This window comes from Arthrobacter sp. efr-133-TYG-118 (genome assembly GCF_030209755.1).
Taxonomy (GTDB): Bacteria; Actinomycetota; Actinomycetes; order Actinomycetales; family Micrococcaceae; genus Arthrobacter.
In genome coordinates this window covers 56,772-114,442 of the sequence record NZ_JARVRH010000005.1, presented here as the reverse complement: position 1 = coordinate 114,442, position 57,671 = coordinate 56,772, and the positions used below count along the sequence as shown (strand labels likewise).

Genomic DNA, 57,671 nt, shown 5'->3' with positions numbered 1-57,671 from the left:
TGCCGGATTCGGGGGTGAAGTCCACGGATTCTCCTGTCGTCTTTGTTACGAACTACTCGCGTCAACGGTAACCCGGCAGTCGCTATTCCTTCGCGCGCATGTGTCACATGACACGGTGCACATAGAAACGCACATAGAAACGGCGCGACGCATCGCGCCGCGCACGCCCGAAGAATAGAAATCGACGCGCGGTTCCCCAGGACCGTTAGAAGCCGATCCTAGAGCGACTCTTCGACGGCGACGCCGGATTGGAACTCGCGGCCGTCGGCTTCGCTGAAGGCCGTCATCACGTGTCCCTTGCCAAGGCCGTTGATCGCCGAGAGAGGGAAATGGCCCGTAATGGTGTTCCCCGAGTGCTCAACACCCTTGAGGTCGTAGTTCTCTTCGGCGCTTTGGTCATGGTTGAACGAGAAGAAAGCGATCGCCTCCCCGTTCATGAACTCGATGCCCAGTCTTCGTTGAGAGGAATAATCAGGAGTGGCCGCGACCAAGCCGACGACAAAGGCGCCGGAACCAGGGATGTTGCCCTCGATCTCGAACTTCGCCACGAGCGTGGCTTCCGTGGCGGTGATGCTGGCCTGCTTCAGAAGTGCCTCATGGATGCTCATGGCTCAATCCTGCTCTGTGCGACCTCCGCCGTCCACCCCTGATCCGGGTTTTGTCAGAGCCTTGCCGTCGGCCGGATCTGATCGGGCCTGCGGCCGAAATCAGCCCTGACCAGCCGGAAGACGTGCTGATACAGGTACCGGCAGGGCCTCCCTCGCGGCCCGGAAGGCTTTTAGGGTTGAGGACGTGGATAACCGCAATGGAAGCATGAAGAGTTTGCTCGTCCCCTCTGCGGCGCTGTTGTGGGGGTTCCAGTTCGCGTTCCTCAACCCTGCGCTGGCACTCCTGCTGGTGGCCCTCTTCAACGCCACCCCGGCCGAGGTGGGATGGGTCCTCGCTGTCTACAACGCCAGCGGCTTCGTCGCCTCCCTCCTCGTGCCGGCATATGCAGACCGTGCGAATGACTACCTGCGGCCCATGCTGGCCTGTGGCGTCCTGACCCTGGCGCTGTCCGCCCTCCTGGCGGTGAGCACGTCGCTGCCGCTCGCCGTCGTGGGCTTGATCGTCCTTGGCGGTCCTGCAGGAGTAGGCAGCTCGCTCTTGTTCGCCCACCTCAGGCACTCAGGTGCCGGAACGACTGATGTGGTGAACACGCGCGCGATCGTCTCCTTCGCCTGGGTGGCGGGGCCGCCCTTGGCGACGTTCATCATGGGCGCGCTGGGAAACCGGGCCATCCTCCTCGCCCTCGGAGCGGTTGCGGTCCTCAATGTCGCCACGACTGCTGCCATGATTTCCCGACGGCGTGCGGCTGTCATCGAAGATCACCCCAAGGCCCAGGGCGAAGAGGACGGGCACCCTTTCTCGAAAATGGGGGTCGCCGCCGTCGTCTTCGGCTTTATCGCCCTGCAGGCCACCAACAGCGCCGCAGTGTCCATCATGGGCCTGTTCGTGACCCATGGGCTCGGCGTGGACGTCATCTGGGCGGGCATCGCCCTCGGCGTGTCGGCCGCGCTTGAGATCCCTGCCCTCTTCCTGATCGGGCGCCTGGCGCGCCGCTACTCCAGCCGGGGCCTCATTGCCTCCGGATGCGTGGCCGGAATCGCCTACTACGCGGCCATGGCGTTTGTCTCCAACCCGGCCACCCTGATTGCGCTCCAAGTCCTGAATGCCTGGTTCTTCGGGATTGTGGCGGGTGTGGGGCTGACGTTGTTCCAACGGCTGATTCCCCGTCCCGGCCTGGCCTCCGGGCTCTACACCAACACCAGGCGAGTCGGAGCTATCGTTTCGGGCCCCATCATCGCTGTGGGATCGACGACGGCCCTCGGCTACCAGGGCGTCTTCGCGGCTTGCGCAGTCCTCACTGTCCTGGCGCTGCTTGTCATCGTGCTGGCCGGGCGGCCGCCGCGGCGAATGCCGTCGAAGAAACGGCCTGCCGCCTCTGCGCCGGCCCTTGACGCTATCGCTTGAGCCTGATGACGCGCAGGATGATGCCTGCTGCGAACATGATCACGCCCAAGACCGCCGATAGCGGCGGAAGCGTGGCGACGAGGATCACGCAAGCCAGTGCCCCGAACACGTGGAGCGCTTTGGGGTATCGGCGGTCTTCGGCCGGCTGGGTGAACGCCGCAATATTGGCGACCAAATAATAGATCAGCACGCCGAACGAGGAGAAGCCGATCGCGCCGCGCAAGTCCGCGACCGCGACGATCACGCAGATCACGACGGCGAGGGTGACTTCGGCCCGGTGCGGGACACGGTACCGGGTGTGGATGGCGGCGAGCCAGTGCGGCAGGTCATGGTGCCTGGCCATTGCCAGGGTGGTCCGACCCAGGCCGGCGATGAGCGCCAGCAGGGCACCGAGGGAAGCGACCGCGGCTCCAACACGGACCACCGGAACGGCCCAGGAGAAGGTCCCGGCCCCGACCGCGGCAGCGAGCGGCGTCGAGGTGCCGGCCACGCCGTCCGGGCCGAGCGCGGCGAGAAGGGTCACCGCAATGACGGCGTAGAGGACGACGGCGACGCCCAACGCGATTCCGATGGCACGCGGGATGGCGCGCCGGGGGTTGCGGACTTCCTCTCCCATGGTCGCGATCCTCGCATAGCCGGCGAAGGCGAAGAACAACAACCCGGCGGATTGGAGGATTCCGTACCAGCCGTGTGCAAGCAGTCCATCCCCGGGAATGTTGGCCGGGGAGGGAGCAGAACCGCCCCAGCAGGCTGCCACTCCAACGGCGAGGGCCGCCAGCACTGCGAGAACCAGAAGACGTGTGAGGCCGGCCGTGCGGGTCACCCCGTGATAGTTCACGACGGCGAGGACGACGACGGCGGCGATCGCCACGGGACGTTCCCACCCCGGAGGGGCTGCATAGGCAGCGAATGTCATGGCCATCGCTGCCGCGCTGGCGGTCTTGCCGATGACGAATCCCCAGCCGGCCAGGTATCCGGACCACGGTCCCAGTCGCTCACGACCGTAAATGTACGTTCCGCCCGACGTGGGATATGCGGCGGCGAGCTGGGCGGAGGACGTCGCGTTGCAGAATGCCACGACTGCTGCGACGACGAGTCCAATCAGCAGCCCTGATCCTGCGGCGGCAGCGGCCGGGGTGAAGGCCGCGAAAACACCGGCGCCGATCATCGAGCCCAATCCGATGACGACCGCGTCAAAGGTGCCCAGCCGCCGGGCCAGGGCCTGGGGGTTGCTCATGAGCCTAGGACTTCCCCGTGACTGTCAGGACGATGAGGACGCAGTTGAGGCCCACGATGAGGGCGGCGCTGGTCCACCCCGCAATCTTCAATGCCGTGGAATCCGTGTGGATGCCCATGACCTCGCGCTTGCCGGTGAGCCGGATCAGCGGAATCAAAGCGAAAGGTATGCCGAAGCTCAGCAGGACTTGGCTCAGCACGAGCGCCAGGGTGGGTTCTATGCCCGCGCCGAGAATGACCAAGGCCGGGATCAGGGTGACCACTCGGCGAAGCAGCAACGGCACCCGGATCTTGAGGAGTCCGCCCATGACCGTTGCGCCGGCGTAGCATCCGACGGACGTTGAAGCGAGGCCCGAGGCGAGCAATCCGACGCCGAAAGCCACTCCGATGATCGGACCAAGGGCCGATGTAACGGCGGCATGGGCCCCGGCGATGGTGTCGGTTCCCTCTACTCCCCGCAAGCTGGATGCCGCTAAAAGGAGCATGGCGATGTTCACGACTCCGGCCAGCATCAACGCCCCCACGACGTCCAGGCGGGTGGCCTTGATGAGCCTCGTCCGTACGGCGGGATCTTGCGAGAACCCATGCCGGTCACGGGCCAGGGCCGAATGCAGGTAGATGGCATGCGGCATGACGGTGGCACCGAGCATGCTCGCAGCGAGGAGGACAGTGTCCGTGCCTTCGAACCGTGGCACCAAGCCAGCCAATACTCCACCGGTCTCGGGGGGATTGACGAAGAGCCCCGAGACGAAACCGACGGCGATGACGGCCAGGAGCATCATGATGGCGTACTCAAAGGATTTCTGGCCCCGTGACGACTGGAGCGCCAGGAGCAACATGGATGCCACGCCGATGATGATTCCGCCCATGAGAAGCGGCAGTCCGAAGAGAAGGTTGAGGGCTACCGCTCCGCCGATGACTTCGGCCATGTCGGTAGCCCCGGCAACCACCTCCGCCTGGACCCAGAAGAGTCTGCGCCGGTGGGTTCCCAACCGTTTGCCCAGGAGTTCCGGCAGGCTGTGGCCGGTGGCCAAGCCGAGTTTCGCCGACTGGTACTGCACCAGGACAGCCATGACGTTTGCCGCTACCAGGACCCACACGAGCAGGTAGCCGTAATTCGCTCCGGCAGTGAGGTTTGCCGCGACGTTTCCCGGATCCACGTATGCGATCGCAGCAACGAAAGCCGGCCCCAACAACAGGAGCCGGGACCTCCATCGGGTCTTGCCTGGGCGCTGCTCCGCAATAGTGGCGGCCATGGTTTCCTCAACATCGGGGATACGGACATGATGAGGATACCGTTAAGTTAGGCATGCCGAAAAGTCGTTTTTAGGTGCGGCTTGATATGTCGTGGGTTCAGGCGTGGGTGGGTTCTTCCACCAGCGCCGTCGCGATGCTGTCCGCGTCGTCGAGTGCGGCGAGGTATCGTTCGGCGTCCAAGGCTGCGGCGCAACCCGTGCCGGCGGCCGTAATGGCTTGGCGGTAGCGGTGGTCCACGGCGTCACCGCAAGCGAAGACGCCAGACAGATTGGTAACTGTCGTGGGGGAGTCGACCTTGATGTAACCCTCGGCGTCGAGCTCCACCTGTCCCGCAACAAGGTCCGTCCGAGGGACATGTCCAATGGCCACGAATATGCCCGTAGCCGCATGTTCGCGCAATTCACCGGAACGTGCGTCAGCCAGGGTTACCCCGGTGACCTTGGTGTCGCCGTGGATTGCGGTGATGGCCGAGTTCCAGGCGAAGCGGATTTTCGGATTGTCCTTGGCCCGCTGGGCCATGATCCGGGAGGCCCGGAGCTCTTCCCTGCGGACGACGACGGTCACGGTCTTCGCGAACCGGGTCAGGAACATCGCTTCTTCCATGGCCGAATCACCGCCACCCACCACGATGATTTCCTGTTCGCGGAAGAAGAAGCCATCGCACGTGGCGCACCACGAAACGCCGTGTCCGCTCAGCCTCTTCTCTTCGGGCAGGCCGAGTTCCTTGTAGGCGGAACCGGTCGCAAGGATCACGGCCCGTGCTTCGTGGGTGTCACCCGAGCCGGTGACCACGCGCTTGAGGTGGCCACGCAGATGGACTTCAGTGACGTCGTCGAACGCTATCTTGGCGCCGAAGCGCCCGGCCTGCTCCTGCAGGCCATCCATGAGCTCGGGACCCTGGATTCCAGCGGGGAAGCCGGGGAAGTTCTCCACCTCCGTGGTGTTCATCAACGCGCCGCCGGCGGTGACCGATCCGGCAAGGACGAGGGGGCTCAGGCCCGCCCGGGCGGCATAGATTGCCGCGGTGTAGCCGGCAGGGCCGGATCCGACGATGATCAGCTGTTCTTTGCTCATGGGACAAGTGCAACAAGGACGAGGACTTCAATCAAGGGCTCGACAATCCGAGTGCATAATGGGTGAATGTCCAGCGAAGCCAGAGCCGTCCTGATCCGGCCCATGAGTCCCGAGGATTGGCCCGAGGTCCGTGCGATTTTCACCGAGGGTATCGAGACCGGGCAAGCAACCTTTGAAGCGGCAGCCCCGGACTGGGAACAATTCAATACAAGCCGCCTTCCTGAGCACCGCTTCGTTGCCGACGTATCCGGCCGCGTGTTGGGATGGACAGCCGTTTCCCCCGTGTCCGCGCGCCCAGCCTATGCCGGCGTCGTCGAACACTCCGTCTATGTCGCCGGTTCTGCCCGCGGACGGGGCGTCGGAAGCCTGCTGCTGAAAGCGCTGGCTGCGTCGACCGAAGAGCATGGCATCTGGACTATCCAGTCCAGTATTTTCCCCGAAAACCAGGCCAGCATCCGCCTTCACCAGGCCAATGGCTTCTCCATCGTCGGCCGGCGTGAACGCATCGCGCGCATGAGTGCCGGGCCCCTTGCCGGCCAATGGCGGGACACGCTCCTGCTTGAACGGCGCTCACGCCGGGTCTGAAGAGCTACTCTGCCCGGTCCTGGTGCGCGCGGGTGACAAAGTGTTCAACGCGACGGTCCGGAACCAGCCAGATGAGTGCCACGACTGTGTAGGCTGCGACACCGAGCAAAGGATGCAGAAGGCAGAGGCCCAGACCGGCCAGATAGATGAGCGGCGACGTCTTCCCCTTCCAGTCCCGGCCAATCGCTTGAGCGAGTGCACCCTGGCGCCCCTGGTGCCGGATCAACGACTGCTGCAGGACGAAGTACGCAATCGCGGCGCAGAGCAGGTTGAACCCGTAAGCCAGCACCGGGACCTCGGCGAAGCCCGACTCATCCATCCAGCGCGTGCTGAACGGGAAGAGGGATATCCAGAACAACAGGTGCAGGTTCGCCCACAGTATTCTGCCGTTGACCCGATCCGCCAGATGGATCATATGGTGGTGGTTGTTCCAGTAGATCCCCACGTAGACGAAGCTCAGCAAGTAGCTGAGGAACGTGGGAAAGACGCTGAGCAAGGCATGCCAGCTCGGTTCCGCGGGCACGCGCAGCTCAAGCACCATAATGGTGATGACAATGGCGAGGACGCCGTCACTGAATGCCTCGAGCCGGTTCTTGTTCATCGGATTGCCTTCATGGGGACATCATCGTTGCTGCGGACTCCCGTGGCCAAGCGACACTCCCCGACAGCAGAAAGCCCCACGAAGCGCAAGCCCGCGGCGAGAGAGGCGGTGCACGCGCCCCGCAGGGACTTTTCCGATGGGACGGATCAGGTCCAGTTCGGCTTGAGAACCTCGGTCCGGTCCGTTGCCGGGGCCGGGGTTGGCGAGAGGGCCGAGATCCTGTCGCGAAGTTCCGCCGTCATCCCGACGTCCAGTGCAGCCAGGGACTCCTCGAGCTGTTCGAGGTTCCGTGCGCCGGTGATCGGCGCAGTGACAGCCGGATGCGACATTGCCCACGCCACGGCGAGTGTCGCGGGCTTGATGCCGGATTCCCGCGCGAATGCGGTAAACCGATCGGCTGTTGTCAGGTCGCTCTCGACGCCGTATCGGTCTGCGTAGCGGGCATTTTCGACGAGCCTGCCGCTTTCGGGACGTTTGCCGGCGCCATATTTGCCGGTCAGCAACCCCGCTCCGAGCGGGCTGTACGTGATGACGCCCATATTCTCCGCCTGGGCCAACGGAAGAATCTCCACCTCTGCCTGTCGCTTGACCAGGTTGTACATGGGTTCGATCAGTTCAAACCGGGCGAGCCCTTCCTTCGCGGAGATGCCCTGGGCCGTCGCGATCTGCCATGCCGCCCAGTTGCTGACGGCAGGGTAGAGGATTTTCCCCTGCCGCTGCAGATCGTCAAGTGCGCGCAACGACTCCTCGATGGGTGTGTGCTCATCGAAGGCGTGGACAAAATAGAAGTCGATCCAGTCCGTCCCCAAGCGCTTCAAGGTCGCCTCGACCGCGCGCACGATGTGGCGGCGGGACAGGCCCTGGGCGTTGATGTCCGCGCCGGTGGGGTAGAACACTTTGGAGGCAATGACGACCTCGTCCCGGCTGTCCGAGACGAGCTTGCCCAGGATCTCCTCCGAGCGGCCGCCGCCGTAAACATCGGCGGTGTCGAAGAAGTTGATGCCTTTCTCGCGGGCCCGGTGGAACATGTCCGCTGAAGCCTGCTCGTCGGCTTCGGAGCCGAACGACATTGTCCCGAAGCACAACGGGGAAACCCGCACTCCGGTCCTGCCTACGGTGGTGTACTGCACGCTTTCCCTTCCCCTAGCCCAGTGTGGACGCGTCAATAACGAAGCGATACCGCACATCGGAGGCGAGCACGCGCTCGTAGGCGTCGTTGATCTTGTCGGCCGGAATGACCTCGATCTCGGCCCCGAGTCCGTGTTCGGCGCAGAAGTCGAGCATTTCCTGGGTCTCGCGGATCCCGCCGATCGCCGACCCGGCGAAGGAGCGCCGTCCCGTGATGAGTGAGAACACGTTGACCGGCAGCGGTTCGGCCGGTGCGCCTACGTTCACCAGGGCGCCGTCGAGGGCCAGCAACTGAAGGTAGGAGCTGATGTCGATCGGGCCGCTGACCGTGTTGATGATGAGGTCGAACGTTCCCGCAAGCTCTTCGAAGGTGGCCGGATCGCTCGTGGCGAAGTACTGATTGGCGCCCAAGCGCAGGCCGTCTTCCATTTTCTTCAGCGATTGGGACAACACCGTGACTTCGGCGCCCATGGCGTGCGCGAGCTTGACGGCCATGTGGCCCAGCCCGCCGAGTCCGACCACGGCGACCTTCTTGCCCGGGCCGGCACCCCAATGCCGAAGCGGCGAATATGTGGTGATGCCTGCGCACAGCAGGGGAGCGGCGGCGTCGAGCTCTATTCCTTCAGGGATCCGCACCACGAAGTCCTCGACCACGACGACGTGCGTGGAGTAGCCGCCCTGGGTGATCGTCCCGTCGCGGTCAACGGCGCCGTATGTCCCGGTCATGCCTTTCAGGCAGTACTGCTCCTCGCCCTTGCGGCAGTTCCCGCATTCGCCGCAGGAGTTGACCATGCAGCCGACGCCGACGCGGTCGCCGACTTTGTGGCGGCTCACTTCGGAGCCTATTTCAGTGACAATTCCGGCGATTTCGTGGCCGGGCGCGAGTGGGTAGGATTGCGGTCCCCAGTCGCCGCGGACAGTGTGGATGTCTGAATGGCAGATGCCTGCGTACTTGATCTCGATCAGCACGTCGTGGGCACCGACGTCGCGGCGCTCAATGGTGGTGGGGACGAGGGCTTCGCTCGCGGATGGGGCGGCGTAGGCATTGACGGTCAGCATTTTTCTCCTGTTGGTGGACGGAGGATTGGCACTATCCACCCAACACGAGATTTCCGATATGAGGGAGGCCCTGCTGGTAGGGGTACCGGCAGGGCCTCCCTCAACCGAATCGGATCTGTTGCGGACTAGCTGGCGCCCAGGAAGATCGGGTTCGTCAACGCCGCCATGGGGCCGAGCGGGATGACCGTCCCCATCTCCGTGCCGCTGCCCGACGTTCCGTCGATCTTCGGGTGCCGGACCTCCACGCGCACGTACGCCGCGAGCTGCGGGGTAGTAATCCACGTGCTCGTTCCCTGGCCCGACGCGGGAAGCGTGACTTGCTGGGTCTGTCCCTCATCCGTGATGAAGCGTACGACGCCGTTCGGCACCCCGGCGATTTTCGCCGTCACTGTCACGGCGGCGTCTGCCGCGACGTTGAGACGGTCTCCCACGGTCGCGCTCCTGCCGCCGGACGTCACCTGGAAGTCCATCGAGACATCAGCGGACTCGGCGATCCAGTTCCGGCCGTTACGGATGCCGTCCAGCAGGGCATCGCGGGACAACGCCGCGGCGTTGACCACGTTGTGGGGGAAGCCGATGACCTGGGGGACGCTGTGGGCGTCGCTGTTGCCCATCGCGGGGAGCCACCGGCCACCTGTGCGCACGGAGTGGGCGAGCATCGAATCCCACGTGTTGACGGAGGACTCGTCGTCCAGGGTCCACGGGCCCGTCCAGACCTCCACAGCGTCGGCGTCGTCATAACCGAACTTCCAGCGGCAGGCGACGTACGGGCAGTACGGGTGGGCCGGAACAACGATGCCGCCCGAGGCGTGGATCCGCTGGGCTTCCTGCTCGAACCCCTTGTCGCGGGCCCGGTAGCGCCAGTCGATCCATTCGCCCGGCTCCAGGCCGAGCGCGAGGTAGTGGCCGTTTCGCGTGGTGACTTCCTCGCCCGTGAGGATGAGGAGGTCGTTGCCGGCGAGCGGTCCCCAGACGCCGTGCGATGCCGGCGTGTTGTGGTCCGTGGAGATCATGAAGTCGAGGCGCGCGGCGCGGGCGCCGGCTGCGACCTCCTCGGGGGTGCGCTTTCCGTCGGAGTAGACGGTGTGCAGGTGCGCATCGCCGCGGTACCAGGCCGCGCCTCGTCCGGCGATCTGCTGCGGCGGGTACTGGGGCTTGAAAGGGTTGGCGTCGGGTCCGTACTCGAGGGTGACGTTCACGGTGTAGTCGAGGCCCTGCTCGGCTACCTGGTAGGGGCCGAGAACGACGTTCCACGTGCCCTTCCCAATGGGTCCTGGCAGATAGCCCGGCGTTGTGTCGCCTCCGGCGCTGATGCTGAATTCTGTGCGGAAACCGCCTGACCAGCCACGGAAGCCCTTGCCGGCGAGGTCGGTGCCCTTTTCATCGAAGATTCCGATGTCGCAGGCGTTCCCGAGGAGTCCAGAGGCCACCTGGGGCTTGCTGTAGGTGTACGAAACGCTGATCTTGTTGACGCCGGCCGGGACCTCGATCGGCAAATACACGAAGTCTGCGGCGCCCGGATCCAGGTGGCCGGTGATCGTCTTGGTCTTGCTGGTTCCGGTAGCGGCTGCCGCGAACGAAACCGGGGCCAGGGTCAAGGCCGCGCCGGTCAGTGCGGCGGCCAGGAAGCCGCGCCGGGTAGGGGAAAAGGAGACGTTGTCGCCCGAATGGGCTTTGCATGGTGAAGTCACTTCCTCGATGTTGCCTACCGTTACTGAACAGTAGGCAACGGAAGCAAGAACGCAGCATGAAACCGGAAGCGCTGGCAAGCGGCGCCCACTGAGTGGACTCGTCCTCATTGGACCCTTGCCACGAGCCATGCCCGGGCTTACTGTTCTTGGCATGCACCAAGGGCTGGGGCGACGGCGCAAACCTTTCCCATGGACCGAACAGGACGGTGTTTTTAGATGTGCGATATTCCGGGTTTGATCAGTCGCCTTGAAGCCGAGGACCTCGCTCGATTGCGCGAGGCGGGCAAAGAAAAGCCCTTGGAGCCGGCGATGATCGCCGCGATAGATGCCGCGGCCGGCGGGCCAGGCGAAGGCCGGGGTTATTACGTGGTCAGTGGTTCCCTGTATCCGGTCGAGGCAAGGGACTACCACCTCAGGGAAGATGTGGCGCAGGCCGTGTTGGAAGCGGAAGGATCCTCCGTAGGCGTCACGGTCTAGACCCGCGGACGCCGCTACCAGGCCACCGGCACCGGCCCCCACTGGAAATCCAGGTGGGCCGGTGCTTTGGAGCTAGAGGGTGCTGAGCAGATCCTGCATTTCCTTGATCTCCGCCTGCTGGGCCGTCACGATGTCCTTGCCGAGTTTGAGGGCATCGGGGTTCTTACCGTCGGCGCCTTCCTTTTGCGCCATGGCCACGGCCCCTTGGTGGTGGGCGATCATGTGGGTCAGGAACAGCCTGGCTGCTTCCCGGCCTTGGGCGGCCTCGAGCGTGGTGATGTCCTGGTTGTCAACCATTCCGTTCATGGTGTGGTCGCCGGACATCTCGACGGGCTCATTCCATTCCTTGAGCCAGCCCGTCATCTTCTCGATCTCCGGGCCTTGGGCTGCCTTGATCCTGCCGGCGAGCGCAGTCACTGGGGCAGGGATATCGGTTTTGGCGAGCACGACGTCGCTCATCTGAACGGCCTGGGCATGGTGGGGGATCATCATCCGGGCGAACCCTGCGTCCGCCGCGTTGTGGCCTCCGGAAGCGTCCGCAGCCGAACCGGCAGCGGACGTGGCCGCCCCGGAGGGGGAGGCGCTTCCGTGGTTCATTCCCGGCATATTGCCACCGCCGGTTCCGGCCGAGCAACCGGCAAGCGCGATTGCCGTGGCAACGGTAAAGGTTGTCATGGTCAGGTTTTTTCTCATGGTTTTGGGGTCCTTCAATCAATCAGCCGGCAGGGGTACGGCTGCGTGGGACGCGCACAGCAAGCCCACCGCGTGGGCGGCACGTCAGGGTGGAGTCTTGTGCAGCGGGCTGGCAGCCCGGTGCGGCTGTGGATTCTACGTGCGACTGATGCACAGATCGCCCGGGGAAGGACTACCCGGGCGGTGCGAATAGCCGGAGACCAAGGCGCCGGCCTCGGCCGTGCCCGTGGTGGCATAGGGCGGGACGCCGGGTAAGGGTGCTGTGAGCGTGTTATGGCCTGGCGCAGGGACGCAGACGGCGTGCGAAGCCGACATCCCGGTGCACGTGCCCGCGCTTGCGCAAGACGGCGCCGGCGGTGAAGCCGCGGGTTGAACTGCAGCTTTGTCCGGCAGCGACGCACTTTCAGCGTCCGTGTGGACCGCATGCAACGGGCTCGCGACGGCGGCCGGGCTCACGACGGGGGCAGCGTGCATGCTGTGGCCACCCGCCATGACATGCATCCCGACGATTCCGGCGATGATCGACAGCAATCCTGCCAACAGGCCCATACGGAGGAGGAAGGCGGCGGCGCGGCCCCGCAGGGGGTCGGTCATGGTCTTCCTCCTTCTGCGGCTTGTGCGCTCGGTTCTCAGGTTACGACGGGTTCAACGAGTATAAGCGCCGTTCGGTTTCATCCGGCCGCCATTGTCCGTCCCGTCATGGTCCTCGGTGGTTGTGCGGCCTTCGCGGCGGCGGCTTCGCGGGCAAGGAATGCTCCGAGCTCGCCGATGGTGCTCATCAAGGGCGCCGGGAAGACGACGGTGGTGTTCTTGTCGACGCCGATCTCCACCATGGACTGCAGGTTGCGCAACTGCAGGGCCAGAGGGTGGGCCATCATGGTGTCCGAGGCCATGCCCAGTGCGGCGGCGGCCAGGGATTCGCCTTCGGCGGCGATGATCTTCGCGCGCTTCTCACGCTCGGCCTCGGCTTGGCGGGCCATGGCGCGCTTCATGCTGTCCGGCAGCTGGATGTCCTTGAGTTCCACGAGGGTCACTTCGACGCCCCATTCCAAGGTCAGTCCATCCAGGATCTGACGGATGTTGGCATTGATGACATCCGTTTCCGCGAGCGTTTCGTCAAGCGAATGCTGGCCCACTACTTTGCGCAGCGTGGTCTGTGCGATTTGGTCAATCGCGGAGTAGACGTTTTCGATGGCAAGGACGGACTTGATGGCGTCCACCACCCGGAAATACGCGACGGCGGAAATGTCCAGGCTGACGTTGTCCCGCGTGATGATGCCCTGGGACTGGATGGGCATGGTGACGATCCGCAGGGAGACTTTCCTCAGCCGGTCGACAAACGGGATGATGATTACAAGCCCCGGAGTCCGGAGGCCCTGGACCCTCCCCAGCCTTAACAGGACACCGCGCTCATACTGCGTGACAATGTGGACGGCCATCGCAAACCAGATGACCAGCAGGACAATCAAGACAATCAGCCAGGTGATCGCGTCCGCTGTCATGGCCGCCCACCGGCTTCGTCGCATAGTGCTGATGCGTTCATGGCAGAGATCCTTCGGTGGCAGTGGAGGGAAAAGGGAGCCCAATTTCCGCAGCGAGGCAGGCGAACCCGCTTACGTTGTATCTCCAGTACACACCTTGGATTCGCCGAGTTGTAGGGCCGGCGGGCCCATCTTCCGGGTAGATCCAGGGGAACTGACGTGGTCCGGGCGAATGAAAGGAACGCCCCCTGGGGGACATTCCTTTCAATTTCGTGGCTTAGACCCTTTCGCGGGTCCGGTCGATAACCGGCTCCGGATCGTTCGTGAACTCACGGTGGCGGCGTGGGAAGGCCCAGAACATGAAGTCCTTCGCGTCCACCTTGGGCTCAGGGCGTTCCTCGGGTTCCTGTGAGGCATCTTTCCTGGTGTCCCGCCGGAAATCCTTGTTGTAGCCGTAGCACATCACAGACCTCCTTCTAGCAACTGCCCTTTAATCGTCCTCCCGATCCGGCAAGCCGTCCACCTTTCAGGCGCGGATCCGCATATAGGCACTCCGCATATAGGCACAATGGAGGAGTGAAATCCCCACTCGTTCCCCGGAACGCCGCGCTCGCATACCGCCCTTTCGACCTGGACACGATCGGCGCGGGACTGGTCTTCGGAGAATCGCTGGGGGAACTCGCCAAAGCCCTCGGTACGGGAGGAACGGCAGGAACCGCCGTCGTGCAAGCGCCCCCCGGGACCGGCAAGACGACGCTCGTGCCGCCCGTGCTTGCCAACAGCGCGCTCGCCAGCATCGCGGGCGGCGCCATCGCAGGGAAAGAGCTCCCCCGGGTGATCGTGACGCAACCGCGACGGGTCGCAGCGCGCTCAGCCGCTCGGCGCCTCGCCGCCCTGGACGGCAGCAGGCTCGGCGATCGCGTCGGGTACACGGTCCGCGGAGAAAGCCAGACGGGTCCGGGGACCATCATCGAGTTCGTCACTCCGGGAATCCTCCTGCGCCGCCTGCTCGCGGATCCTGGGCTTGAGACCGTCAACGCTGTGATCCTGGACGAGGTTCACGAACGCGGCCTGGAGACGGACTTGTTGCTCGGAATGCTCATCGAGGTCCGTGGGCTGCGGGAGGACCTCACCCTTGTCGCGATGTCTGCAACGCTGGACGCCCCACGGTTTGCGGCGCTGATTGGAGGTGCCGGCGTCGGAGAGCCCACAGACGGAAAGCACGACGGCGGCGGGCCGGCACCCGTCGTCGACTGTCCGTCCGCGCTGCATCCCCTGAAGGTGGACTGGGCGCCCGCGTCAGGTCCACGGTTGGACGGACGCGGCGTGACCCGCACGTTCCTGGACCACGTGGCGGACACGGCCGCGGCGTCGTACACGGACACGCTCTCAGCCGATCCGGGCATCGACGCCCTGGTATTCGTCCCGGGTGCATGGGAGGTCTCCTACGTCGCTTCCCGGTTGCGCGCCAGACTGGCCGCGAGGGCACCGGACGCGGAGGTATTGGAGCTTCACGGCCAGGCAAGTCCGGCGGAACAAGACCGGGCGGTTTCCGGCCGTGAGCCCGGCGGATCTCCCCGGATCATCGTCTCGACCGCCCTGGCTGAATCCTCCCTGACAGTTCCGGGAGTCCGGCTCGTCATCGACTCGGGGCTGTCCCGTGAAGTGCGGCGTGACGCCGCCCGCGGCATGTCCGGCCTGGTCACGGTCTCGTGCTCCCGTGCCTCCGCCGAACAACGCGCCGGACGCGCGGCACGCCAAGGTCCCGGACGGGTGGTCCGCTGCTACGAGCAAAAAACGTATGGTGCCGCTCCGGCGCATCCCACCCCGGAAATTGCGGCCGCGGACCTGACGGGCGCCGCGCTCGTCCTGGCCTGTTGGGGATCACCCGGTGGCCGGGGGCTGGCACTTCCAGATTCCCCGCCGCAAGGCGCGATGGACGATGCAATTGAAGTGCTGCGGGAACTTGGCGCGATTGACCCGGACGGACTGGCCACCGACGTGGGAAAGACCCTGGCCAGGATCCCCGCCGATCCACGACTGGCCCGCGCACTGCTGGATGGTGCCGCCACAGTCGGGCACCGCGCTGCTGCCGAGGCGGTCGCCCTCGTGGCAGGGGATCAACGGGCTCCCGGAGCTGACCTGACGCGCCTCCTGGCCACACTCCGGACAGGCAAAGACCCGGCCGCCCGGCGTTGGGCCGAGGATGTCCGCCGCATGGAGGCGATCGCACGCCAGGAGCGATCCGCCGTCGGGCCTTCCCTGACCACACCGCCAAGCCTGCCTTCCCCGGCGAGCGCTGCCGAGGCCGTGGGGTTCGTCGTCGCGCTCGCGTTCCCGGACCGCGTGGCGCGCCGCGTTCCGGGCACCGGACCTGAACGCTACTTGCTGACGTCCGGGACACGGGCCGGGCTGCCGGCGGGCAGTCCACTCGCCGGCCACGAATGGCTCGCCGTGGCCGAAGTGTCCCGCGCGGAGGGCCGAGATGCGGCGGGGACCGGCGCCGTCATCCGTTCCGCCGCGCCCTTGGCAGCGGAAGCGGCGGAAGCTGCCGCCAACCACCTCCTGAGCGACATGGTGGAAGCCGAATTCAAGCAGGGCCGCGTCACAGCCAGGCAGGAACGGCGACTGGGAGCGATCCTGCTTTCGTCGACGCCCGTGAGGCCCTCCATAGATGACGGGCGCGTCGCCGTAGCCCGCGCGCTGGCTAAGGAGGGCCTGGGGACCATTGGATGGTCACCGGCCGCCGATGCATTGCGTCGACGGCTGGCTTTGCTGCACAGGGAACTGGGCGATCCATGGCCGGACGTCTCCGGGCCGGCGTTGCTGGTCCGGTTGGAGAAGTGGCTGGCGCCGGAGCTCGAAGCGCTCGCCGGAGGCGCTGCTACGAGCGGGATCGACCTGGCCGAGCCGTTGCGGCGGCTCTTGCCGTGGCCGGAGGCGGCCCGTCTCGGTGAGCTGGTGCCGGAATGGCTGGAGGTGCCGAGCGGTTCGCGGGTGCGAATCGACTACCCGGACGCAGCGGACGTCGACGGCCGGCCGGTAGTGGCCGTGAAGTTGCAGGAGTGCTTCGGCTGGGCTGAGACGCCCCGTTTGGTGGGTGGACGGGTGCCGGTGCTGTTCCACCTTCTTTCTCCGGCCAGGCGGCCCCTGGCTGTGACAGATGACCTGTCTTCCTTTTGGTCCGGTCCCTATGCCCAGGTCCGTGCAGAAATGCGCGGCCGCTATCCGAAGCATCCCTGGCCCGAAGATCCGTGGACAGCGCCCGCCACGGCCAAGACCAAACGGAAGATGTGACTCCGGCTTGGCGGTGGTTCCAGCCGTCTGGGAGGCATTCACAGGCTTTTTCTTTAGGATGCCACGGTGATGAACATGGAATTGCGTCCCGCTGACCTGGTCAACGACTGGTGGCAAGCCGTGCTGCGGGGATTCACCACGGAAGAGGTCCCGAACCTTTCGACCCCCGTTGTGTTGGGCATTCTGGCTGCGGCCGTTGTGCTGAGTATTCCGCGGGCCACATGGCGTTGGTTTGGCCTCTACGTGACCTTCGTGCATGAACTGGGCCACGCCTTCGCCGCCCTCATGACGGGGCGGGTTGTCCACGGGCTCCGGATCGGGCTGGACCACTCCGGACAGCTCCTGAGCAGCGGGCGCGGCAAGTTCGGCGCAGCCTGGTCCGGTTTCTGGGGATATCCGAGTCCCGCGGTGGTAGGCGCGGCGCTCATCTGGTCTGTGTCGGCAGGGCGCTCCGGCGCGGCCATGTCCATCGGCGCGCTTGTATTGCTGCTCGCACTGATCTTCCTGCGGAACTTCACCGGAATCTTCGTGGCGCTCCTTAGCGCGGCGATTGCCCAGCTGCTTGTCATGTTCGCCACTGCCTCGACGGTCAGCCATGCGGTGCTGGGACTCGGCATAGCCCTCGAGGTGGGCGCCGTGCGGGACTGGTTCAAGGTGGCTTCGGTCCACACCCGCCGCCGGGACCGGCTCGCGTCGTCGGATGCCTACATCCTGGCACGTTCCACCGGGGTGCCGTCCTTGCTGTGGCTGGTGGCTTTCGCTGTTGTCATTGCAGCAAGCGCGGCCATATCCGTTCGAGTGGTGTGGGGCATGCTCTCCTGAGCCCGCGATTTCGGCACAGACTGGGTTGATTGCTCTTGCCGTGCGCCGGTCCAGGGTGTGGAATCGGTTAGCAAAGGACGCGGGGGATTCGGCTTCTACTCCAGGAGGTGCTCATGTCGGTGAAAGGCCCAGGCAGTGCGACGAAGGGGTCGAACCGGACCAACCCCGATCTTCGACGCGCGGACCCTTCTTCGGCGCCGGCCGATCGGCCCGAAAATATCCGCAACGTCGTCCTGATTGGCCGCTCGGGCGCGGGAAAGACGATGCTGCTCGAATCACTCCTCTACGCTGCCGGCGTCGTATCCCGGATGGGTTCGATCGTAGATGGCACCACGGTGAGTGACTCGGAAGCGACGGCCATCCACCAGCAGCGGTCCATCGGACTATCGGCGGCGCCGCTGATATTCGACGACGTCAAAGTGAACCTTCTGGACACCCCGGGCTATGCCGATTTCATGGGAGAGTTGCGGGCGGGGCTCCGCGCTGCGGATGCGGCGCTGTTCGTGGTGTCCGCCGTTGACGGGGTCGACGTCGGAACCACCGCCCTCTGGGGTGAATGCGAGCGCGTTGGCATGCCCCGGGCAGTGGTGATCAGCCGGCTTGACCATCCGCGGGCGAACTACGACGCTGTCCTGGCCGAATGCCGGGCCGCCTTCGGCGATTCCGTCCTGCCCCTCCACATGCCGGTCCGCAAGGGTGACGCTGTCTCGGGCGTGCTCGGGCTGCTTTCAGGCTCGGTGTCGGAGTACAACGCCGGGGAGCCACGACCTGCGGTCCGTCCCGCGACTGCGGCGGAGCTGGCCGGCGCGGAGGGTGTCCGCGGGGAACTCATCGAGGGCATCATTTCCGAGAGCGAGGATGAGACCTTGATGGACCGGTACCTCGGCGGCGAGGAGGTCCCCATCGATACCCTCGTAGAGGATTTGGAGACCGCGATCGTCCGAGGGACCTTCTTTCCGGTGCTCGCAAGCTCCTCAGTGACCGGAGTCGGCACAGCCGAACTGCTGGAAGTGCTGACCCGGGCGTTTCCGTCTCCGATTGAGCGAAGCCTCCCCGCGGTAACTGACTTGGGCGGGACGCCTGTCGCGCCCCTGGCATGCGATCCGGAGGGACCGCTCCTTGGCGAGGTGGTACGCACTACCGTCGACCCGTTCCTGGGACGGGTGTGCCTTGTCCGGCTCTTCTCAGGAACGCTTCGCGAGGACTCTGCCGTGCACGTGGGCGGGCACGGCCTGGCCGAGCGGGGCCACCCCGACCACGACAGCGACGAGCGGATCACGCACCTCTACTCGCCGTTGGGGTCCAGCCTTCGGCCGGTGCAGTTCGCCGTGGCCGGGGACATTTGCGCACTGGCGAAGGTGGCGAGCGCCGAGACGGGAGACACGGTATCCGCCCGCGAGGCTCCGTTGCTCGTGGAAACCTGGGACATGCCCGAGCCGCTGATGCCTGTGGCGATCGAAGCCGCTTCGCACGGCGATGAGGACGCGCTGTCCAAGAGCCTGGCCAAGGTCGCGGCGGGAGATCCGACCCTGAGGGTGGAGCGCAACTCCGAGACGCACCAGCTGGTCTTGTGGTGCATGGGCGAGGCCCACTCGGAGGCAGTCCTGGACCGCTTGCGCGAGCAGGGGGTGAAGCTTCAGACCGTGGACGTCATCACGCCCCTCCGGGAGACCTTCGCCGCCCAGGCCGTCGGCCACGGGCGCTATGTCAAGCAATCCGGCGGCCACGGCCAATACGCGATTTGCGATATCGAAGTGGAACCCCTTGATCGCGGGGGAGGCTTCGAATTCGTCGACCGGATTGTGGGTGGTGTCATCCCCGGCACGTATGTTGTGTCGGTCGAGAAAGGTGTCCGGGCCCAGATGAGCAAGGGCGTGCGTGCGGGGTTCCCGGTGGTCGATATCAGGGTGACCCTGGTAGGCGGCAAGACGCACAGCGTCGATTCATCGGACGCGGCTTTCCAGGCGGCCGGCGCGTTGGCCTTGCGGGAGGCCGCCGCGGCGGGCAGCATCCAACTGCTTGAACCGATTTCCGCCGTGACGGTCCTTGTGGCCGACGAGCATGTGGGCGCGGTCATGAGCGATCTGTCCTCGCGTCGCGGACGCGTCACCGGGACGACATCCGTAGGCGGAGAAAGAACTGAGATCAGTGCCGAAGTTCCAGAACAGGAACTGCTGCGGTACGCGATCGTGCTGCGGGGACTGACGGCGGGCAGCGGTCGATTCCGCCGGGAGTATTTGCGGCATGAGCCGCTGCCTCCCGGTATAGCCGTTGCCTCGGCGAAAGCCTGATCTCCAGTGAAAGCCTGATTTCCAGTGAAGGCTTGACGCCGGCATCTGCCGGACTGGCTCAGCCGTTCTTACGAATGAATGCTGACACCGGGGCCGCCAAGGAGGCTCCGATGTCCGCTGCACTCGTTTTGACTCCCACACGATTGAAGGAATGGTCGCCGCCGTCCCACCACTCGATGCTGGCGGTCGGTCCAATCCGGGCCACCACGTTTTCGAGCAGCTCGGGCGTCGCGAAGGTGTCCCGGGTGCCCTGCAGAAAGAGCATCGGCAGGGTGAGTCCGTAGAGGTGTTCGTCGCGGAGCTTCTCCGGTTTTCCGGGCGGGTGCAACGGGTAGCCGAGGTAGACGAGTCCTGCCGCGGGCATGCCTTCGGCGACCGCCATCGACGCCATGCGACCGCCGAAGGACTTGCCGGCTGCCCACAGCGGTTCGCCTTCTGAACGGGACGCCGCTGCCGCCATGACGGCCCGCCACGCCGCGATCGCGGCAGGCGGCCGGTCGGGGAACCTCTTGCCGGCTTCCCGGTAGGGGAAGTTGAAGCGCAGGGTCGCGACGCCGTCGTCGTTCAACGCGTGCGCGAGGCCGCCCAGGAACGGATGCTCCATGCCCGCCCCGGCTCCGTGGGCGAGCACGAGGGTCGCGTCCGGTTTGTCGGGCCGGGCGTAGATACCGGAGATCGCTGTACCGTCGACGACGATGGTGACACGGGATTCGGCGCTGCGCATGTTCACTCGAACCGGGAGGGATCGCCGGTGCCGCGCCTGACCACTTCCGCTGTGCCGCTTGAGAAGTCCACCACGGTAGTGGGCTCTGCGCCGGTGTCTCCGGAATCGATGACGGCTTCCACCAGGTTGTCCAGGCGTTCCTTGATTTCCCAACCTTGGGTCAAGGGCTCCTCCTCGTCCGGGAGCAGCAAGGTGCTGGACAGGAGCGGTTCGCCCAGTTCGGCCAGCAGTGCCTGGACAAAATTATGGTCGGGAATCCGCACGCCTACGGTCTTCTTTTTGGGGTGCAGGAGACGGCGCGGCACTTCCTTCGTGGCAGGCAAGATGAACGTGTAGCTTCCCGGCGTGACGGCCTTGATGCTTCGGAACACATCGTTGTCGATCATGACGAATTGCCCGAGCTGCGCGAAGTCCTTGCAGACCAAGGTGAAATGGTGCTTGCTGTCGAGCTGCCGGATCGAACGGATCCGGTCGAGGGCTTCCCTGTTGCCGATTTGCGCGCCGAGCGCGTAGCAGGAATCGGTGGGGTAGGCGATCAGCCCACCGGACTGGAGGATATTCACCACCTGGGCAATGGCGCGTGGTTGGGGGTCCTGCGGGTGAACATCGAAGAATCTTGCCATGCCACGAGCTTACGGGCAGGCCGTACTTCAGGACAGGACATCCTTGCTCGTGAACTTGCCATAAGCCAGCGCACCGGCCGCCACGATGTAGCCCGCCTGCAGCAAGGCATTGTCGCCGAAGCTCGTCCATGAGATCGGTTGGCGCAAAAGATCGGCGAAACCCAACCAGTAATGGCTGAACAGCCACGGGTGCAGCCACTCCAATTGCGGCAGGTTGTCCGCCACTTGCGACACCACGGACAACACGATGGTCGCAGCCATGGCTCCGACCGGCACGTCCGTAAAGGTGGAAATTGCCAGCCCGATAGCGGACAGCCCCAACAGCGACACCGCAATATACGCGGCAATCAGCAAGGAACGCACCACGGATTCGCCGACGCCGATCGTGTCGCCGGAAAGCAGCGTAACGGGGCCAACCGGGAAGAGCGCGACGCCGGCCATGGCACCGGCGGCGGCCACCGTCAGGGTCGCTGCCAGGCAGAACGCCGCGGCGGCCGCGTATTTGATCAACAAGAGGCGGACGCGTCCCGCCGGGGCGACGAGCAAGTACCTGAGCGTGCCAAGGTTGGCTTCTCCGGCAATCGTGTCGCCGGCCACCACTCCGATTGTGAGCGGCAGGAACAAGGGCACGGAAACGATCATCGCCGTCACGCCGACGAAAAGCCCGTTTTGGGTGATCCGGTCCAGGAAGGGCGGACCCCGCCCCGGCGCCACGGGATGCGAGCTCAGCTTGACCGCCGCGGCGATAAGGATGGGAATCGCGGCGAGCGCCAGGAGCATGGCCCATGTCCGCAGCCGCCTGAACAGCACCGAGAGCTCCGAGGCCATGAGTGACCACGAGCTTGATGGCCGGGCCATCGGCGCGGCAGTTATGACTTCAGTTTCGTGTTCAGCCGGCAATGTCGAAGCCCTCTCCGGTAAGGGAGACGAAGCGCTCCTCCAGGCTGGCGTTCTCCACGCCGAAGCCCCGCACCCGGACGCCGTCGGACACGAGGGCGGCCACGATCGCCTCGGGAGCCACCTCGTGCCCCGGCGGACCGGTGCTGACGAGGCTCCGGCCATCGGGACCGTACGAGCCGGGCGGCGGAGCAGACAGTTCCGATTGCAGGCCCAGCCTCGAGAGGACCCGGACAGCGGCCTCAATATCGGGCGTGTGGAGACGGATCGTGGCTTTTCCCGCGGCGCGCAGTTCGTGCAGGGTTCCTTGCGCCACGAGCTTGCCCACGCTCATGACTCCCACATGGGTGCACATCTGCTCCACTTCCGCGAGGAGATGGCTGGAAACGAAAACCGTCGTGCCTCCAGCCGCCAGGGAGCGAACCAGGCTCCGAACCTCCCGGGTCCCTTGCGGATCCAGGCCGTTGGTGGGTTCGTCCAGGACAAGCAGGTCCCTCGGACGCAGCAGGGCATGCGCAATTCCGAGCCGCTGCTTCATCCCGAGGGAATAGGCGCGGACCTTCTTGCCTGCGGCATGGGACAACCCGACCCTCTCGAGCGCTTCATCCACCCGTGCGGCGCGGGTCCGCGGGGAGGCATGGAGATCGGCGCTGTCCAATCGCCGAAGGTTCGCCGCCCCGGATAGGAAAGGGTAAAAGGCGGGGCCTTCCACCAGGGAGCCAACGTCGGGCAGGACTGTTGCCAGTTCGCGCGGCATCTCGCCGCCAAGAACCCGGATGTGGCCGTTCGTGGCGGCCGCCAAGCCAAGCAGTAACCGGATGGTCGTGGTCTTGCCGGAGCCATTTGGACCGAGGAAGCCAAAGACTGCACCGCGGGGAACTGCCAAGTCGACGCCGTCGACGGCGGCCCGGTGCCCGAAGCGCTTGCTGAGGCCTTGAGTCTCGATCGCCAGTTCAGCTGGCGGGGATGCCTCCGTCATTTCGTGGCGGCTGCGGACTGCAACCGCTCAAGTGGCACCATTCCCGCGAAGACGCGGCCGTCGTCGAGCATCAAGACAGTTACCAGGCTGGTCGTCAGGGCGCGGCCGCCTGCGACCGGCTGGGTGAGCTGGGTCAACGTCGGAGCCGAGCGGACATCAGCGGGCACCGTGCCGGCGGGCAGGGCCATCACTGCGTCCCAGCCCGTGCCTGTGATGGTTGGCCGATCCGCTGCTGCCTTGGCTTGGGGTGCCTGCCCGGTCTTACCGGGGAGCGCACGCAGCTGCGGGGTTGCCTTCTCCTCCACGGCGGCACCGGGCGGCGGCGTGAAACTGAACAGCGCGGCGTCGGGCGTCGACAAGCTCAGCTCAGTGAACGAGAGCGAAAAGGCCGCTGCGGCCTGGCCTCGAGCCCGCACATCGACGCCGAGCGGCAGGCCCGAGGCGGAGTCCACGGCGATCGTCACGGAATCGACGAGCGTGCCTGTACTGCGCGGCTTGATCACCAATTGGTAGGCCGTGTGGCCGGCCACGGTGGTTCCGTCGCCCACTGTCACGTCCGTGGTGGGCCCGACGGCGGCGAGGAAGTGCTGCGCGACAACGTCAGGAGTGGTTACCCCCGGGGTCGGTGTCGCGTGCGGGGCCGCTGTGCGCGCCGGTTCAGCGGGCATCGTCATGTGCGCCGCACTGTTGTCGGCCGAGTTGTAGAGCCAGAGATCGTTGCCATTGCGGACGAGGTCGCGCTCGGCGAGCAGGTCCATCACCTGGAACCTGGCCTTGGCGGGACCGTCCAGGTAGACCCGGGCCGTGTGTGAACCGCTCAGAAGCTCGATGACCGAAGCCGGACCCTGTGTTGCGGTTGGCCCGACCGAGGGCAGCTGGGGGAGTCCCAGTTCGGAACTCTGAAGAAGGGTTCCGGACAAGGAGTGGACGTCGGCGCGGCCGATCATCGCGATGACTTCCTCTGCCGTTTTGTGCGGCAGGCTCGTTGCAGCTCCTGCCTGGTAGGAACCAGCCAGGGCCGCCGCAGCAAGTGCTACCGGGACAAGAGCTGCCGGCAACCAACGCAGCCAGGGGCGAGTCATGGCAACCTCGCGAACCATCCACCATCGGGGAAGTTCATGCTTCCAGCGTACTCCTGCTACCCTTCCAGCGTCCTCCGCACGAAGTCCGTGCTCGGCCGGGAATAAACGGCTCCGAGGCGCTCGAACAGGGCGATTCCCGCCGTGCCGGGCCAATCCTCGGGAAGGAACTCGGCCGGCAGGCCTGGATCCAGATACGGAATGATCCGCCAGCGGTCGATGCATCGGACATAGCGGGCGAAGGTTTCGGCGGAGGCCGGGCCGGCGTCGGAACCGTTACCCGGGCCGCCGCCGTCGTCTTCGGAACCATGATGCCGGATGAAGTCGCGATGCAGTTCTGCCACGGCCTCCAGGTCCCACCATGCGGATGCGGCATCCCGGAGGCTGCCGCCGACCAAGGGAGTGTCCGTGACGAACACCGTGGCCATGCCGCGCAGCTCAAGGTCGGCCAGGATCTCCTCCACCTCCTCCCGAAGCGAATCCGGGCAGATCCACAGTCCTGCTGCCACCGTGCCGCAGCCAATCCAATGCAATCTCCGCCGCAATTGGTGCCGCTTTTCCCGCTCCGTTTCCGGAATGGAAAAGGACACGAGGCACCAGCGGTCCACGGGCGACATAAGGCGCGGGTTGAAGATCCGCCGGTCGCCGCGGGCAAGCATCGCTGCGGCGCCCTCTGTGACGGCGAAGCCGGCAACACCGTGACGCAATTGAGGAAGGACGATTTCTTTCTTCTTCAACCGTGACAAGGCCGTCCGGGAAACAGCCGCAGCCACCCCGAGGGCCTCCATGAGGGCGATGATGTGCCTCGTGGACATCCATCCGCCGGCATCGCGCAGGTAGAGGCCGATGACTGTGCGAAGCAACGACGTGGTACTCCCGGGCCGGGAGTCCATGTCGTCGAGGACAGCGCTCACAGGAGTTCGGTGAGGGCGTCCTGGATGGCGGTCACTCCCAGCTCAACTTCCGCGTAGCTGGTGCTGAGCGGCGAGAGACCGATCCGCAGTCCGTGGGGCGGACGGAAATCCGGGATGACACCCCGTTCCCACAGCGTCTGGGTCACCTCGCCGAACAGGGGATGGTCCACAGTGATGTGTGAGCCACGCTCTGCGGTGTTGCGCGGGCTGACAATCTCGGCGCCGAGGGGGACCAGCATGTCCTCAGCCAAGGCAACTGCGTATTCAGTGAGTTTGATGGACTTCTCCCGCACGGCGTCCATGCCCACTGATGCGATCAGCTCAACCATGTCCTTGAGCGGCTGCATGGCCAGCACGGGGGGAGTGCCCGTGATGAAGCTTCGGATCCCTTTTGCCGGCTTGTAGCTTTCCGTCATGCCGAAGGGGTTGTCGGCGCCCATCCAGCCCCAAATGGGCTGTTGCAGGCGGTCCTGCTGCGAAGCGTTGACGTAAGCGAACGCGGGAGAGCCCGGGCCGCCATTGAGGTATTTGTACGTGCAACCCACGGCAAGGTCCACACCCCACGCGTCCAGTTCGAGGGGTACCGAGCCTACCGAGTGGCACAGGTCCCAGAGCATGAGCGCTCCGGCTTCCTTGACCATCGAGGTGATCGCCGCGGCATCCGCCAGGAAACCGGAACGGTAAGCGACGTGGCTGAGTACGACGACGGCGGTCCGCTCGCTCAGCAGTCCCTCGAGGTCCGTGGTCCGGACGCCGCTGGCCGGGTTGGAGGCGACCCACTTGATGGTGGCGCCCCTTTCCGCGGCGATGCCCTCGATGATGAAACGGTCCGTGGGGAAGTTGTCCCGGTCCACGACAATCTCATCGCGGCCCGGCTGGGCGTCGACGGCTGCCCGGATGAGCTTGTAGAGCATCACGGAAGTGGAGTCTCCCACGGTGACCTGGCCGGCGGCCGCGCCCAGGGTGACGACGCCGATCCGGTCGCCTACCGTGGTGGGCTCGTCCATCCACTGTTCGTCCCAGCCACGGATGAGGCGGCTGCCCCAGGCGTCCTCGACGAAAGACGCGAGCTTCGCCGACGTCGCCTTGAGCGGACGGCCGAGAGAGTTTCCGTCGAGGTAAGCGGTGAGCTGGCCTCCTCCCGGGGAGTAAAAGGCCTCACGCTGCTGGGCGAGGGGATCCGCGGCGTCGAGTTCTGCCGACGTCGGCCATTGCGTTTGCTGAGCGCTGTTCATTTCTCTCCTGAAGGAATCTGAGGGGGTTGCCGGGCTTGGATTGCTGTTCAGTTGCCGATCTCGGTGCGGACGGCGTAGAGCTCGGGGAAGAAGGTCAGGTCAAGGGCCCGCTTGAGGAAGTCGACGCCTGAGGAGCCGCCCGTACCCACCTTGAATCCGATGGTCCGTTGCACCGTGCGCAAGTGGCGGAAGCGCCAGGCGTGGAAGTTGTCCTCGATGTCCACGAGGTCTTCGCAGGCCTCGTAGAAACCCCATGGCGTGGCTTCCGATTCGTAGATCTCCTGGAAGACCGGGACCAGGTCCTTCCGGAACGTCCACGGTTCGCTGGTGTCGCGTTCAAGGATTTCGGCGGGAACGGCATAACCGGCCCGCGCCAGCACCGCGAGGAAGGCGTCGTAAAGGGTCGGCTCCTCCAGGAGGGTGTTGAGCTGGCTGTGCGCCGCCGGATCGCTCTCGAAAACCCGGAGCATGCCCCGGTTCTTGTTGCCCAGCAGGAACTCGACGGCGCGGTACTGGTGGGACTGGAATCCTGACGAGCTGCCCAGGAAGCGCCGGAATTCGGAGTACTCGCGAGGAGTGAGGGTGCCCAGGACAGACCACTGTTCGGTCATGGTCCGCTGGATCGCCTTGACGCGCGCGATGCATTTGAGGGCCTTGGCAAGGTTGTCCGCATCAAGGAGGCGGCGGGCTTCAAGGAGTTCATGCAGGACGAGCTTGAGCCACAATTCGCTGGTCTGGTGCTGGATGATGAACAGCAATTCGTCGTGGTGTTCCGGGGTGCTCAACGGATGCTGGGCGGTGAGGAGGCGGTCGAGGTCCAGATACCCGCCGTAGGACATGGCCTGGCTGAAGTCGGTGCGGACCGAATCCTCGATGGGCCTGATGCTCTGGGCACTGATGCTCTGTTCGGAGTGGCCGGTGGGGTTTTCCATGCATTCATATTATCACTCTTGTGACGAACGTCAAGATAGTGAATTACGGGGAAGCCCTGGCTCCCGGCGGCGTTCCAAAGGCCCCTTTTTGTTGCCTAGGTGAACCGCCGGCGAGGTCTGTACGTTGTAAGATCGGCAAGGGGGGATGCGGGCGCCAGGAGGCTCCATGTACCAGCAGACAGTCAGCATCCGGGATCTACCAGCAGACAGTCAGCATCCGGAGGTGGACGGACCAGAACGCTTCCCCGGTCTCGAACAGATGGCGCTACGAGCGCGTACCAAGCTTCGGGCCCGGGACCTTATAGTGCAGAAATACGGGGGCTCCTCCGTTGCCGACGCAGCAGCCATCAAGCGAGTGGCCCGGCGGATCGCTGAGACCCGGGAGGCCGGACATCCGCTGGTGGTCGTGGTTTCGGCCATGGGCGACACTACGGACGAACTGCTTGACCTGGCCGTCTCCCTCAGCCCGAGTCCTCCCGCCGGCGAACTCGACACATTGCTGACCACGGGTGAACGGATCTCCGTGACGCTCCTGGCGATTGCCTTGTCCGACCTGGGTGTTCCTTCCCGGACCTTCAGCGGAAAAAAGGCCGGACTGATAACCGATGGCATCCACGGCAAGGCGCACATCGTCAACGTTGACCCGCATCATATCCGGGCTTGCTTGAAGCGCGAAGAAGTTGCCATCGTCGCCGGTTTCCAAGGCAAGGGCCTCAAGAAGAAAGAGGTCACCACCCTCGGCCGGGGCGGTTCGGACATCACGGCCGTCGCCTTGGCCGCGGCGTTGGGCGCCGGAATGTGCGAGATCTATACCGACGTCGATGGCGTGTACACCGCTGACCCGCGGGTTGTTCCCCGCGCGCGGAAAATCGACGTCATTTCAAACGAGGAAATGCTGGAGCTGGCTGCGTCCGGTTCCAAAATCGTGCATGCCAGATGTCTTGAATATGCGGGCCGTTTTGGCGTCCCCATCCATGTGCGCTCCTCCTTCAACCGGGGTATTGGAACCTTGATCCTGCCAGGCCGGGACCAGGAGGCGGAATGGGACCACCAGCCGGTCTGGGACAGGGCTCCGGCCGTTGAGCAGCCAGTAGTCTCTGCAGTTCTCTGCGACAAGTCCGTGGCGAAGCTGACGTTGATAGGCGTCGCGGACGGCGTGGGAAAGTCCGCAGAAATCTTCGGGCTTCTTGCCGATGAGCGCGCCCAGGTTGAGATGGCCGTTCAAAACACCTCGTCCGCGCGCGCCGGCGCGAGCGACATTTCGCTGGCCGTTCCCGGCCGGGACGGATTCCGTGTCCGTGCCGCCCTGTCCGCAGCCCAGAGGGCCATCGGCTTCGTGGACCTCCAGTACGACGGCCAGATCGGCAGGCTGTCGCTGATCGGACTGGGCATGCGCACTGACGCGCAGGTCTTTTCGCGGCTCTTCACGGCCCTTTCGGACGCAGGAGCCGAGACCGAGTTGATCTCGGCGTCCGACATGCGCATCGACGTTGCTGTTCGCGTGGCCGTGCTCGAGGATGCACAGCGCGCTGTGCGCTTGGCCTTCGGACTGGACCGTGCAGGACTGGACCATGCAGAACTGGACCATGCAGGAGAGGAGGCCACGAAAGCGCCGTAGCGGGGCCGCAGCACCTGCACCCCATCCTCCCCGCGTCGCCAAGGCACGGCCGCGGGAAGCGCTCAATCATTGATCCGCCTCCGCGGATCCCCGGGATAAGGACCCGATCGCCATGAACACTCTCCCGCAGCAGGCTACCTTGACCTCGGCACATGTAACCGGGCCCCTCCCGGGACCCAGGTCTGCCGAGTTGCTGGCGCACCAGGAACGCAACGAATCGAATGCCCGCACCTATCCGCGGCATCTTCCCATCGCGATTGCCGAGGGCTCCGGAGCCTTTGTGCGGGACGTCGATGACAATGTCTTCATTGATTTCCTCGCCGGTGCCGGGGTTTTGTCCCTCGGGCACAGCCATCCGGAACTGGTTGAGGTCGTGGCCGGACAACTGCGGAGATTGAGCCATGGACTTGATTTCCCGACGCCGGCGAAGGATGCCTTCATGACGGCGCAGCTGTCGATGCTTCCCTGGGGGCTCGCCGATCGGATGAAGATCCACTTCTGTGGACCGACCGGTGCAAATGCCGTGGATGCTGCCGTCAAACTGTGCAAGACGGCCACCGGGCGCGGGGACATCGTGTGCTTCCAGGGAGCATTCCACGGCAGCAGCGCCGCGGGGATGGCGTTGACCGGACTGGTTGAACAGAAGCAAGCGGTCGCGAACGGGATGCCCGGAGTGCACTTCTTCCCTTACTCCTACTGTGCACAGTGTCCCTTGGGCCTGCACCCGGAGACCTCTTCGACCAACTGCGTCCAATTCCTGGAACATTCCCTCAAAGACCCGCTTGGGGGCATTCCGCTTCCCGCAGCCGTCATCATGGAAATGGTCCAAGGCGAGGGAGGAGTTGTACCGGCCACCGCAGAATTCGCGCGAACGGTGCGCAGGGTGACCCGTGAGATGGGCATCCCGTTGATTATCGATGAGATCCAGACCGGGTGCGGGCGCACCGGAACCTGGTTCGCGTTCGAGCAGTACGGGATCGAGCCGGATGTCATCGTCGCATCCAAGGCCCTCAGCGGAATAGGCCTCCCCGTTGCCCTGATCATCTACAACAAGGACCTTGATCGCTGGCTCCCCGGCGCCCACACCGGAACATTCCGCGGAAATCAGCTGGCATTCGCCGCGGGGGCCGCAGCAGTGGAGATCATCCGGCGCGACGACGTTCTCGGCAACGTCCGTAGGCGCGGTGCCCAGATTGCCCGGCTTCTCGCACCCTTGGCCGGCAACCCCTGGGTGCGCGAGGTGCGGGGCCGCGGCCTGATGTGGGGGATCGAGTTCGCCGATCCGGAAACCGGCCGTCCTGCCGGTGGCCTGGCCCGGGCAGTGCAGCGAAATGCCCTGGAGCTGGGCCTGATACTCGAGTGCGGCGGCCGGGACGACTGCGTGGTCAGGCTCCTGCCCCCGCTGAACATCACGGAAGAACTCGTCGACGCAGCCTGCCGGCTCCTTCTGCCTGCCATTGCCGAACAATGTGCCATTGCAGAACACAGGACCACGACAGGCGCGGCCCGATAAGGCGCGGCCCGATTAGGCGCGGCCCGATAAGGCGCGGCCCGATTAGGCGCGGCCCGATTAGGCCGGACACAAGGCCAGAACAAGGAGGCGAACATGGGAAGGCATGTGGATCCGGGCCGGCCCCCGGGCGGAGCGGCCACAAGCGCCCGATCCCTGATCCAGCTCAGGGACGGCGCCGCGGTCCTGGTCGGCACCGCGCTGGGCAACACGGCATTGGGCGCCACCATCCGGTGGAGCCCCGGCGAGCGGCTTGAGGAGCTCTTCGAGAACCGGTGCGACCGGCAACGGGCCGAAGGCCACAGCCGTCATCCTGCCGTGGAAACGGCGGATGGTTCGCTCAGCTACGAAGAACTGGACGCCCGGGCCAACCGGCTCGCCCGCTACCTCCTTGCCCGCGGGGCAAGCCCCGGCGACAGAGTCGCACTGCTGTTCGACGACCCGGTGCGGTCCTATGTCGGCATGCTTGCGGTCCTCAAGGCCCACGCCGTTTACGTGCCCCTCGACCCGGTGTTCCCTCCCGAGAGAATTTCCTATATCGCCGCAGACGCCGACGTCACCATGCTCCTGACTGTCTCCCGCCTCGCGGACAGCCTCCTGCCGGGGACCGCGGACCTTGCCGTTCGCGTGGACAAGGAGGACCACCGCATTGCCGCGCTTGAATCCTCCCGCTTGGCTTGGGCGGGGCAGACATCCACGGACAACGGACTGGCTTACATCATCTACACCTCGGGGTCCACCGGACGGCCCAAGGGAGTGGCCATCGCCCACGCCAGCATCTGCCACTTCGTGCGGATTGCCTCCGAAACCTATGGCTACGATTCCCACGACCGGGTCTACCAAGGCATGACCACAGCTTTCGATTTCTCCGTGGAGGAGATCTGGGTGCCTTGGATGGTCGGGGCCACCTTGGTGCCGCGGCCGCCCGGGAACAACCTCCTCGGGCCGGAACTTGCCGAGTTCATCGAGGCCCGGAACATCACCGCCCTTTGCTGTGTGCCGACCCTGCTGGCCACGCTCGAGGACGACGTGCCAGGGCTGCGGTTCCTGCTCGTCTCCGGTGAAGCCTGCCCGGAGGACCTTGTGGAGCGTTGGCACCGGCCCGGCCGGCGTTTCCTGAATGTCTACGGGCCCACCGAAGCGACCGTGACAGCCACCTGGGGCTCGGCGGAACCCGGCAAGCCCGTGACCTTGGGCAAACCGTTGCCCGGCTATTCCGCGGTCATCCTGGATCCCGTCCAGGACCGCGCACTGCCCCACGGCGAGCTGGGCGAAATCGGGCTGGCGGGCATCGGGCTCGCCCGGGGCTACATCAACCGGCCCGAACTGACAGAAAAGGCATTCATTCCCGATTTCCTGGGTCTGGAGGACAACCCGTCCCATCGCATCTACCGCACCGGTGACCTCGGCCGGTTCAACGACCAGGACGAAATCGAGTACCACGGCCGCACCGACACACAGGTGAAGGTCCGGGGCTATCGGATTGAGCTGAGCGAAATCGAAAGTGTCCTTCTGCAGATGCCCGGGATAGCGACGGCAGTTGTGAAGACGTGGGAGCCCGGGCCGGGAATCACGGAACTCGCCGCCTACTACACGGTGCACCGGAACGCACCCAAGGTGGAAGGAGGCGACATCCGCGCCTGGCTGCGCGAACGGCTCCCCGCCTACATGGTGCCAGGCTATTTCCAGCCCCTCCGGACCATGCCGATGATGGTCAGCGGGAAAGTGGACCGCAGCAGGCTTCCACATCCCACTGGCCCGCGCACGGTCAGTACAGATTTCGCCGACACCAGGCCGGTAACTCCTACGGAACGGATCCTCGCCCCGGCCCTGGCTGCGGCCCTCCAGCTCACGTCAGTGTCCACCACCGCCAATTTCTTCAACGACCTCGGGGCAAACTCCCTGCTGCTGGCTCACTTCTGCGCGAACGTCCGCAAGGAAGCCAACCCGCCTTCAGTCTCGATGCGCGAAATTTATGGACATCCGACCATCGCTGCCTTGGCGGCCGCCCTGGATGCCGCGAACGACGAGGCGCTGGCGGGGGCCGGCGCCGGGGGCGGGCAAGCTGCGGCGGCGGAACCCTTCTTGCGCGTCGGGACCGGCCAGTACCTGCTGTGCGGGGCTTTGCAGGCCATTGCCGCCCTGGCCTACGCGTACGTCGCGTTGCTCATCCCCGTGGCCGGCGAGCAGTGGATCGGCGGGTCCCGGCAGCCCGGCGCCCTCGTGGCGCGCTCCGCCGTCGTCGGCACCGTGTCGTTCCTGGCCTTGGCAGTCCTACCCGTTGTGCTCAAATGGGCCCTCATCGGCCGATGGAAGACCGAGGAGTTCCCTCTCTGGTCCTTAAGGTACGTCCGCTTCTGGTTCGTCAAGACCTTGGTCGCCACAAGCCCTGTCCGGATGTTCGTCGGAACGCCGGTCTTCCCGCTATATCTCCGCGCACTCGGGGCCAGGATCGGCCCCCGCGTGACCATCCTCTCCTCAAGGATTCCCGCCTGCCCCGACCTGCTGGCGGTGGGGGCGGACACGGTGATCCGAAAGGACTCCACCTTTTACTGCTACCGTGCCCACGGCGGCCGGATCCAGACGGGGTCCGTCACCCTGGGCCGCAACGTCCTGATCGGCGAGCAGACCACGCTGGACATTGACACCGCCATGGGCGACGACGCCCAACTGGGGCACAGCTCTTGCCTACATCGCTTCCAGATTGTTCCGCCTGGCGGAGCCTGGGCCGGCTCACCCGCCGAACCCACCAACATTAGTTACCGCAGGGCGGGACGAGTCACGTCCGGGACGGCCCGCCGGGTCAGTTTCAGTTTCTGGACCGTGCTGGTCCACGTGGTACTGGTGTCTTCCATCGGGCTTGGAACCATCGACGTCGTACTCGCGTCCCTCCCCACGGGCGAAACAAACCCGGCCAAGCCGCTTTTCTGGCAGGCACTTCTGCTGATCTCCGCCGTCCTTCTTTTCGGCAGTATCCTGGCCGCCTTCGCCGTCGCCGCCACCCTTCCCAGGCTGCTTGCGTTGCTTCTGGTTCCAGGCAAGGACTACCCCCTCTACGGCTTCCGCTTCGGACTCTTGCGGACGGCCCAACGGCTGACCAACCTCAAAGCCCTCCTCCAGCTCACCGGCGACAGTTCCCTGATCGTGTACTACCTGAATGTCCTTGGCTACCACCAGCCGGACATGGTGCAGACCGGATCCAATTTCGGCGTCGGGCTGAAGCATGACAGTCCCACCCTGACTACTGTCGGCAGCGGCACCATGGTCTCGGATGGCCTGTCGATCATCAATGCTGACTACTCAAACACCGCTTTCCGCCTCTCGCCTGCCATCATCGGGGCCAGGAGCTTCTTCGGCAACAACATCGCCTATCCCGCCGGAGCCAGGATGGGGGACAACTGCCTTCTAGGGACCAAGACCATGGTGCCTTTGGAGGGTCCGCTCCGCGAGGGGGTTGGCCTCCTGGGCTCACCGCCCTTTGAAATACCGCGCACTGTGGACCGGGACAACACCTTTGATCGGTTCAGGACGGCAGAGGAACTACGGCGCCGGATCCCGGCAAAGAACCTGCACAACACCGTGACGGTGATCTTTTACCTGCTGGCCCGGTGGGCCGAGCTGTACGTGATTCTCCTCGCCGCCTGGGCATCGCAGGCCTTCCTCCCCGCCGCAGGAGGCCTCGCTGCGGTGGCTGCGCTGGGAACAATGGTCATTACCACGGGTGCCCTGATGGTCCTCGTGGAGCGGGCATCCCTCGGCTTTGGAAGACTTTCGCCGCTTTCTTGCTCCATCTACGAAGTGCCCTTCTGGCGGCATGAGCGCTACTGGAAACTCGGCGCCGGGGGAATTGTGCAGATGTTCAACGGCACGCCCTTCAAAGCCGTGATTTGGCGAATCCTGGGGGTCAGGATGGGCAAGAAGGTCTTCGACGACGGTTGCGGGATCCCGGAAAGGACCCTCGTCACCATTGGGGACTACTGCACCCTCAACGCTTACGCCGTCACACAATGCCACTCCATGGAGGACGGCGCGTTCAAGCTCGACGCCATCACGCTTGGTACCGGCTGCACTCTTGGAGTGGGCGCATTCGTCCACTATGGAACCACCCTGCACGAAGGTTCCCAGCTCGAAGCCGACTCGTTCCTGATGAAGGGCGAAGACGTCCCCGCCCACAGAATCTTCGGCGGCAATCCCGCACGCGAACTCACGCGGCAAGCCGTCCCTGGACTGCCGTGACACACAGCGCTTGCCTTACGCTGGCCTTGTTGGCACGTCGGGGAGGGGGCTGCATGACCACCGTGTCGCTGTATCTGGACGTCGACGGCGTGGTGAACCCCTTCGGTCCCATGGGCTTCACCGATTGGGGTACTGAATGGAAAATCGCCGACGCCGGAATCCTGGACGTCGTTTACGCGTCCGAACTGGTTGACGAACTCAATGAGCTTGCCGCCCATCCCAGGGCGAGGTTTGTTTGGCTGACGACGTGGCAGCGGCTCGCGCCTGAGTTCCTGTGTCCGGCGATCGGCCTCCATGGCGAGCACTGGCCCGTCTTGACGAGCGACAGTTGGGACCAGACCGCTGATTGGTGGAAGCTGGACGTTTTGCAAAAAGACGTCCAAGAGTCCGGAGCCGAACGCATCGTGTGGATGGACGATCAGCTGAACCATGAAGCCGCTGCCCGGTCCTGGGCCGAGTTCCTCGGCAGCCGTGTGCTTTGGATCTCACCGGACCCGCGGCGGGGCCTGTCGCGGGGCGATATCGCGGCTGTTCGGCAATTCCTTGGATGATTCGATGTTTGGCCATGCCGGCAATGGCACGTAGGATTCTTAAGGTTTCACGCCCGCCATAGTTAAATCCGCCAGTACAGTCAGATGAACGATTGCTGAACTGTTTTGTCAGGCAGGCCCGGGGAAGTGGAACTGCGCATCGTCGACTCTGCAGATTGGGCACAAGGTGGGAATCACCTTCATGGTCGCGCTTGTCATAGCGCTGGCCTTATTTTTTGACTTCACCAACGGGTTCCACGACACAGCGAACGCCATGGCGACTCCGATCGCCACGGGTGCCATCAAGCCCAAGACGGCTGTTGCCTTGGCCGCGGTGCTCAACCTCGTGGGCGCGTTCCTCTCGACCGAAGTGGCAAAGACCATTTCCGGAGGCCTCATCCGCGAGGGCACGGACGGCATCCACATCACGCCGGAGATCATCTTCGCCGGGCTGATGGGAGCCGTCCTGTGGAACATGTTCACGTGGCTCAAGGGGCTGCCGTCCAGTTCTTCGCACGCGCTTTTTGGCGGCCTCATCGGTGCGGCGATCGTCGGCATCGGCTTCCACGCCGTCAACTTCGACACCGTGCTCCAGAAAGTCATTCTTCCGGCCATCTTCTCGCCGCTGCTCGCCGGTGCCGTGGCCTATCTATGCACCAAGCTGGCCTACGCCCTGACGTCCCGGCATGACCCCGAAACCGGCGACAAGCTGACCCAGAAGCGCGGCGGATTCCGTACCGGCCAGATCTTCACCTCCAGCCTTGTCGCATTGGCCCACGGTACCAACGACGCGCAAAAGACCATGGGCATCATCACCCTCGTCCTGATCGCCGCCGGCACCCAGCCCGCCGGCAGCGGCCCCCAGCTCTGGGTCATCGGGGCCTGCGCACTCGCCATCGCCATCGGAACCTACGCCGGCGGCTGGCGCATCATCCGGACCATGGGCTCAGGGCTGACCGACGTCAAGCCGGCGCAGGGCTTCTCAGCGGAAGCCAGCACCGCTTCGGCCATCCTTGCTTCCTCACATCTGGGCTTCGCGCTTTCGACCACGCAGGTGGCTTCCGGTTCGGTCATTGGCTCGGGACTCGGACGTAAGGGCACCACAGTGCGATGGGGAACCGTGGGGCGCATCGCCACCGGCTGGCTCTTTACCCTCCCTGCGGCTGCCATCGTGGGCGCCTTGACCGCGTTCCTGATCGGCACCGGCACTGTCGGCGTCGTTATCGCTGCAGTCGTGGGCACCGCCGTCGTCGTCTATATGTTCATTTACTCAAGAAAGTCGCACGTGGGCCACCACAACGCCGTCGAAGTCGAGGAAGCCGGCACTGCCGTCCGCTTCCGCAAGAAGAACGCCAAAAAACAGAACCCGAGCAAAAGTGTGAGTAAGGACATCCAGGCATGAAGTGGTTGGATCTGGTTCAGGTAGCCGGCGCAACTCTTGTCGCGGCCTTGCTCCTCGTCGTGCTGTATTCGCTCGGTGTCCGTCTTACTGCCATCGCGGGCGACGCCCGGCAGAAGTCACCGGTCATGGTCCGCTCGCTTGCCTACCTGTGTTTCGCGGCCTGCGGAATCGCCGTGCTTTTCGGGATCTATCTGATCGTTCCGTACTTCACGAAGTAGCTGTGAACGCCGCTGCCTCATGGGTAGGGTGGGGGCATGGCGGATTTCCAGTACTACGTGGCATCCTCGCTTGACGGGTTCATCGCCACGAAAGAAGACGATCTCGGCTGGCTGCTCCAGTTCGAAGAGGCCGAGGGCGTCACCGAAAGCTACGAAGACTTCATGGCGGGCATCGGCTGCATTGTCATGGGCGGCCAGACGTATCGCTGGCTCATGGAACACGAACCGGGCAAATGGCCCTATCCGGGTGTTCCATGCTGGATCTTCACCCACCGCGAATACGCTGCGCCGCCCGGTGCGGACGTCACGTTCGTGCGTGGCGAGGTTGAGGAATTCGCGCCGGACCTGATTGCCGACGCCGGTGACAAGAACGTCTGGCTGGTTGGTGGTGGAAATCTCGTGGCCCAGTTCGCCAAGGCCGGCCTGCTGGACGAGATGATTGTCACCCTCATCCCTGTCGCCCTGGGTTCCGGTAAGCGATTGCTGCCTGTCGAGAGCCCGACGGCGCCGCTTGAGTTGATCTCGTCCCGCACCCTTGGTGGCGCGGCAGTCGAGCTGCGCTACAGGTTCCCCGCGCGTGCCGGGTCAGCGGGCCCTGTTCTCCCGGATCATGTTGGTAATCCGGGCGGTTGACAGCCGTCGGCCGTGATCGTCGGTCATGACAATTTCGTGGGTGGCAAGCGTGCCGCCCAAGTGGATGGCTGTGCACGTGCCCGTGACCAGGCCGCTCGCTATGGAGCGGTGGTGGGTTGCGCCCACCTCGATTCCCACCACGTGGCGTCCGGCTCCGGCATGCAGGGCCGCCGCGAAGGATCCCAAGGTTTCGGCGAGGACCACATGGGCTCCGCCATGGAGGATGCCGGCAACCTGGGTATTACCCTCCACCGGCATGGTGGCGACAGTCCGTTCCGGGCCCAGTTCAAGGAACTTGATGCCCATTTTCGCCACGAGCGACCCCACGCCATAGCGGGAAAGCCAACTGTGCAACTCCTGCGGAACTCCTGCCGCATTGAGTTCGTCAGTGAACGGGCCCGGCGTGAAATTGTCCATCATGGCAACTAGGCTGGCACCTGTGAGCGAAACAACCAAACCGGACTCAGTTCCAACGGCAACGTCAACGCCAGTGTCAACTGGAACAGCAACATCAACTGGAACAGCAACATCAACTGCCACCGCAACGGCACCAGACCCTTCAACAACCATTGCGGGGACGACGGCAGGTGGCCAGCCGAGGCTCTTGGTCCTCGATGGTCACTCGATGGCGTTCCGGGCGTTCTATGCTCTTCCGGCAGAGAACTTCGCCACGTCCTCGGGCCAGCACACCAACGCCGTGCATGGCTTCACCTCGATGTTGATCAACCTCATCAAGGACCAGAAGCCCACCCACGTAGCGGTGGCCTTCGATGTCTCGGACGACACGACGTTCCGCAAGGCGGAGTACAGCGAATACAAGGCTGGCCGCAACGAGACGCCGTCGGAATTCCGCGGGCAGATCGATCTCATCGATCAAGTCATGGAAGCGTGGGGCATCAAGACCATCAAGATGCCGGGCTACGAGGCTGATGACATCCTCGCCACACTCGCGGCACGGGGCGAGGCCGCAGGCTACGAAGTCCTCCTGGTCTCAGGGGACCGTGACGCTTTCCAGCTCATCACGGACAACGTGTTCGTCCTGTACCCGAAACAGGGCGTTTCCAATATTCCCCGCATGGACGCGGCAGCCATCGAAGAAAAGTACTTCGTTCCCCCGTCCCGCTACTCCGATCTCGCCGCGCTGGTAGGGGAGTCCGCCGACAACCTTGCAGGCGTTCCCGGCGTCGGCCCGAAGACCGCAGCCAAGTGGATCAACCTTTACGGCGGCCTCGAAGGGATCCTGGAGAACCTGGATTCCATCGGCGGCAAAGTCGGTGGAGCCCTCCGGGAAAACATCGATGCCGTCAAACGCAATCGCCGCCTCAACCAGCTCCTAAGCGACCTTGAGCTCCCTGTGACGCTCGCGGAACTTGAGGAGCCGCGTCCCAATCGCCAGGAGATCGAGGCACTCTTCGACACCCTCGAGTTCAGGACCCTCCGCGCCCGGCTGTTCGCACTCTATGGCGATGACACCGCCGGCGCGCCTCCCGAAACCATCGACGCGCCCGACTACAAGATCCTGGAGGACGCCGCCGCCTTGGAGGAGTTCTTCGCCGCCGGGGCGGGGAGCCGAGCCGCCGTCGCCGTGCAGTTGGTCCCGGGTCGGATTGGCGACGACGCCGATGCCCTCGCCATCGTGCGGTCCAACGGGGCTGCCTACATCGAGCTGTCGTCCTTGGACGCGGCGGCCGATGCCGTCCTGGCCAAGTGGCTTCGGGACCCCGAAGAGGCCAAGGTCATGCACGAGTTCAAGGACGCCTTGAAGGCCTTGGACCACCGTGGACTTGGCTTGGAAGGCGTGGTGGACGACACTGCCATTTCGGGCTACCTCATCCAGCCGGACCGCCGCAGCTACGAGCTCGCCGAGCTCGCCCAGCACCACTTGAGGATCACTGTCACGGCCGCGGCGGCCCAAACCGGCCAGCTGGAACTCGAGCTTGGTGATGGGCCGGATGATGCCGCGGCCGGCGCGCTCGTCCAGCAGGCCGCCGTCGTACACGCACTGAGCAAGCACTTCGAAAGCGAGCTCGCCGAGCGCAAGGCTGAGGCGCTCCTGACCACGTTGGAGCTGCCGGTCGCGCGGGTCCTGGCCCAGATGGAACTCTCGGGCATCGCCATCTCCACGGACCGCCTGAACGAACAGCTCGCGGACCTCGCGAAAGTGATCGACGACGCGCAGGACCAGGCATTTGCCGCAATTGGCCACGAGGTCAATCTCGGCTCGCCCAAGCAGCTGCAAACCGTCCTCTTCGAAGAGCTTGGCCTGCCCAAAACCAAGAAGATCAAGTCCGGCTACACAACGGACGCCGCCTCGCTGAAGGCCCTCCTGGAGAAGACCGGCCACGAGTTCCTGGTGCAGCTCATGGCCCACCGGGAATCCTCCAAGCTGGCCCAAATGCTGGAGACACTCAAGAAATCAGTGGCTGAGGACGGCCGCATCCACACCACGTACGCGCAGAACGTCGCCGCCACAGGGCGTATTTCCTCGAACAATCCCAATCTGCAGAACATCCCGGTGCGCAGTGAGGAAGGTCGTCGCGTCCGCGGAATCTTCGTCGTCAGTGAGGGCTACGAATGCCTGCTGTCGGCCGACTACTCGCAGATCGAAATGCGTATCATGGCCCATCTGTCCGGCGACGAAGGGCTCATCCAGGCGTACAAGGAGGGTGAGGACCTGCACCGCTACGTCGGCTCGCACATCTTCAACGTGGCGCCGGAAGAGGTCACGAGTGCCATGCGCTCCAAGGTCAAGGCCATGTCCTATGGATTGGCCTACGGCCTGACTTCCTTCGGCCTGTCCAAGCAGCTGGAAATCTCGGTCGACGAAGCCAGGACCCTCATGAAGGACTACTTCGACCGCTTCGGCGCCGTGCGCGACTATCTGCGTGGCGTGGTGGAGCAGGCCCGGATCGACGGCTACACTTCCACGATCGAAGGCCGCCGCCGCTATCTTCCGGACCTGACCAGCACGGACCGCCAGCACCGCGAGATCGCCGAGCGCATTGCACTGAACTCGCCGATCCAGGGTTCGGCGGCGGACCTCATGAAGCGGGCGATGCTCGGCGTTTCGGCCGAGCTGACCAGCCAGGGGCTGAAGTCGCGGATGCTGCTGCAGGTCCATGACGAACTCGTACTCGAGGTTGCCCATGGTGAACGGGAAGCCGTCGAAAAGCTCGTGACCGAACAAATGGGGACCGCAGCCGAGCTCTCGGTGCCGCTGGACGTGCAGCTCGGAGTCGGCTCCAGCTGGTACGACGCCGGGCACTAACAGGCGCACAGGCCCGCGTTGCGGGCCGGGATGGGGCACGCCGCTGATAAGGTGGCGTGCCCCATGCGGTCTGGCTAGGCTCGGGGGCGTGGCTGATCCCAAGGAAACTAACGAAAAATACAAGGTCAAGCGCTTTCGTTCCGTCGACAAGGAGAACCCGGACTACGGACAAGCACGTGAGTGGATCCGGGCCGTTGGCTTCGGATTCCACGACGAGCAACGAAGCGATGAACTCATCGACAAGATTCTCGCGATGTACCAGGCGGACAACCGTGAGCTGACGGGCGTTTACGTCAACGACGAACCTCCGTTGCATGCGCTCAACCCGGGATTTCCGGTGGCGACCTTTGGAACGCTGGAGAACAAGCTGAATATCGGCTTCGGCCAGGAACTACGGACGCGCCAGATCACCGCTGTCACGGTCCGCGGAACGCATCGACGCCAGGGCATCCTGCGGGGGATGATGACCGCGGATCTCGCCGATGCCAAGGACGATGGCTTCGCCATGGCCGCGCTGACGGCATCCGAGGCATCCATTTACGGCCGCTTTGGATTTGGCGTCGCAACCTTCGAGCGGAGCATCAAGGTGGACACCGGTCCGAAATTCCGCGTCCGGCACGAGCCCGTTGGCCGGGTGGAAATCGCGGATCCAAGGGTCCTTCTCGACCTCGCGCCCGAGGTTTTCGAACGGGTTCACCACCGGACGCCGGGGTCCATCGTGCGGCAGGACTCCTACCGCCATCATGTGTCCGGGGCCATGAAGCGCGACGGCAGTGAAGACAAGGCCATCAAATGTGCGCTCCACTACGGACCGGACGCCGCCATTGACGGCTACGTGTCCTACAAGTTCGCCGGCTGGGACACGAAGCCATACACGGTGGAAATCGTGGACCTCGTCGCCGCGACGGACTCCGCGTACCTGGAACTGTGGCAATTCCTGGGCAGCATCGATCTCGTCGAACAGGTCTCCTGGCCTGAAGCTCCCGTTGAAGACCCCCTCGCGTGGGCGCTCGAGGACGGACGCTGCGTCACGTCTTCCGACTATCGCGACATGTTGTGGTTGCGCGTCCTTGACGTCCCTGCAGCTTTGTCAGCCCGCCGCTACGGCACCGATGGGCGGTTGGTGCTGGAAATCCGGGACACGCTTGGTTTTACCGGCGGTATGTGGGAATTGACGTCCGACGGCGTCGTCGTCTCCGTCAGGGAGGCGCACGGCGGGAGCCCGGACCTGAGCATGGACGTCACGGATTTGGGGTCTGTCTATTTGGGTGCCATTAGTCCTGTAATCTTGGCTTCGGCAGGCCGGATCCGCGAGCACACGCCGGGAGCAGCATTGGCTGCCCAGCACATGTTCGCCGTCGAACGTCCAGCCCATTGCCTGACGCACTTCTAGGCACAACCCACACGCAGGATCTACAACAGAAGAGGATTCCATGGGGGAATTCCAGCCGGGGGGCTACTCCTTCGGCCGACCAAGGCTGCCGGGCCGGAGGTCGTTGCTGGCGGCTGCCGCCGGACTCGCGATGACCGGACTGGCCGCCTGCGCCCAACAACCGTCAGCGGCGCCGGCGCCTCGCCCGTCATCGGGTTCAACGCCGATCGTGGAAGAGGTGGGCCAGCATCCGGTCGTGCCCGAAACGCGGCCGGCACCGCCGTCGAAGTCCCAGGTTGTGGCCGAATTCTCCGGGCGCAAGCCCGCCGAATGGGGGCTTGCTGTCCCTGGCGTGGTCTCGAAAACCGCGTCCACGCATGCGGTCTTGACGTTCGACGCTTGCGGTGGCCCCCAGGGCTCGGACTGCGATCAACGCTTGCTCAAGACCCTGCGCAAGCTCCACGTTCCCGCCACCTTGTTCGTCAATGGCCGTTGGATCAAGGCCAACCCCGGGCTGGCAGCCGATCTAGCGGCTGATCCTTTGTTCGAGCTCGGTAACCACGGCTTCCGGCACCAGCCCCTATCGGTCAATGGGCGCTCGGCGTACGGCATCCCGGGCACCGCCAATGCGGGCGAAGTGTATGACGAAATCATGGGCAACCAGGAAGTCATGGAGCGGCTCTGTGGCAAAGCCCCCCGCTTCTTCAGGGCGGGAACTGCCTACTACGACGACGTCGCGGCGGCGATCACCAATGCCCTCGGACTGGTCCCCGTGAGCTTCACGGTGAACGGCGACGGCGGCGCGACCTTCCCGGCCCCGACAGTCGCGGGCGAAGTGGGCAAAATCGCTGCAGGACAGGGCGCCGGCCAGATTGTGATCTCGCATTTCAACCAGCCTGCCGGCGGCACCGCGGAGGGATATGCGCGAGCCCTTCCAGGCTTGCTGGACCGTGGCGTGACGTTCGCGCGGCTCGGTGACGCGCTGCCGCTTTGACCCTCCTTGCGGCGAACGACTAGAATGAACGGGCGCATACTACGTGCGCGCAAATTTACAATCCACAATTCAGGATGACCCGGCGTTTTGCCGTGTCCCGCGGACCGGCGACGGAAAGCGGGCGGTTTGCCTGACCGATACTCTATCCACAACGGAGCCCCTACTACATGACCATCACCTCCACCGAGAAGCCCGGTACCCCCGTAGTCGCGATCAACGACATCGGTACCGCTGAGGACTTCCTCGCAGCTGTCGACGCCACCATCAAGTACTTCAACGACGGAGACCTCGTCGAAGGTATCGTCGTCAAGGTTGACCGCGACGAAGTCCTGCTCGACATCGGTTACAAGACCGAAGGTGTCATCCCTTCCCGCGAGCTTTCCATCAAGCACGACGTTGACCCCGGGGACGTCGTCTCCGTTGGCGATCAGGTCGAAGCCCTGGTGCTCACCAAGGAAGACAAAGAAGGCCGACTGATCCTCTCCAAGAAGCGTGCTCAGTACGAGCGTGCCTGGGGCGACATCGAGAAGGTCAAGGAAGAAGACGGTGTCGTCACCGGTACCGTCATCGAGGTTGTCAAGGGTGGTCTTATCCTCGACATCGGCCTGCGCGGCTTCCTGCCCGCATCCCTCGTCGAGATGCGCCGCGTCCGCGACCTCGCTCCGTACATCGGTCAGCAGATCGAAGCCAAGATCATCGAGCTGGACAAGAACCGCAACAACGTTGTTCTTTCCCGCCGTGCATGGCTCGAGCAGACCCAGTCCGAGGTTCGCTCCACGTTCCTCAACAAGCTGGAAAAGGGCCAGGTTCGTCCCGGCGTCGTTTCCTCCATCGTCAACTTCGGTGCATTCGTGGACCTTGGCGGCGTAGACGGTCTGGTTCACGTTTCCGAGCTGTCCTGGAAGCACATCGACCACCCGTCCGAGGTTGTCGAGGTTGGCCAGGAAGTCACTGTCGAGGTTCTCGAAGTGGATCTGGACCGCGAGCGCGTGTCCCTGTCCCTCAAGGCCACGCAGGAAGACCCGTGGCAGACCTTCGCCCGCACCCACGCCCTCGGCCAGGTTGTTCCGGGTAAGGTCACCAAGCTGGTTCCGTTCGGTGCGTTCGTTCGCGTCGAAGACGGCATCGAAGGCCTCGTTCACATCTCCGAGCTGGCTGTCCGCCACGTTGAGCTTGCTGAGCAGGTCGTCTCCGTTGGCGACGAGCTCTTCGTCAAGGTCATCGACATCGACCTCGAGCGCCGCCGCATCTCCCTCTCCCTCAAGCAGGCTAACGAGGGCGTTGACGCCGACAGCACCGAGTTCGATCCGGCTCTGTACGGCATGGCCGCTGAGTACGACGAAGAGGGCAACTACAAGTACCCCGAGGGCTTCGACCCCGAGTCGAACGAATGGCTCGAGGGCTACGAGACGCAGCGCGCCGCTTGGGAGCAGCAGTACGCTGACGCCCAGGCACGTTGGGAAGCTCACAAGAAGCAGGTTTCCCAGCACGCTGCTGACGACGCCGCTGCCGCCGCTTCCGGCGAGAGCGACTCCGGCACCACCAGCTACTCCTCCGAGCCGGCTGCCACCGAGTCCAACGCGGGCACCCTGGCATCCGACGAGGCCCTCGCCGCTCTGCGCGAGAAGCTGACCGGCAACTAATTGCCACTGGCCCGGATTTCCGGGCCGGGATAAAAGCGGCTCCTGCGATTCATTTACGAATCGCAGGAGCCGCTTTGTTTAACCCAGTATCGGTGCTGCCGAGGTTCCCCTTGACCGGGTCTCCACGGGACATGCCCCTCGTTGGCAGCAAGGACTGGACATATACCCATTATGTCCAGCGGTGGTGATCACGGGAGGGCATGTCCCTTCCGCGTTGGCCCGGGTAGCAACGGGACATGCCCCTCCTTGGCAGGAAGGACTGGACATATACCCATTATGTCCAGCGGTGGTGATCACGGGAGGGCATGTCCCTGCGTGTGGAGGCTCAGGCCTGGACGTCGACCCATTCCGTTCCCCGCAATTGGAGTAACGAGGCACCCGCGGTCATCGACGCAAGCCGCTCAGCGGCGTCGGCGATCGCGATTGCATCATCAGGCAGGGCCACGCGCAGGATCGTCCCTGAGGGCTCGTAGCTTGTTTCGGCCATCACGTAGCCCGCGGAGCGCAGGTCGTTTTCAAGCCTTCCGGCCGCGTAGTGGGGCACGGGGATGTCGCAAATCCGCAGGCGGCGTCGCTGAACCAGGGGAGCGGAGTCCAGCGCGGCCGAAATTGACTCGGAATAGGCACGGACCAGCCCGCCGGCGCCCAGGAGGATCCCGCCGAAATAGCGCACGACGACGGCACTCACGTCGCTGAGGTCAGTCACCCCGGGACGCGTCTCGCGTTTGATGAGTGCCTCAAGCATGGGGATGCCGGCAGTACCGGAGGGCTCGCCGTCGTCGTTGGAACGCTGGATGACTCGATCCGGACCGAGGATGAATGCCGAGCAGTGGTGCCGGGCGTCATGGAATTCCTTGCGCAGTTCCGTCACTAAGGCGCGGGCGGCGTCCTCGTCAGAGGCGTGGCGCAGTACCGTGATGAAGCGCGAACGCTTGATCTCGAGTTCGTGGCGGAAATCGTCTCCAAGCGCCAACGTTGTGTACGCGGTCGCCCGGCTTTCTTCCTGTTCTGCCACCGACCCAGTCTAGTGTGGAGGGGTGCTGAAGATTGGACTTACCGGCGGGATCGCCTCCGGCAAATCGCTCGTGTCCGCCCGGCTGAGGGAGCTGGGCGCTGTCTTGATCGATGCCGATGCGCTGGCCCGCGAGGTCGTGGAACCGGGCACGCCAGGCTTGGCGGGCGTTGTTTCCGAGTTCGGTGAGGGCATCCTCGACGGCGACGGGCGCCTTGACCGGGCACGCCTCGGCGCGATTGTGTTCGCTGAGCCGGATCGCCGGGATGCGCTCAACGCGATCATCCATCCGCGCGTCCGGGAGAAGGCTGCCGCAATGCTCGCGACCGCCAAACCGGGCGACATCGTCGTCCAGGATATTCCGCTCCTGGTTGAAACCGGGCAGGGGAGCAGCTTCCACTTGGTGCTGGTGGTCGATGCGTCGGACGAAGAGCGGATCCGTCGCATGACGGAGATCCGCGGCATGAAAGTCGAGGACGCGGTGTCCCGCATGGCCGCGCAAGCCGGCAGGGACGAACGGTTGGCTGCGGCCGACGTCGTGTTGGACAACTCCGGAAGCGTTGAGGACGTTACGGAGCTCGTGGAAGCCCTATGGCAAGAACGACTGGCACCGTTTGCCCGCAATCTTGCAGCCGGCCGCCCGGCACCGAGAGCCGGCGGGCCCGTCTTGTCCCCGCCAAACCCCGACTGGCCGGTCCAGGCCGAACGTCTGCTTGCCAGGCTCAGGCGGGCATCTCCGGAGGTCTTGGGGGCGGACCACATCGGTTCGACGTCGGTACCCCGCCTTCCCGCCAAGGACGTCATCGACCTACAAGTAAATGTGTCCTCGCTGGAAGCCGCAGACCGGATAGCAACGGCCTTGGGCGAGGCCGGTTTCCCGTTGCAGGAGGCTTCCGCCCGTGACACACCCAAGCCGCCGGACCTGGATCCATCGGCATGGCAAAAACGCTTCCATTGCAATGCAGACCCCGGACGGGCCGCCAATGTCCATGTCCGGGTCCTTGGAAGTCCAGGCTGGCGTTATGCGTTGTTGTTCCGGGATTGGCTCCGCGCCAACCCCGACGCAGTGAGTATGTATGCGGACATGAAACAGGAGCTCGCCGCGCTCCACGCCGGCGACCACCGGACCTTGGCGTATGCGGAAGCCAAGGAACCCTGGTTCACCGAGGTGGCCTGGCCGCTCATGGATGCCTGGGCCAGGAGCAGCGGGTGGCAGCCGCCGTCGTACTCCGTGGCGCAAGGCTAGGCGGCACGCATGGCCGGGAAACGGAAAATCACCCCCCATCTTGAGGGGCAGCGTCTCGGCGCCGTTCGCGCCCCGGCGTAGGCCGGCGTCGTTCTCATGGCCGGAGCCGCGCTGCTGTGGTTCCTGGCCGCGCGGCGTTCGTCGCCGGGACTTAGCCGTCGACGTGGCGCGTTCTCGTGCCGGGCGCAGCCTTTTGGCTCGCGTGGACCGTCTGGCTTGTGTCCGGCGTATGGTTCGCCGTTAAGATGTGTTCCGTTCCATTATGGGACGGCTGGATGACACTTCGACCCGGCCCGGCGGCGGTGCCGGTTCAAGCGGAAAACGCGGACAGTAACTGTCCGCGGGCGGGGGTACATTGGATTCATGAGTCTTGCCCAAGAGATCAACCGTGTCGTCGCGCCCTTTGAGGTCATTAGCGAATTCAAGCCGGCCGGTGACCAGCCGGCCGCTATCGCGGAGCTGACCGAACGGATCAACAACGGCGAAAAAGACGTCGTGCTGCTCGGTGCCACCGGTACGGGCAAGAGTGCCACCACCGCTTGGTTGATCGAACAGGTCCAGAGGCCCACCTTGGTGATGGTCCAGAACAAGACCCTGGCAGCGCAGCTCGCCAACGAGTTCCGGGAACTGCTGCCCAACAACGCGGTCGAGTATTTCGTGTCGTACTACGACTACTACCAGCCCGAAGCCTACGTCCCCCAGACGGATACCTTCATCGAAAAGGACTCCTCCGTGAACGAGGAGGTGGAGCGGCTGCGGCACTCGGCCACGAATGCGCTGCTGACCCGCCGGGATGTCATCGTTGTGGCTACGGTGTCCTGCATTTACGGCCTCGGCACCCCGGAGGAATACATCGCCGGAATGGTCACCCTCACCAAGGGCGCCGAAATGAACCGGGACGATCTTCTGCGCAAGTTTGTCGGGATGCAATACACCCGCAATGACATGGACTTCCACCGCGGCACTTTCCGCGTCCGCGGAGACACCGTAGAAATCATTCCCATGTACGAAGAGCTGGCCCTGCGCATCGAGTTCTTCGGCGACGAGATCGAGAACATTTACACTTTGCATCCGGTCACGGGCGACGTCATCCGCGAGGAAACCGAGATGTACATCTTCCCGGCCTCGCATTATGTCGCCGGGCCGGAACGCATGTCCCGCGCCATCACCGCCATCGAAGGAGAGCTCGCGGAGCGGCTCAAAGTCCTCGAAGGCCAGAACAAGCTGGTGGAGGCCCAGAGGCTGCGCATGCGCACCACCTACGACCTCGAGATGATGCAGCAAATGGGGTTCTGCAACGGCATCGAGAACTACTCACGCCACATCGATGGCCGCGGCTCCGGCACGGCACCGCACTGCCTCATCGACTACTTCCCGGACGACTTCCTGCTGGTCATCGACGAATCCCACGTCACGGTTCCACAGATCGGCGCCATGTACGAGGGCGACATGTCGCGCAAGCGCACCCTCGTGGACCACGGCTTCCGGCTTCCTTCGGCCATGGACAACAGGCCGCTCAAATGGGATGAATTCCTGGAACGGGTGGGCCAGACCGTTTACCTTTCCGCGACCCCCGGCAAGTACGAGCTGGGCAAGGCGGACGGGTTCGTCCAGCAGATCATCCGCCCCACCGGCCTGATCGATCCGGAAGTCATCGTGAAGCCGACGAAGGGCCAGATCGACGATCTCCTTGGCGAAATCCGGACGCGGGTGGAGCGCGACGAACGCGTGCTGGTCACCACCTTGACCAAGCGCATGGCCGAGGACCTGACCGACTACCTGCTGGGCCACGGTGTCAAGGTCCAATACCTGCACTCCGACGTCGACACCCTCCGGCGCGTGGAACTGCTCCGCGAACTCCGCATGGGCAGCTTCGACGTCCTGGTGGGCATCAACCTGCTCCGCGAGGGCCTCGACCTGCCCGAAGTGTCCCTGGTCAGCATCCTGGACGCCGACAAGGAAGGTTTCCTGCGCTCGGCCACTTCCCTCATCCAGACCATCGGGCGCGCGGCCCGGAACGTCTCGGGCCAGGTCCACATGTACGCCGACCGGATCACGGACTCCATGGCCAAGGCTATCGAGGAAACCAACCGCCGCCGGGAAATCCAGGTCAAGTACAACGCCGACAACGGTGTCGATCCGCAACCGTTGCGCAAGAAGATTGCGGATATCACTGATCAGCTCGCCCGCGAAGACGCCGACACCCGCGAGTTGCTCGCCGCAGCCGGAAAGGGCGGCCGGACCGGCAAGGGCAAGGGCGCTTCGAAGGTCCGCCAAGACGGCCTGGCCGCGGCCCCGGCCGAAGACCTTGTGGGGCTCATCGAACAGCTGACCGAGCAAATGCACGCCGCCGCCGCCGAACTCCAGTTCGAGATCGCCGCGAGGATCCGTGACGAGGTGGGCGACCTCAAGCGCGAACTGCGCCAAATGCAGTCCGCCGGGCACGCCTAAGGTAAAGTTGGGCCTACGTAGGGGAGTATCCCAAGCGCTAGGTCCGTCAACACGCGAGGCACAGATGCCTCGCCGGGCCTAGTGGATCGCCGTTTGAGCGTTGTTTGCCTTTGGGCAGGGTGACGCAGGCAGGTCGGAGAGACTTACGCCGTTTTGGCGTACCTGCGAAAGGCATTTTAGATGCAACTCCCCGCCTGGTTTGAGATCGGCTCTTTCGTCGTTCTCGGAATCATCCTCCTTGTCGACCTTCTCCTGGTGGTCAAGCGTCCGCATGAACCCTCCATGAAGGAAGCCGGTCTCTGGGTCGCCTTCTACGTCACCCTCGCCCTGGTGTTCGCCGGAGCGATGTTTGCGTTCGCCGGTCCGGAGCATGGCAGCCAGTTCATCGCCGGCTGGGTGACTGAATACAGCCTGAGTATCGACAACCTCTTTGTCTTCATCATCATCATGGCGCGGTTCTCGGTGCCCCGTAAGTACCAGCAGGAAGTACTGATGGTGGGCATCATTATCGCCCTCGTCCTGCGCGGTATCTTCATTGCCCTTGGTGCGGTGGTGATTGAGCAGTTCAGTTGGGTCTTCTACATCTTCGGAGCGTTCCTGCTGTGGACCGCGTGGAAGCAGGCCACGGACAACGGCGAAGACGAGGAAGATGGGGCCGAAAACCCGCTGATTGCCCGCATCCGCAAAGTTGTCCCGATGTCGGAGAAGTTCGACGGCGGCAAGCTTCGCACCACGGTCGACGGCAAGAAACTGTTCACACCGATGCTGATCGTCTTCGTGACCATCGGCATGACGGACCTCTTGTTCGCCGTGGATTCCATTCCGGCCATCTTCGGACTGACGCAGAGCGCCTTCATCGTCTTCACTGCCAACATCTTCGCCCTCATGGGCCTGCGCCAGCTCTACTTCCTTCTGGGCGGCCTCATGACCCGGTTGATCTACCTCAAGCACGCATTGTCGGTCATCCTCGCGTTCATCGGTGTCAAGCTGGTCCTGCACGCCATGCACGTCAACGAACTGCCCTTCATCAACGGCGGCCACCACATTGAATGGGCTCCGGAGATCCCGACCTATGTGTCCCTCGCGGTCATCATCGGCACCATCGTCGTGGCGGTTGTCGCGAGCCTCATGACCCCGGCCGCCAGCAAGTCCAAACTGGACGCCCGGCTCGAGGAAGACTCCCGCAAGAGCATGAACAAGGTTAGCGGCCACTGACAAATGCGGAGCCACTGACAACGCGGAGCGTTTCGGAGCCCCGGTCATTGCTGTGATCGGGGCTCAGTTCGTTCCGCGGGCCATTCCCAGGAGTCGGTTGAAGATACCTTCCCCGTCTTCGCCGATCCCGTCGTGATGAAAGTCCCCTGTGGTCCAGGCCTGGAGTCCGCGCACGGCCGCGGCGGTTTCCATGGATAGCTGGAAGTCCACGTAGATGTCGTCGCGGTACACGGCGGCCGCGACGGGCACAGTGTTCGCGTTCAGCCGGGACACATCGTAGAGCGGCTTCCAGTCTTCCTTGCCGGCCAACAGCCCGGCTACTTCCTGCAGGGGTACAAGTGCTGGATCCTGTTCGAAGTACCAAGGGTAGACCATTTCGCCCGTCAGGAGCGGCTCTGCGGCGTCGGGATGGAACCCGGGGAATTCCGCGCGTACCCGCCACGCCGCCCAGTCCGTGGCCTGCCCCTGGCCGTAGATTGACTCGTGCAAGACCGCGTACAGGGGATTCGATGCCCGGGAAACGAGCCCGTGGACCTGTTCCAGGAACGCGTCCGAGAGGCGGTCTCCGTCCTGGGAGGGCACGAAGGCATCCTCCAGGAGGGTGTGCAGGGCATCCACACGGGCGTTCCCGCCCAGGAACGATCCCACCATTTGGAAGCGTTCCGTCGTGAGGCGTTCTCCGCTGGGCAGCCGCTCCTCCGTGGATTCCAGATGGCGTGCAATCCGGGTGACCAGCTTGCGGTCCTCCGGATACCACGCAAAGTATTCAGCGTTTCGTTCCGCAACCCGTTGGAAGGTGGCCCTGTAGACGCGCTCGGCGGGACCTTTCAACGGGGCCAGCCCTCCCGTGATGAGGACTTCACTCAAACCTTCCGGGGCGAAGGACAGGTATGTCAGCGCGCAGAAACCGCCGAAGCTCTGGCCAAGGACCGTCCACGGCTCCGAGCCCAAGGCCTTCCGGATGAGTTCGGCGTCGGCCACGATCGAGTCCGCCCGGAAATGGGTGAGGTAGTCAGCTTGCTCCGCGGCATCGCCGCGGAGCGGCAAGGTATTGCGGTCCGCCGGCGTGGACAGGCCTGTTCCCCGTTGATCCAGCATCAGGATGCGGAAACTCCTTGCGGCAGCCTTCATCCAGCCGGACAGGGACGTGGTCCGGGTTCCGCGTCCGCCGGGCCCGCCCTGGAGGTAGAGCAACCACGGCAGCCGGGCAGCATCTTCCTCCGGGTGCTCGGCGGAGACGAACTCCCGGGCGAAGACGGTGATAGTTTCAGCGGTGCCGGGAGCGTCCACACCCGCGGACGCCCAATGGTCGAGGGGGACCGTGAAGAAGTGCTCGGTGGTACGGACACCCCTGAATTCGTGACGTGCCCGGATGGTGTGGGCCCTTTGCCGGATCGCTCGTTCAACCACCCGCTCAGCCACGAGCCATGACCTTGTCGCTGCCGAAGGCGCCCAGGGCTTCGCCGGCCAGCCGGAACGTGGACCAGCCCTCCATGGGCACGGCACCGAGGCTGCGGTAGAAGTTGATGGACGGTTCGTTCCAGTCCAGGACGCTCCACTCCACCCGCGCGTAGCCGCGTTCGACGGCGGTGGCGGCCAGGTGCTGCAGGAGCGCCTTCCCGTGGCCCTCGCCCCGTGCGTCGGGCCTGACGTAGAGGTCCTCGAGATAGATGCCGTGGACGCCTTCCCACGTGGAGTAGTTCAGGAACCACAAGGCGAATCCCCGGACGTCCCCGGCTGCCTTTTCCGCCATGTGCGCGAACACCCGCGGATTCTCGCCGAACAGGGCATCGGCCAGCATTTCCGGCGTGTTCTTCACGGCGTCGGGCTCTTTTTCGTAGACCGCAAGCTCATGGATCATCTGCAGGATCGCGGGGACGTCGGACACTGTGGCAGGGCGGATAACACTCATGATTCGAGCTTACTAGGCGCCTAGAGGCGGTTGACCGAGGTCACCTTGACCACGGCGGTGCCGCTCTCGTCCGAGGCCGCCAGGTCCACTTCGGCGGAAACGCCCCAGTCATGGTTGCGGGCCGGGTCATCGAAAATCTGGCGCACCCGCCAGATGCCGGGTTCCTCCGTGATCATGAGGAGTCCCGGGCCCCGGGCGTCGGGCCCGGTTCCGATGTCGTCGTGTTCGTCGAAGTAATCGTCCAAAGCGTCTTCCCAGCGTTCCGCATCCCAGCCGCTGCCGGCGTCGAGCTCGCCCAAGGCGGCCGCGTCCTCGTCCGCGAACAACTCGACACGCCGGAACATTTCGTTGCGGACCATGACCCGGAAGGCCCGGATGTTGGATGTGAGCGACGGCGGGGGAGGAGGCGGAGCGTCGTGCGGCGTCGGAGCCACCCCGGAGGTGAGCTCTTCCCACTCGTCGAGCAGGCTGGAGTCGACTTGGCGGACCAGTTCACCCAGCCAGGCGATGAGGTCCTCGAGGTCTTCGCGGAGCGAGTCCTGGGGGACCGTCTGACGCAGGGCCTTGAAGCCATCGGCCAAATACCGCAGCACGATCCCCTCGGAGCGGGCCAGCCCGTAGAACTGGACGAATTCACCGAAATTCATGGCGCGTTCGTACATGTCCCGGACCACCGACTTGGGAGCCAGCTCAAAGTCGCCCACCCATGGTGCGGCCTTGCGGTACACCTCGAACGCTTCGCCCAGGATCTCCGCGAGAGGCTGCGGGTAGCTGACCGCTTCAAGCATGGCCATGCGCTGGTCGTAATCGATGCCGTCGGCCTTCATCGCGGCGACGGCCTCGCCGCGTGCCTTCTTCTGCTGAGCGGAGAGGATCTGCCGGGGCTTCTCCAGGGTCGCTTCGATCACGGACACGACGTCCAAGGCGTACGACGGCGACTCCGGATCCAGGAGCTCGAGCGCGGCAAGGGCAAACGGTGAAAGGGGCTGGTTCAAGGCGAAGTTGGCTTGCAGGTGAACGGTCAGCCGGACGGAACGGCCTTCCTTCTCCTGCTCGGCCTCGGGAATGCGTTCTACCACTCCGGCTGCCAACAACTCGCGGTAAATACCCAGGGCCTTCTTCATGAGTTGCAGTTGGGCGGGCCGCGCCTCGTGGTTTTCGGTGAGGAGACGGCGGGCAGCGGCGAACGGGTCGCCGGGGCGCTCCATCAAGTTGAGCAGCATTGCATGCGTCACGGTGAAACTCGAGGTCAACGGGTCCGGCACGGACTCCACCAAACGGGTGAAGGTGGGCTGCCCCCACGAGACGAAGCCTTCCGGCGGCTTCTTCCGCACGACTTGCCGCAGTTTCTTCTGGTCGTCACCGAACTTCGCGGTGGCCTTTGCCATCGCCTTCGCGTTCTCCACCACGTGTTCGGGAGCCTGCACCACAACTGTTCCGGCGGTGTCGTAGCCGGCGCGGCCCGCACGGCCGGCGATCTGATGGAATTCCCGGGAGTTCAGCAGGCGGGTGCGGACGCCGTCGTACTTGCTGAGGGCAGTCAGGAGGACCGTGCGGATGGGAACGTTGATCCCGACGCCGAGCGTGTCGGTGCCGCAAATGACTTTCAAGAGTCCTGCTTGTGCCAGTTGCTCGACGAGGCGGCGGTACTTGGGCAGCATGCCGGCATGATGGACGCCGATGCCGTGGCGGACCAGCCGGTTCAGGGTTTTGCCGAAGCCGGCGGCGAACCGGAAACCGGCAATCAGCTCGGCAATCTTGTCCTTCTCCTCGCGCGTGCACATGTTGACGCTCATGAGGTTCTGGGCCCGCTCGATGGCCTCGACCTGGCTGAAATGCACCACGTACACGGGAACCTGCTTGGTGCTCAGCAGTTCCTCGAGGGTTTCGTGGACCGGCGTTTCCTGGAAGTAGTAGTGCAACGGGATGGGCCGTTCGGCCGAACTGACGGTGGTTGTGGACCGTCCGGTGAGTTCGCTCAGGCCGGTTTCGAAACGGCTGACGTCTCCCAGGGTGGCCGACATCAACAGGAACTGGGCCTGGGGGAGTTCCAGGAGCGGCACTTGCCACGCCCAACCGCGCTGGGGATCGGAGTAGAAGTGGAATTCGTCCATGATGACCGTGCCGAGCTCGGCTTCCTTGCCTTCGCGCAAAGCGATGTTGGCGAGGATTTCTGCGGTGCAGCAAATGATCGGGGCATCCTGGTTGACTCCCGAATCACCGGTGATCATGCCAACGTTCTCGGCTCCGAAAATGTCGCAGAGGGCGAAGAACTTCTCGGAGACCAAGGCCTTGATGGGGGCGGTGTAGTAGCTGCGCAAGCCGCGGGACATCGCCTCGAAGTGCGCGGCGATCGCCACTAGGGACTTTCCGGAACCGGTGGGGGTTGCCAGGATGACGTTGGAGCCGGACGCGAGTTCCATGATGGCCTCGTCCTGGGCGGGGTAGAGCTGAAGCCCGCGGCTCTCCGTCCATTCGACGAAGCGTGCGTAGATTTCGTCCGGGTCGACGCGTCCGCTGCCCGGTCCGGCGTTGGACGTTCCTGCGTTGGAGGTTCCAGCGTTGGACGTTACCGGGAGCTGCTCAAGAAGTTTCATTGCCTTCCAGCTTAGTGTGGGTGGAGCAGACCACGGAGACCGACGATCGAGGAAGCAGTGAAGAGGAAGCAGTGAAGTGGGATCCAGCCAAGTACATCGAGTTCGGCAATCACCGCGACCGGCCGTTTTTTGACCTGACCTCGAGGATTCTGGCGGAGGACCCTCGGCGTGTCGTGGATCTGGGCTGCGGACCGGGGAACTTGACGGCGACCCTCGCGGCGCGATGGCCCGGTGCCGCCGTCGTCGGGCTGGACTCCTCAGCCGAAATGCTGGCCAGGGCCCACGTCCTCGCCGGCGCGCAGCCCGGTCTTTCGTTCCTCCGCAAGGACATTGCCGAGTGGACACCGGAAGCGGACACCGACGTCGTGGTCAGCAATGCTGCGCTGCAGTGGGTGCCGGGCCATTTGACGATGCTAGCCGCGTGGCTCGAAGCGCTGAAACCGGGCGCATGGTTTGCGCTCCAGGTCCCCGGAAACTTCGGTGCGCCTTCCCACGTGCTCATGCGCGAACTGGCCGGTTCGCCGGAATGGTCCGGAAGGCTGTCCGGTGTGCTCCGCCACGACGACGCCGTCGGGGAGCCGGCCGACTACCTGCGGATCATGCTCGACGCCGGATGCGACGCCGACGCCTGGGAAACCACCTACCAGCAACTTCTGCCGGGAACCGATCCTGTACTGGAATGGGTGCGGGGGACCGGCCTGCGTCCGGTGCTCGCTGCCCTCCCCGAAGACGAAGCGCGCGCCTTCGAAAAGCAATACGCAGCCGCGCTCCGCGAGGCCTATCCAACGGACCGGCATGGGACCGTGTTTGCCTTCCGCCGGATTTTTGCGGTGGCACGGAAGCGGGGCTGAGCGGACCCAAGTCCACGGGACGCCCGAAGTGCCGCCATTACAAGGTTTCGCACTGTGATCTGAACTACAATGACAACGCGATCGCGGGGCGGCATCGTGTGGAATCCGCTGCCCCGGAGGCCAACGAATGGAGGCAGTGTGCTGGCATCCTTGCTGTTACAGCGCCTCGCCCCGTTCAAGGCCCACGTGCTGGCGATCGTTCTCCTCCAGCTTGTCCAGACCGGCGCCACACTCCTCCTGCCCACCTTCAACGCCAAGATCGTCGACGACGGCCTTGTTGCCGGGAACAGCGAGGTGATCCTGCGCCTGGGCGCCTGGATGCTGGTTCTCACGGTCATCCAGGTGCTTGCCGCCGTGCTGGCCGGCTACCTTGGTGCGATTGTCGCCATGAAGATCGGCCGCGGGCTGCGGCAGGAACTCTTCGACAAGATTCACTCGCTGCCCGACCAGGACGTCGCAGCCTTCGGGCCGGCCAGCCTCGTTGTCAGGACCACCAATGACGTCCTGCAACTGCAGAACATCACCGTGCTCGTTTTCAGCATGCTGGTGGCAGCGCCCGTCATGGGCATCGGCGGCGTGATCCTGGCAGTCGAACAGGACGTAGCCCTGTCCTGGATCGTTTTCGCCATCGTCCCCGTGTTGCTGGTCATCATGCTGCTGATTGTCCGCAAGCTCGTCCCGCTGTACCGCGAAGGCCAAGGCTTGGTGGACCGGATCAACGGCGTGCTCCGCGAACAGATCCTGGGGACCGCGGTCATCCGGGCCTTTGTCCGCCAGCCGTTTGAGATGAAACGGTTCGAGGCCGCCAACGACGCCCTGACAAAGAACAACCTCCGTTCTGCCCGGATCGTCGCGGCCATGCTTCCGCTCGTCATGACCGTGGTCAACCTCTCTTCCGCAGGCGTCGTCTGGCTCGGTGGCCACCGCATCATTGCCGGGGACATGCAGCTCGGTGCGCTTACCGCGTTCATCGCCTACATCATGCAGATCCTCCTCGCGATCATGATGGCGATGTACGTGTTAAGCACGGCACCCCGGGCGGCTGTCAGCGCTGAACGCGTCACCGAAGTGCTCAACACGGAATCTGAAAAGGTCCTGCCGGGAACCAATGCCGAGGGAAGGGTGACCCGTCCTTCAGCGGAAGGCCTGCGCTTCGACAATGTCGTCTTCGCCTACCCGGGAGCCGAAACCCCCGTGGTGGAAAGCATCACCTTCCACGCTGCTCCGGGAACCACGACGGCGGTCATCGGCTCCACGGGAAGCGGCAAGTCGACCATCGTCAGCCTTGTGCCGAGACTGCTTGAAGCGAGCAGCGGAACCATCTCGCTCAATTGCCGGGACATCGCGGCCGTTCCCCTCGGTGCCTTGCGCGACCAGCTCGGCGTCGTGCCCCAGGAGACCTGGCTGTTCCGCGGAACCATCGCCGAGAACCTACGGATTTCACTGCCGTCCGCGACAGATTCGCAATTGTGGCATGCCCTTGAGACGGCCCAGGCCGCGGATTTCGTGAACGAGTTGCCGCAAGGACTGGAAACCACGTTGTCCCAGGGCGGCGCCGGTCTCTCCGGCGGTCAACGACAGCGCTTATGCATAGCCCGTGCAATCCTGCGCCCCGCATCTGTCTACCTCTTTGACGACAGCTTCTCGGCGCTGGACACAGTGACGGAAGCGAAACTCCGTGCCGCGCTTGAACCGGAACTCCGCGGGGCAACCGTCATCATCGTCGCCCAGCGCGTCAACACCGTGGTGTCGGCGGACCAGATCCTGCTCATCGACGAGGGCCGCCTGCTGGCAAAAGGAACTCATGACGAACTTCTTGAGTCCTCGGAGACCTACCGGGAAATCGTAGCGTCCCAGATGGACACGGAAGAGGCC

Annotated in this window: 48 protein-coding genes (2 of these 48 cut by a window edge); 22 read left to right on the top strand and 26 right to left on the bottom strand. The window is 64.5% G+C overall.

Features of this window, described 5'->3' with window-relative positions; translation table 11 throughout:
* Both QRN59_RS05010 and QRN59_RS05005 read right to left on the bottom strand, forming a co-directional pair.
* Positions 1-25, bottom strand: partial view of a mycoredoxin gene (locus QRN59_RS05010; RefSeq protein ID WP_284981405.1) — the start only. The gene continues 233 nt to the left of window position 1, outside the view; the window shows 25 of its 258 coding nt (coding positions 1-25); the start codon lies at positions 23-25; its stop codon lies off the left edge, out of view.
* Positions 26-218: 193 nt separating this feature from the next.
* A complete protein-coding gene (locus tag QRN59_RS05005) occupies positions 219-608 on the bottom strand; it encodes a hypothetical protein (protein ID WP_184735461.1) in 390 nt (129 codons plus the stop codon).
* 205 nt (positions 609-813) lie between these two features.
* Between QRN59_RS05005 and QRN59_RS05000 the strand changes: the two genes are divergently transcribed.
* Positions 814-2,013 carry an MFS transporter gene (locus tag QRN59_RS05000; RefSeq protein WP_284981404.1) on the top strand — a complete coding sequence of 400 codons (1,200 nt, stop codon included), beginning with the start codon at positions 814-816 and terminating at the stop codon, positions 2,011-2,013.
* Here QRN59_RS05000 and QRN59_RS04995 read toward each other — a convergent pair.
* From QRN59_RS04995 to trxB, 3 genes are all read right to left on the bottom strand, one after another.
* Positions 2,003-3,250, bottom strand: a complete 1,248-nt coding sequence (locus tag QRN59_RS04995; RefSeq protein ID WP_284981403.1) for an APC family permease — start codon at positions 3,248-3,250, stop codon at positions 2,003-2,005. The two genes, QRN59_RS05000 and QRN59_RS04995, sit on opposite strands and share 11 nt — an antisense overlap.
* Positions 3,251-3,254: 4 nt before the next feature.
* Complete coding sequence (locus QRN59_RS04990; protein ID WP_284981402.1) at positions 3,255-4,505, bottom strand: Nramp family divalent metal transporter; 1,251 nt, start codon at positions 4,503-4,505, stop codon at positions 3,255-3,257.
* Between the two features lie 97 nt (positions 4,506-4,602).
* Positions 4,603-5,580, bottom strand: a complete 978-nt coding sequence (gene trxB / locus QRN59_RS04985) for a thioredoxin-disulfide reductase (RefSeq protein ID WP_284981401.1) — start codon at positions 5,578-5,580, stop codon at positions 4,603-4,605.
* A gap of 66 nt (positions 5,581-5,646) precedes the next feature.
* Here trxB and QRN59_RS04980 point away from each other — a divergent pair, with 66 nt between their 5' ends.
* Positions 5,647-6,165, top strand: a complete 519-nt coding sequence (locus QRN59_RS04980; RefSeq protein WP_284981400.1) for a GNAT family N-acetyltransferase — start codon at positions 5,647-5,649, stop codon at positions 6,163-6,165.
* 4 nt (positions 6,166-6,169) lie between these two features.
* On the opposite strand, the gene QRN59_RS04975 is transcribed toward QRN59_RS04980, so the two are convergent.
* The 4 genes from QRN59_RS04975 to QRN59_RS04960 all read right to left on the bottom strand — a co-directional run bounded on the left by QRN59_RS04975 (position 6,170) and on the right by QRN59_RS04960 (position 10,644).
* The gene (locus tag QRN59_RS04975; protein ID WP_284981398.1) at positions 6,170-6,766 is read right to left on the bottom strand and encodes a TMEM175 family protein; all 597 of its coding nucleotides are present in this window, start codon (positions 6,764-6,766) and stop codon (positions 6,170-6,172) included.
* A 146-nt stretch (positions 6,767-6,912) separates the two neighbouring features.
* Complete coding sequence (locus QRN59_RS04970) at positions 6,913-7,896, bottom strand: aldo/keto reductase (protein ID WP_284981397.1); 984 nt, start codon at positions 7,894-7,896, stop codon at positions 6,913-6,915.
* Positions 7,897-7,909: 13 nt separating this feature from the next.
* On the bottom strand, positions 7,910-8,953 hold the full coding sequence (locus tag QRN59_RS04965) for an NAD(P)-dependent alcohol dehydrogenase (RefSeq protein WP_284981396.1): 1,044 nt from the start codon (positions 8,951-8,953) through the stop codon (positions 7,910-7,912).
* A gap of 125 nt (positions 8,954-9,078) precedes the next feature.
* Positions 9,079-10,644 carry a CehA/McbA family metallohydrolase gene (locus tag QRN59_RS04960; RefSeq protein WP_284981395.1) on the bottom strand — a complete coding sequence of 522 codons (1,566 nt, stop codon included), beginning with the start codon at positions 10,642-10,644 and terminating at the stop codon, positions 9,079-9,081.
* A gap of 234 nt (positions 10,645-10,878) precedes the next feature.
* On the opposite strand from QRN59_RS04960, the gene QRN59_RS04955 reads away from it, so the two are divergent.
* Positions 10,879-11,121: a hypothetical protein gene (locus QRN59_RS04955; protein ID WP_284981394.1), complete on the top strand. Its 243-nt coding sequence runs from the start codon at positions 10,879-10,881 to the stop codon at positions 11,119-11,121.
* Positions 11,122-11,193: 72 nt separating this feature from the next.
* Here the strand turns inward: QRN59_RS04955 and QRN59_RS04950 are convergent, their stop codons facing one another.
* From QRN59_RS04950 to QRN59_RS04935, 4 genes are all read right to left on the bottom strand, one after another.
* Positions 11,194-11,796 carry a DUF305 domain-containing protein gene (locus QRN59_RS04950; protein WP_284981393.1) on the bottom strand — a complete coding sequence of 201 codons (603 nt, stop codon included), beginning with the start codon at positions 11,794-11,796 and terminating at the stop codon, positions 11,194-11,196.
* Positions 11,797-11,949: 153 nt separating this feature from the next.
* Positions 11,950-12,408 (bottom strand): hypothetical protein, encoded by a 459-nt coding sequence (locus QRN59_RS04945; RefSeq protein WP_284981392.1) that lies wholly within the window; start codon positions 12,406-12,408, stop codon positions 11,950-11,952.
* A gap of 77 nt (positions 12,409-12,485) precedes the next feature.
* The gene (locus QRN59_RS04940) at positions 12,486-13,340 is read right to left on the bottom strand and encodes a slipin family protein (RefSeq protein ID WP_284981391.1); all 855 of its coding nucleotides are present in this window, start codon (positions 13,338-13,340) and stop codon (positions 12,486-12,488) included.
* Positions 13,341-13,572: 232 nt separating this feature from the next.
* A complete protein-coding gene (locus QRN59_RS04935; RefSeq protein WP_078108763.1) occupies positions 13,573-13,758 on the bottom strand; it encodes a hypothetical protein in 186 nt (61 codons plus the stop codon).
* Between the two features lie 113 nt (positions 13,759-13,871).
* Between QRN59_RS04935 and hrpB the strand changes: the two genes are divergently transcribed.
* From hrpB to QRN59_RS04920, 3 genes are all read left to right on the top strand, one after another.
* On the top strand, positions 13,872-16,592 hold the full coding sequence (hrpB, locus tag QRN59_RS04930) for an ATP-dependent helicase HrpB (RefSeq protein WP_284981390.1): 2,721 nt from the start codon (positions 13,872-13,874) through the stop codon (positions 16,590-16,592).
* 69 nt (positions 16,593-16,661) lie between these two features.
* On the top strand, positions 16,662-17,414 hold the full coding sequence (locus QRN59_RS04925; protein WP_350225219.1) for a M50 family metallopeptidase: 753 nt from the start codon (positions 16,662-16,664) through the stop codon (positions 17,412-17,414).
* A gap of 113 nt (positions 17,415-17,527) precedes the next feature.
* Positions 17,528-19,705 carry an elongation factor G-like protein EF-G2 gene (locus tag QRN59_RS04920; protein ID WP_284981389.1) on the top strand — a complete coding sequence of 726 codons (2,178 nt, stop codon included), beginning with the start codon at positions 17,528-17,530 and terminating at the stop codon, positions 19,703-19,705.
* A 58-nt stretch (positions 19,706-19,763) separates the two neighbouring features.
* Here the strand turns inward: QRN59_RS04920 and QRN59_RS04915 are convergent, their stop codons facing one another.
* The 8 genes from QRN59_RS04915 to kynA are packed head-to-tail and all read right to left on the bottom strand — an operon-like array spanning position 19,764 to position 27,088.
* Positions 19,764-20,429 (bottom strand): alpha/beta hydrolase family protein, encoded by a 666-nt coding sequence (locus QRN59_RS04915; RefSeq protein WP_284981388.1) that lies wholly within the window; start codon positions 20,427-20,429, stop codon positions 19,764-19,766.
* A gap of 2 nt (positions 20,430-20,431) precedes the next feature.
* Positions 20,432-21,052: an L-threonylcarbamoyladenylate synthase gene (locus QRN59_RS04910; RefSeq protein WP_059389303.1), complete on the bottom strand. Its 621-nt coding sequence runs from the start codon at positions 21,050-21,052 to the stop codon at positions 20,432-20,434.
* Between the two features lie 27 nt (positions 21,053-21,079).
* Positions 21,080-21,910: an ABC transporter permease gene (locus tag QRN59_RS04905; protein ID WP_284981387.1), complete on the bottom strand. Its 831-nt coding sequence runs from the start codon at positions 21,908-21,910 to the stop codon at positions 21,080-21,082.
* Positions 21,911-21,941: 31 nt separating this feature from the next.
* Entirely contained in the window at positions 21,942-22,928 is a 987-nt protein-coding gene (locus QRN59_RS04900) for an ABC transporter ATP-binding protein (protein WP_284981386.1), read from the bottom strand.
* Complete coding sequence (locus tag QRN59_RS04895; protein WP_284981385.1) at positions 22,925-24,010, bottom strand: LolA family protein; 1,086 nt, start codon at positions 24,008-24,010, stop codon at positions 22,925-22,927. The genes QRN59_RS04900 and QRN59_RS04895 overlap by 4 nt, the downstream gene beginning before the upstream one ends.
* Positions 24,011-24,066: 56 nt before the next feature.
* On the bottom strand, positions 24,067-24,921 hold the full coding sequence (locus QRN59_RS04890; RefSeq protein WP_284981384.1) for a PaaX family transcriptional regulator: 855 nt from the start codon (positions 24,919-24,921) through the stop codon (positions 24,067-24,069).
* Entirely contained in the window at positions 24,918-26,156 is a 1,239-nt protein-coding gene (gene kynU / locus QRN59_RS04885; RefSeq protein ID WP_284981383.1) for a kynureninase, read from the bottom strand. Before kynU ends, QRN59_RS04890 begins: the two co-directional genes overlap by 4 nt.
* Before the next feature lie 47 nt (positions 26,157-26,203).
* Positions 26,204-27,088 carry a tryptophan 2,3-dioxygenase gene (kynA, locus tag QRN59_RS04880; RefSeq protein WP_284981382.1) on the bottom strand — a complete coding sequence of 295 codons (885 nt, stop codon included), beginning with the start codon at positions 27,086-27,088 and terminating at the stop codon, positions 26,204-26,206.
* Between the two features lie 166 nt (positions 27,089-27,254).
* On the opposite strand from kynA, the gene QRN59_RS04875 reads away from it, so the two are divergent.
* The 7 genes from QRN59_RS04875 to QRN59_RS04845 all read left to right on the top strand — a co-directional run bounded on the left by QRN59_RS04875 (position 27,255) and on the right by QRN59_RS04845 (position 37,235).
* Positions 27,255-28,706: an aspartate kinase gene (locus QRN59_RS04875; RefSeq protein ID WP_350225218.1), complete on the top strand. Its 1,452-nt coding sequence runs from the start codon at positions 27,255-27,257 to the stop codon at positions 28,704-28,706.
* A 112-nt stretch (positions 28,707-28,818) separates the two neighbouring features.
* A complete protein-coding gene (locus QRN59_RS04870) occupies positions 28,819-30,219 on the top strand; it encodes a diaminobutyrate--2-oxoglutarate transaminase family protein (protein WP_284981381.1) in 1,401 nt (466 codons plus the stop codon).
* A gap of 93 nt (positions 30,220-30,312) precedes the next feature.
* A complete protein-coding gene (locus QRN59_RS04865; RefSeq protein WP_284981380.1) occupies positions 30,313-34,452 on the top strand; it encodes a Pls/PosA family non-ribosomal peptide synthetase in 4,140 nt (1,379 codons plus the stop codon).
* Positions 34,453-34,505: 53 nt separating this feature from the next.
* A complete protein-coding gene (locus QRN59_RS04860) occupies positions 34,506-35,003 on the top strand; it encodes an HAD domain-containing protein (RefSeq protein ID WP_284981379.1) in 498 nt (165 codons plus the stop codon).
* Between the two features lie 166 nt (positions 35,004-35,169).
* On the top strand, positions 35,170-36,384 hold the full coding sequence (locus tag QRN59_RS04855; protein ID WP_284981378.1) for an inorganic phosphate transporter: 1,215 nt from the start codon (positions 35,170-35,172) through the stop codon (positions 36,382-36,384).
* Positions 36,381-36,602: a hypothetical protein gene (locus QRN59_RS04850; RefSeq protein WP_284981377.1), complete on the top strand. Its 222-nt coding sequence runs from the start codon at positions 36,381-36,383 to the stop codon at positions 36,600-36,602. Before QRN59_RS04855 ends, QRN59_RS04850 begins: the two co-directional genes overlap by 4 nt.
* A 36-nt stretch (positions 36,603-36,638) precedes the next feature.
* Positions 36,639-37,235: a dihydrofolate reductase family protein gene (locus tag QRN59_RS04845; RefSeq protein ID WP_284981376.1), complete on the top strand. Its 597-nt coding sequence runs from the start codon at positions 36,639-36,641 to the stop codon at positions 37,233-37,235.
* Here QRN59_RS04845 and QRN59_RS04840 read toward each other — a convergent pair.
* The gene (locus QRN59_RS04840; RefSeq protein ID WP_284981375.1) at positions 37,188-37,655 is read right to left on the bottom strand and encodes a hotdog fold thioesterase; all 468 of its coding nucleotides are present in this window, start codon (positions 37,653-37,655) and stop codon (positions 37,188-37,190) included. The genes QRN59_RS04845 and QRN59_RS04840 overlap by 48 nt on opposite strands.
* Before the next feature lie 205 nt (positions 37,656-37,860).
* Here QRN59_RS04840 and polA point away from each other — a divergent pair, with 205 nt between their 5' ends.
* From polA to rpsA, 4 genes are all read left to right on the top strand, one after another.
* Positions 37,861-40,503 (top strand): DNA polymerase I, encoded by a 2,643-nt coding sequence (gene polA / locus QRN59_RS04835; protein ID WP_284981425.1) that lies wholly within the window; start codon positions 37,861-37,863, stop codon positions 40,501-40,503.
* An 88-nt stretch (positions 40,504-40,591) separates the two neighbouring features.
* Complete coding sequence (locus tag QRN59_RS04830) at positions 40,592-41,896, top strand: GNAT family N-acetyltransferase (protein WP_284981374.1); 1,305 nt, start codon at positions 40,592-40,594, stop codon at positions 41,894-41,896.
* 40 nt (positions 41,897-41,936) lie between these two features.
* Complete coding sequence (locus QRN59_RS04825) at positions 41,937-42,869, top strand: polysaccharide deacetylase family protein (protein WP_284981373.1); 933 nt, start codon at positions 41,937-41,939, stop codon at positions 42,867-42,869.
* 167 nt (positions 42,870-43,036) lie between these two features.
* The gene (gene rpsA / locus QRN59_RS04820; protein WP_184735405.1) at positions 43,037-44,512 is read left to right on the top strand and encodes a 30S ribosomal protein S1; all 1,476 of its coding nucleotides are present in this window, start codon (positions 43,037-43,039) and stop codon (positions 44,510-44,512) included.
* 325 nt (positions 44,513-44,837) lie between these two features.
* Here the strand turns inward: rpsA and QRN59_RS04815 are convergent, their stop codons facing one another.
* Positions 44,838-45,527, bottom strand: a complete 690-nt coding sequence (locus tag QRN59_RS04815; RefSeq protein WP_284981372.1) for an IMPACT family protein — start codon at positions 45,525-45,527, stop codon at positions 44,838-44,840.
* A gap of 22 nt (positions 45,528-45,549) precedes the next feature.
* Here QRN59_RS04815 and coaE point away from each other — a divergent pair, with 22 nt between their 5' ends.
* The 3 genes from coaE to QRN59_RS04800 all read left to right on the top strand — a co-directional run bounded on the left by coaE (position 45,550) and on the right by QRN59_RS04800 (position 50,436).
* Positions 45,550-46,770, top strand: a complete 1,221-nt coding sequence (gene coaE / locus QRN59_RS04810; protein WP_284981371.1) for a dephospho-CoA kinase — start codon at positions 45,550-45,552, stop codon at positions 46,768-46,770.
* 363 nt (positions 46,771-47,133) lie between these two features.
* Positions 47,134-49,221 carry an excinuclease ABC subunit UvrB gene (gene uvrB, locus QRN59_RS04805; protein WP_284981370.1) on the top strand — a complete coding sequence of 696 codons (2,088 nt, stop codon included), beginning with the start codon at positions 47,134-47,136 and terminating at the stop codon, positions 49,219-49,221.
* 180 nt (positions 49,222-49,401) lie between these two features.
* Positions 49,402-50,436, top strand: coding sequence for a TerC family protein (locus QRN59_RS04800; RefSeq protein ID WP_284981369.1), 1,035 nt, complete (start codon positions 49,402-49,404; stop codon positions 50,434-50,436).
* A 63-nt stretch (positions 50,437-50,499) separates the two neighbouring features.
* Here QRN59_RS04800 and QRN59_RS04795 read toward each other — a convergent pair whose 3' ends face one another.
* Genes QRN59_RS04795 through QRN59_RS04785 form a run of 3 tightly spaced genes read right to left on the bottom strand, consistent with a single transcriptional unit; the run spans position 50,500 to position 54,945 of the window.
* Positions 50,500-51,858 carry an alpha/beta fold hydrolase gene (locus tag QRN59_RS04795; protein WP_284981368.1) on the bottom strand — a complete coding sequence of 453 codons (1,359 nt, stop codon included), beginning with the start codon at positions 51,856-51,858 and terminating at the stop codon, positions 50,500-50,502.
* Positions 51,851-52,348 (bottom strand): GNAT family N-acetyltransferase, encoded by a 498-nt coding sequence (locus tag QRN59_RS04790; protein WP_284981367.1) that lies wholly within the window; start codon positions 52,346-52,348, stop codon positions 51,851-51,853. The genes QRN59_RS04795 and QRN59_RS04790 overlap by 8 nt, the downstream gene beginning before the upstream one ends.
* A gap of 20 nt (positions 52,349-52,368) precedes the next feature.
* The gene (locus QRN59_RS04785) at positions 52,369-54,945 is read right to left on the bottom strand and encodes a DEAD/DEAH box helicase (RefSeq protein ID WP_284981366.1); all 2,577 of its coding nucleotides are present in this window, start codon (positions 54,943-54,945) and stop codon (positions 52,369-52,371) included.
* Positions 54,946-55,016: 71 nt separating this feature from the next.
* Between QRN59_RS04785 and QRN59_RS04780 the strand changes: the two genes are divergently transcribed.
* On the top strand, positions 55,017-55,796 hold the full coding sequence (locus tag QRN59_RS04780) for a trans-aconitate 2-methyltransferase (RefSeq protein ID WP_284981423.1): 780 nt from the start codon (positions 55,017-55,019) through the stop codon (positions 55,794-55,796).
* Between the two features lie 138 nt (positions 55,797-55,934).
* Positions 55,935-57,671 carry the 5' portion of an ABC transporter ATP-binding protein gene (locus QRN59_RS04775; protein WP_284981365.1) on the top strand. It continues 6 nt past the right edge of the window, so only the first 1,737 of its 1,743 coding nucleotides appear in the window; the start codon lies at positions 55,935-55,937; the stop codon falls past the right edge of the window.

Excerpts from the sequence above, each read along its gene's own strand:
- QRN59_RS05005 (WP_184735461.1), bottom strand. The coding sequence starts at position 608 with ATGAGCATCCATGAGGCACTTCTGAAGCAGGCCAGCATCACCGCCACG.
- QRN59_RS05000 (WP_284981404.1), top strand. The coding sequence starts at position 814 with ATGAAGAGTTTGCTCGTCCCCTCTGCGGCGCTGTTGTGGGGGTTCCAG.
- QRN59_RS04995 (WP_284981403.1), bottom strand. The coding sequence starts at position 3,250 with ATGAGCAACCCCCAGGCCCTGGCCCGGCGGCTGGGCACCTTTGACGCG.
- QRN59_RS04990 (WP_284981402.1), bottom strand. The coding sequence starts at position 4,505 with ATGGCCGCCACTATTGCGGAGCAGCGCCCAGGCAAGACCCGATGGAGG.
- trxB (WP_284981401.1), bottom strand. The coding sequence starts at position 5,580 with ATGAGCAAAGAACAGCTGATCATCGTCGGATCCGGCCCTGCCGGCTAC.
- QRN59_RS04980 (WP_284981400.1), top strand. The coding sequence starts at position 5,647 with ATGTCCAGCGAAGCCAGAGCCGTCCTGATCCGGCCCATGAGTCCCGAG.
- QRN59_RS04975 (WP_284981398.1), bottom strand. The coding sequence starts at position 6,766 with ATGAACAAGAACCGGCTCGAGGCATTCAGTGACGGCGTCCTCGCCATT.
- QRN59_RS04965 (WP_284981396.1), bottom strand. The coding sequence starts at position 8,953 with ATGCTGACCGTCAATGCCTACGCCGCCCCATCCGCGAGCGAAGCCCTC.
- QRN59_RS04950 (WP_284981393.1), bottom strand. The coding sequence starts at position 11,796 with ATGACAACCTTTACCGTTGCCACGGCAATCGCGCTTGCCGGTTGCTCG.
- QRN59_RS04945 (WP_284981392.1), bottom strand. The coding sequence starts at position 12,408 with ATGACCGACCCCCTGCGGGGCCGCGCCGCCGCCTTCCTCCTCCGTATG.
- QRN59_RS04940 (WP_284981391.1), bottom strand. The coding sequence starts at position 13,340 with ATGCGACGAAGCCGGTGGGCGGCCATGACAGCGGACGCGATCACCTGG.
- QRN59_RS04935 (WP_078108763.1), bottom strand. The coding sequence starts at position 13,758 with ATGTGCTACGGCTACAACAAGGATTTCCGGCGGGACACCAGGAAAGAT.
- QRN59_RS04925 (WP_350225219.1), top strand. The coding sequence starts at position 16,662 with ATGAACATGGAATTGCGTCCCGCTGACCTGGTCAACGACTGGTGGCAA.
- QRN59_RS04920 (WP_284981389.1), top strand. The coding sequence starts at position 17,528 with ATGTCGGTGAAAGGCCCAGGCAGTGCGACGAAGGGGTCGAACCGGACC.
- QRN59_RS04915 (WP_284981388.1), bottom strand. The coding sequence starts at position 20,429 with ATGCGCAGCGCCGAATCCCGTGTCACCATCGTCGTCGACGGTACAGCG.
- QRN59_RS04910 (WP_059389303.1), bottom strand. The coding sequence starts at position 21,052 with ATGGCAAGATTCTTCGATGTTCACCCGCAGGACCCCCAACCACGCGCC.
- QRN59_RS04905 (WP_284981387.1), bottom strand. The coding sequence starts at position 21,910 with ATGGCCCGGCCATCAAGCTCGTGGTCACTCATGGCCTCGGAGCTCTCG.
- QRN59_RS04900 (WP_284981386.1), bottom strand. The coding sequence starts at position 22,928 with ATGACGGAGGCATCCCCGCCAGCTGAACTGGCGATCGAGACTCAAGGC.
- QRN59_RS04895 (WP_284981385.1), bottom strand. The coding sequence starts at position 24,010 with ATGACTCGCCCCTGGCTGCGTTGGTTGCCGGCAGCTCTTGTCCCGGTA.
- kynU (WP_284981383.1), bottom strand. The coding sequence starts at position 26,156 with ATGAACAGCGCTCAGCAAACGCAATGGCCGACGTCGGCAGAACTCGAC.
- kynA (WP_284981382.1), bottom strand. The coding sequence starts at position 27,088 with ATGGAAAACCCCACCGGCCACTCCGAACAGAGCATCAGTGCCCAGAGC.
- QRN59_RS04875 (WP_350225218.1), top strand. The coding sequence starts at position 27,255 with ATGTACCAGCAGACAGTCAGCATCCGGGATCTACCAGCAGACAGTCAG.
- QRN59_RS04870 (WP_284981381.1), top strand. The coding sequence starts at position 28,819 with ATGAACACTCTCCCGCAGCAGGCTACCTTGACCTCGGCACATGTAACC.
- QRN59_RS04865 (WP_284981380.1), top strand. The coding sequence starts at position 30,313 with ATGGGAAGGCATGTGGATCCGGGCCGGCCCCCGGGCGGAGCGGCCACA.
- QRN59_RS04860 (WP_284981379.1), top strand. The coding sequence starts at position 34,506 with ATGACCACCGTGTCGCTGTATCTGGACGTCGACGGCGTGGTGAACCCC.
- QRN59_RS04850 (WP_284981377.1), top strand. The coding sequence starts at position 36,381 with ATGAAGTGGTTGGATCTGGTTCAGGTAGCCGGCGCAACTCTTGTCGCG.
- QRN59_RS04845 (WP_284981376.1), top strand. The coding sequence starts at position 36,639 with ATGGCGGATTTCCAGTACTACGTGGCATCCTCGCTTGACGGGTTCATC.
- QRN59_RS04840 (WP_284981375.1), bottom strand. The coding sequence starts at position 37,655 with ATGATGGACAATTTCACGCCGGGCCCGTTCACTGACGAACTCAATGCG.
- polA (WP_284981425.1), top strand. The coding sequence starts at position 37,861 with ATGGCGTTCCGGGCGTTCTATGCTCTTCCGGCAGAGAACTTCGCCACG.
- QRN59_RS04825 (WP_284981373.1), top strand. The coding sequence starts at position 41,937 with ATGGGGGAATTCCAGCCGGGGGGCTACTCCTTCGGCCGACCAAGGCTG.
- rpsA (WP_184735405.1), top strand. The coding sequence starts at position 43,037 with ATGACCATCACCTCCACCGAGAAGCCCGGTACCCCCGTAGTCGCGATC.
- uvrB (WP_284981370.1), top strand. The coding sequence starts at position 47,134 with ATGAGTCTTGCCCAAGAGATCAACCGTGTCGTCGCGCCCTTTGAGGTC.
- QRN59_RS04800 (WP_284981369.1), top strand. The coding sequence starts at position 49,402 with ATGCAACTCCCCGCCTGGTTTGAGATCGGCTCTTTCGTCGTTCTCGGA.
- QRN59_RS04790 (WP_284981367.1), bottom strand. The coding sequence starts at position 52,348 with ATGAGTGTTATCCGCCCTGCCACAGTGTCCGACGTCCCCGCGATCCTG.
- QRN59_RS04785 (WP_284981366.1), bottom strand. The coding sequence starts at position 54,945 with ATGAAACTTCTTGAGCAGCTCCCGGTAACGTCCAACGCTGGAACCTCC.